Origin of the sequence: Rathayibacter sp. VKM Ac-2929, from assembly GCF_022815495.1 — a bacterium.
Lineage (GTDB): Bacteria > Actinomycetota > Actinomycetes > Actinomycetales > Microbacteriaceae > Rathayibacter > Rathayibacter festucae.
Genome location: NZ_JALGRV010000005.1, coordinates 388,761 through 444,728 on the forward strand (window position 1 = coordinate 388,761; position 55,968 = coordinate 444,728).

Here is a 55,968-nt window from a genome sequence, read left to right on the forward strand (position 1 = left end):
CGCGGTCGTAGGTGATCTCCTGGATCCGCCAGCTGGTCGCGCCGAGCGCGAAGACGTCGCCGACGCGCGACTCGTAGACCATCTCCTCGTCGAGCTCGCCGACCCGGTTGCCGGTCGAGCCGGGCTCGCCGACCATGAAGACGCCGAACAGCCCGCGGTCGGGGATCGTCCCGCCGCTGGTCACCGCGAGGCGCTGCGCTCCGGGCCGGCCGGTGAGGGTGTTCTCGTCGCGGTCCCAGACGACGCGGGGCCGCAGCTCCGCGAACTGGTCGGAGGGATAGCGGCCGGAGAGCAGGTCGAGCGTCGCCTCGTAGGCCGAGCGCGGCAGGGCGACGAAGGGGGCGCTGCGGCGGACGGTGTCGAACCACTCTTCGACGTCGAGCGACTCCAGCGCCGTGGCGGCGACCGTCTGCTGCGCGAGGATGTCGAGCGGGTTGGCCGGGACCATGATCGCCTCGATCAGGCCGGCACGCATCCGCTCGGTGGTGACGGCGGAGTGCAGCAGGTCGGCCCGGTGCTTGGGGTAGAACGAGCCGCGGGAGACCTCGCCCACCTGGTGCCCCGCCCGGCCGACGCGCTGGAGCGCGCTCGCCACCGACGGCGGGGTCTCGACCTGCACGACGAGGTCGACGGCACCCATGTCGATGCCGAGCTCGAGGCTCGAGGTGGCGACCACGCAGCGCAGCCGGCCCGACTTGAGGTCGTCCTCGATGATCGCGCGCTGCTCCTTGCTCACCGAGCCGTGGTGCGCGCGGGCGAGGAGCGGCTCGTCCTCGGGAGCGGCCTGACCGGTACCGCTGGTCGCTCCGGCGGCGCCCATCGTCGCGGCGGGGCTCCGGCGGGCGGAGGCGCCGACCGCCTCACCGAGCAGCGCCCCGACCGCGACCGGCTCGCCGGCCTCGCGGGCGCGCTCGGCCTCGGCCTCGCGCCGCTCCGCGTAGATCTCGTTGAGCCGGGCCGTCAGCCGCTCGGCCAGCCGCCGCGAGTTCGCGAAGACGATCGACGAGGTGTGCGCGAGCACCCGGTCGACGATCGACTCCTCCACGTGCGGCCAGATCGAGCCGCTCTGCGGGCCGGTGGCGCCCATCGTCGAGCCGTCCTGCGAGGCGGTGGAGCCGAGCTCGGACATGTCCTCGACGGGGACGACGACGCTGAGGTCCCACTGCTTCTCGGAGACGGGGGCGACGATCGTGACGGGGGAGCGGCCGGCCAGGAAGCGCGCGACCTCCTCGCGCGGACGGACCGTGGCCGAGAGCCCGATGCGCTGCACGGGCTGGGGCAGCAGCGCGTCCAGCCGCTCGAGCGAGACCGCGAGGTGCGCGCCGCGCTTGGTGGAGGCGACCGCGTGCACCTCGTCGACGATGACCGTCTCGACCCCGCGCAGCGACTCCCGCGCGGCCGAGGTGAGCATCAGGTAGAGCGACTCGGGGGTGGTGATCAGGATGTCCGGCGGCGTCTTCTGCAGCACCCGGCGCTCGGCCGCGGGGGTGTCTCCGGAGCGGACGCCGACGGTCACCGTCGACGGCGCGCTGCCGATGCCCTCGGCGTTCAGCCGGAGCGCGGTCTGCGTGACGCCGACGAGCGGCGAGCGGAGGTTGCGCTCGACGTCGACGCCGAGCGCCTTCAGCGGCGAGACGTAGAGCACGCGGGTGCGGTGCTGTGGGTCCTCCGGCGGCGGGCCCTGGACGAGCCGGTCGATCGCCCACAGGAATGCCGACAGCGTCTTGCCCGAGCCGGTCGGAGCGACGACGAGCGCGTGCGCCCCGCTCGAGATCGCCGACCACGCGCCCTCCTGGGCGGCCGTGGGCGCGGGGAAGGCGCCCTCGAACCAGGCTCGCGTGGCGGGGCTGAAGCGATCGAGGACGTGCGGCATGCGTGAATCCTCCCTGCCACCACCGACATTGCCGTGCGCGGGCCCCGCGGGCGAGCCCTTGACGAGCGGCCGCGGCGGCCGGTGATCGTCGGGCGGCACCGGAGTCAGGCGAAGCCCAGCCGCACGAAGGTGCCGATGTCGGCGAGCTCGGCCTGGCTCACGCCGTGGGCCACGCCCTCGTAGACCCTCGCGTCGAGCGCGGTGTGCGCCGGGAACCACTCCGCCGCCGCCGCGACCAGCTCCGGCGGGATCACGGCGTCCCGTGTGCCGCGCCCCCAGAACACCGGCGGACGCTCCTCGGCGAGGGCCTCGTCGGCCGGGTCGCCCTCCGCCAGCGGCACCACGAAGCCCGAGAGGGCCACCGCGAACGCGAACCGCCCGGGGGCTCGCCGCAGCAGCTGCACGGCCAGCGCCGCGCCCTGCGAGAAGCCGAGCAGGCCGACGGGACCGTCGTGCTCGAGCGCGTCGAGCCAGTCGAGGACGCCCTGTGCCGCCTCCTCGACCGCGACCGGGTCGGCCCGGGGCTGATCCGGATCCAGCGGCACCCGCAGCGGCCACCAGGCGTTGGCGCCGCCGTCCAGGGCCAGTGGCGCCCGGAGCGAGGCGAGCACCGGCTCCAGCGGCAGGTAGGCGCCGAGCGAGAACAGGTCGCCCTCGTGCGAGCCGTAGCCGTGCAGGAGCACCAGGAGGGGCCGCCCGGCCCGGTCCTTCGCGGAGGAGGACCACAGCACTGCGTTCGCGTCGATAGCCATCGGACCATCATCGCCGAGCCCGCCGGATGCGAGCCGAAACCGGACTGACATGAACGTCGGGTAAGAATGGCCCTATGAGCGTGCGTACCCCTGATCCCAACTCCGGGTGGCTGTCCGACGATGAACTCGCCGAGATCCGCCGTCGGCTCCCGCTGCTGTACGTCGAGGCGGTGCCCGTGCGCGTCGACGGACTCGGCCAGGTGACCGAGGTCGGGGTGCTGCTCCGGGCGACCGCCTCGGGGCAGATCACGCGCACCATCGTCTCCGGCCGGGTGATGTACGGCGAGACCCTCCGCGACGCGCTCTTCCGCCACCTCGAGAAGGACCTCGGCCCGATGGCGTTCCCACTGCTGCCGGCCAGCCCGCTGCCCTTCCACGTCGCCGAGTACTTCCCCATGCCGGGCATGGGCCCCTTCACCGACGACCGGCAGCACGCCGTCTCGCTCGCCTACGTCGTCCCCGTCACCGGCACCTGCGATCCCCGCCAGGACGCTCTCGAACTGACCTGGATGACCCCCGACGAGGCCTGCTCCGACGCCGTCTCCGCCGAGATGGAGGGCGGGCGCGGCGCCTTGCTGCGCGCCGCGCTCGCATCGGTGGGGAAGCTCCGGTAGCGCGCAGCGTGCCTCCTCGCGCGCCGCGGGGCGGCGCGCCGCGGTCGGCTCTTGCAGGTGGTCGGGCCCCGTAGAGCGTCCGACGTCCGCCTGGCGGAATTCGCTGGCACGCGAATTCCTCTTACGGCTCGAAGCGCGCTCTCGCGCCGAGACTAGGGGCGAGGGGCTTCGCATTCGCTGGCACGAGGCAGCCGCCTCCATTGAGTCGTCCGGTGCGGCGCGGGGCGGCGCGCGACATGCTGGCCGAGTAGCGCGGAGCGCGTCTCGAGCGGCGAAGCCGCTTCGCGTCTCGGTGGTGAGGGAAAGGACACGGCGGCGCCGCGTCATGGTGGTCGAGTAGCCCTGCAGGGGCGTATCGAGACCCGCCGTCGCCAGCATGGGCGGGTCTGCAGACTCGTCTTTTAGCGATGGTGGATCTCGATACGCCCGCTCCGCGGGCTACTCGATCAGCATGGCTTTCCCATACGGACTTGGTGAACTTTCCTAGGAGACCCGCCGTGACCTGGCAGGCATCGTCCGCGGTCCTCTGGTCTCAGAGGTCTCGGTGCGGGTGGGCCGCGCTTGCGCGCGAGCATCCCGTCGAGAGGTGCGCCTCAAGCGGGCGACCCGTACACAACGAAGGCTGAAGAGCATTCTCACGTCCTTTTTCGTGCGGAACGGGCGGTTCAGCCTTAATTGTGCACACCGCTGACGACTGAGAGACGACGAAGGCCGGGACCCCGACCCGCGACTGTGTCGCGGGAGGACATCCCGGCCTTCACTGACTGGCTTCGTGCAGTCGTCGGCACGCGCACGTCGTCAGACGCTGCGCCCCCGGACCAGCCGCCCCTCACGAGGCGGAGCGGCGATTCGCGTGCCAAGCGAATCGCCGTAGCCGGTGGCGAGACGCTCCGTGGAAGGCAACCACCCGCCCTGCCGACTGCGGCGCGCCGCTGCGCGGCGCGCGAATCAGCCTTGAGCGCGTCGCGCAGGGCGGCGCTCGGCGCCGGCCGGCGCGGAGGAGCTGCTGCTGCCGCTGCCCGTGCTGTAGTACGAGCGCGAGCCGCCCGAGGTGGTCGCTGCGGCGGCGGAGCGGCCGCGGCCACCGCGCTGTCCGCCGCGAGCGGCGCCGTCGGAGCTTCCGCCGGTGCCGCGGCGGGGACGGTCGGAGCCGGCGCCGGCGGGAGCCGCCGAGCGCTCACCGCGTCCGCCGCGGGGGGCGGTGCCGCCGTCGGTGCGCGCGGCGCGCTTGCGCTGCGCGTTGGCGCCCTGCGAGCGGCCGCCCTGCGACTGGCCGCGGACGGGCTCGACGACGGCGGTCGGGGTGACGTACGCCGCGACGTCGCCGACGAGCTTCGACACGGCGGCCGAGTCGGCGGTGACGAGCTGCGGGGTGACCTGGATGGCCGCCTTCCGCAGGAGAGTCTTCACGTCGCCGCGCTGGCTGGGCAGCACGACGGTGACGACGTCGCCCTCGCTGCCGGCGCGGGCGGTGCGGCCCGAGCGGTGCAGGTACGCCTTGTGCTCCATCGGCGGGTCGACGTGGATGACCAGCTCGACGTCGTCGACGTGCACGCCGCGGGCGGCGACGTCGGTGGCGACGAGCACCTTCACGGTGCCGGCGCCGAAGGCGGCGAGGTTGCGGTCGCGGGCGACCTGCGAGAGGTTGCCGTGCAGGTCGACGGCGGGGATGCCCTGGCCGGTGAGCTGCTTGGCGAGCTTCTTCGCGTGGTGCTTGGTGCGCATGAAGAGGATGCGGCGGCCGGTGCCGGACGCCAGGGTCTTCACGAGGGCGTTCTTGGCGTCGAGGCCGTCGACCTCGAAGACGTGGTGGGTCATCAGCGCGACGGGCGAGTTCGCCTCGTCGACCGAGTGCAGCACCTCGTTCTGCAGGTACTTCTTCACGAGCTTGTCCACGCCGTTGTCGAGCGTGGCCGAGAACAGCAGGCGCTGTCCGCCGCGGGGGGTCTTGTCGAGGATGCGCGTGACGACGGGCAGGAAGCCCAGGTCGGCCATGTGGTCGGCCTCGTCGAGCACGGTGATCTCGACGGCGTCGAGGTTGACGAAGCCCTGCTTCATCAGGTCCTCGAGGCGGCCGGGGCAGGCCACGACGATGTCGACGCCCTGCTTGAGCGCGGCGACCTGGCGCTGCTGCGAGACGCCGCCGAAGATCGTGGTGGTGACGATGCCGTAGGCGTCGGCGAGGGGCTGCATGGCCGCGGTGATCTGCGTGGCGAGCTCGCGGGTCGGCGCGAGGATCAGGCCGAGCGGGCGACCCGGGCGGCGGCGTCCGCCGGCGAGCGCGCCGCCGAGACGGGCGACCATCGGGATGGCGAACGCGAGGGTCTTGCCGGAGCCGGTCTTGCCGCGGCCGAGCACGTCGCGGCCGTTCAGGGTGTCGGGGAGCGTGTCCACCTGGATCGGGAAGGGCTCGGTGATGCCGTTCGCGGTCAGGGCGGTGACGAGGGGTGCGGGGACGCCGAGTGCGGCGAAGGTGGGGATGGTCGACATGGATGGTGCCTTTCGGGGCATCATGCCGATCTGACAGCGCAGGCGGTGGCCGGGCGCGGGTGATCGGCTGTTCGGGCGAAGGTGACGGTGGTCACATCCGTTCGCCGTACGAAGCGGTGCGCGCGGCCGGGGGCCTCATGCACGTGCGCCAGATGGTCGGGATCCAGAGGGATCCGCAACGGAAAATGGGCGTTCTACGACGCGGGGGAGCGCAGTCGTCGCGCTCGCACCCTCCCACCCTAGTGGGTGCCGATCCATCCCCGCATGGTCGACTGCACGCGGGAGCCGTCGAGGTCGGCCAGCTTCAGGCCGACGAAGTCCCGCGCCCAGTCCGAGGTCTGCACCCGGAAGGGCGGCTCCGGATCGCGCAGGGTCTGCAGGATCACGGCGGCGACCTCCGCCGGCTCCTGGGCGTGGCTGGAGGAGAAGGCGGACGCCGTGCGGTCGAGGTAGGCGCCGAGCGCGCCGGCGTAGGGGCCGGCCTCGGCCATCAGAGCGGAGGAGTCGATGCCGACGTTCTCGACGAAGCTGCTGCGGACCGCGCCCGGCTCGATCAGCGAGACGTGCACGCCAACGGCTGCGGCGACGGGCGCGAGCGCCTCGAAGAAGCCCTCGATCGCGAACTTCGCGGCGCAGTAGTCCTCGTTGAACGGCTGGCCGACGGCGCCGCCGACGCTCGACACCGTCACGATCCGACCGCGCGAGGAGCGCAGCAGCGGCAGCGCGGCGCGGGTCACGGCGACCGTGCCGAAGAAGTTGACCTCCATGACGCGGCGCAGCTCGGCCGGGTCCTCGAGCTCGGTGATGCCGACGTGGCCTGCGCCGGCGTTGTTCACCAGGACGTCGAGCCCGCCGTGCACGGACTGGATCCGCTCGAGGCACGCGGTGACGGAGTCGGAGTCGGTGACGTCGAGCCGCTGCACGTCCAGCTCGACCCCGGCACCGCCGATCGCTTCGCGGAGTCCGTCGGCGTGCTCCACGTCGCGGACCGTCGCGACCACCTGCCAGCCCGAGCGGGCGGCCTCGATCGCTGTCGCGCGGCCGATGCCGGTCGAGGTTCCAGTGACGAGGAGGACGGGTCGGGGCATGCTGATTCCTGCTTTCCGGCGCGGGGGCGCGCCGCCCGGAGGCTATCGGCGGAGCCTCCGAGAACGGTCAGCATCGGCGACGGGATCTCGATACGCCCTCTGCGAGGGCTGCTCGATCAGCATGTCGGCGCCGCGTCAGCCCTTGTAGCGCTCACCCACCGGCACCTCGACCGGCAGCGTGTTGCCGGCCTGCGCGAGCGGGCAGGCCCAGGCCGGGTCGTACGCGCAGGAGGGGTTGTAGGCGAAGTTGAAGTCGAGCACGAGCGTCGACGGCGTCGCTCCGGTGCCGAGGTCGGCGCCCTTCACGGTGTCGAGCAGGTAGCGCCCGCCGCCGTAGGTGCCGCCCGGCGTCCCGGCCAGCGCGTCCTTGACGGGCACGAAGAGCCCGCCGCCGTAGGAGCCGAGCTTCCAGACGTCCAGGGTCCCTGCGGAGGGGACCTCGACGGTCCCGACCAGCTCGAACGGCACGACGCCGTCCGTCCCGGTCTCCACGTCCATCCGCCGCGCCTCCTCGGCCGGCGCGACCTCGAGCTCGAACCGCCAGGCCGCGTCGTACGGCGCGATCGGCAGCGAGCGGAAGTGCGCCCGGTCGGCGGGCAGCAGGGGAGTGGCGGGGTGGCGGTCGAACAGCGCGTTGCGCGCCCGGATCCACGAAGCGTGCGCGGCGAGCAGGTCGACGTTCGAGAGCCTGCGGACCTCGGCGTACATCGCCTGGACGTGGCGGCGCCAGTCGGCGACCTCGATGGCGGAGGCGAGCCGACGCCGCGGCGACACGGCGTCCTCGTCCTCGCTGCCGTCGTCCTCGCCGGAGGGCCAGCGGAAGCGCAGCAGGTCCGCGCGGGACAGCTCGACGGCCTCCTCGGCCGATCCGTCGGGGCTCACGGTGCGTCCTCTCCTCGGGGGCGGGTATCGGCGCCGACGTCGTGCCGCCAGGTCGGGGCCAGGGCGCGGATGCGGATCCCGCGCCACTGCCAGAACGCCCACATCGACGGCCAGAGCGCCGGTGAGGCGAGCCCGGCGCTGAACTCCAGCCGGTCGCGGAAGAGCGTCCGCCCGTCCGGGAGCGGCGCGACGGCCATCCGGTGGTCCCACGCGGTGATCAGCCGCAGCGCGCCGGACAGCGGAGCGCCGTTGTCGCGGAGGATCCGGACGTCGGGCATCGACGGGACGCGGCGGTAGGAGAGGTCGATCTCCTGCGCGCCCATCGGCACGATCCCGAGGGCGTCCATCGCGACGTCGTGCGGCCCGAGGCCCCAGGTCGGCCGGAAGCCGCCCTCGTCGAGGGACGCGGCGGTCAGGAACGGGGACATCACCTCGCGGAACACGGCCGGACTCTGCAGGGCGCGCCAGGCGGAGTCGGGGTCGGTGTCGAGCACGTACTTGAGCATCACCTTCACGGGGACCATCCTCCTCCGGGTTCCGGCGGGCGGGAACCGGGTGCGCGCCGGGCCGCGGGCGTGTAGGCGGCGGCGGAGCGGTCGGTACCGTGGAGGAGTGAACGCCGCGCTCCCCGACTCCGACCGCACCGCCGCCGCCCCGGCCGCCGCCTTCGACCAGGGGTCGTACCAGATCCGCTTCGACTGGGGCGCCCGAGGCCTCCGGGACCTCGCCCCGGCACACATCACCGTGCTGGTCGACGCGCTCCCGGGAGGAGCGGACGACGTGATCGACCCCGACGCGATCGGCGGCCACGTCGTCCGCGCCGGCCTGGCCGACCGCACCGCCGTCGCCCGCTGGATCCTCGAGCGCCAGCACGAGAACGGCGGCCGGACCAGCGTCAACGTCGTCGCCGTCGGCGAGGTCGACGCGGCGGGCGAGCCGCGCTTCGCCGTCGAGGACCAGCTGGCCGCCGGCGCGCTGATCGACGCCCTGATCGGACTCGGCATCGACCACGTCTCGCCCGACGCGGCCGTCGCCTCGGCGTCCTACGAGGGTCTCCGCCGCGCCTGCGTCCACCTGCTGACCGCCTCCGCCACCGGCCGCCTGCTCACGGCGCAGGGCCGCGGGGCGGAGATCTCCGCCGCCGCCCGCGCGGACACCGTCGACACGGTGACGGTCCTGCGCTCCCCGCGCTGACGGACCGCGCCTGAGCGTCTCCGCAAGGGGTGCGGCCGCTCTCGACCGGTAAGGGCGGAGCGGCGTAGCGTTCCCCGGGAGCGGAGGACCGCCTCCGCCGACCGTCTCCGCGACAGGAAAGCTGGCCCGAATGAAAGCCGTCCTCAACGACGTCGTCATCGCCGACGCCCCCGACTCCGATCTCATCTCCATCGAGGGCAACTGGTACTTCCCGCCCACGAGCGTGAACAACGACTACCTGGTGCCGAGCAGCACCCAGTACACCTGCCCGTGGAAGGGCGAGGCCCAGTACTACGACGTGAAGTCCGACGACGGGATGCTCAAGGACCGCGCCTGGTCCTACCCGACGCCGTACCCGACCGCGTTCGACCGCGTCGGCAAGGACTTCTCGGGCTATCTCGCGTTCTGGAAGGACGTGAAGGTCGTCGACTAGTCCTCGCCGCGGTCCGCGCGCTCGGCGCTCCGGCGCCGGTGCGCGCGGACCTTCGCCCGGTTGCCGCAACGCTGCATCGAGCACCAGCGCCGCGAGCCGGCCCGGGAGGTGTCGAGGTAGAGGATGCGGCAGTCCTCCGCGTCGCAGCGGCGCAGCCGCCCCGGAGTGCCGCCGCCGAGCAGGTCGACCGCCTCGCGGGCGAGGGTCGAGAGCGCCTGCCGCGCCGCCGCGTGCGAGCGGCCGGCCTGGCGCGAGCCGCCGGAGAGCGACGGCGGCACGTCCGGCATCGCGGCGAAGAGGTTGACGACGTCGACGTCCGCCGGGTCGCCCGCGGCACCGCGCTCCGCGGCGACGGCCAGCCGGGAGACAGCGCCGCGGAGCATCAGCGCGTCGTCGAGCCGCGCGTCGCGGGCGGTGGCGTCGACGGCGTCGAAGCGCTCGGCGAGCCAGGCCGCCAAGGCCTCGTCGGAGTCGAGACGCTCGCCGGGGATCCCGCGCAGCGGCCCGGTGCAGGCGAAGTCGAGCGCCAGGCTCCCGGAGTCGAACCACCAGCGGAGCCCGCCCGCGTCGACCAGCCACTGCCCGGTGCTCGGCACCCGGCCGCGGACCACGCGGTGCGGTGCGCCCTCGCTCACGCCGAGCGCTCGCTCGCGGCCGGTCGCGCCGGCACCTCGCGGCGCCGCCACTCGATCGCGTTCGCGGGCTCGAAGCGCCGGGCGCACCTCCCGCAGGCCAGCGGCCGGCTCGGGCGGCGGTGCCGGTAGAAGAGGTGCCCGCTCGGGCAGCTGCCGACCCACGGGGCGAGCTCGTCCGCGGTCGGATTGCTGTGCGTGCGGTCACCGGTGTAGCCCAGTGCCGTCGCCGCCCGCCGCCAGGCCGGACCGTGGCCGGCCTTCGGGCCGGCGAGCACGTGCGCGACCTCGTGCAGCAGCGTCTGGTGCACCTCCTCGTCGCTCCACCGCGCGGCGAGATGCCGCGACACGGTGATGCGCCGGTCCTTCCAGTGGCAGGCGCCGCCGCGGGTGCGGGCGTGATCGAAGGCGAAGCTCCACGAGTCGTCCAGGTGCTCGCGCAGCAGCGCGTCCGCCCAGCGGGCGACCTGGTCGAGCTCAGCCATCGGTCGGATCGGCTCCGGGGCTCAGGCCTCGTCGCCCTCGGCGCGGCGGCGGCCGCGCACGGCGCCGTCCGCCCGGGGGCCGCGGGTCGACTCGTCCTGGAACTCGGAGGCGGCGGCGAAGCCGAGGCGCGCGACCTCGAGCTCCTCCTCCTCCACGCCGACGCGCTCGCCGAGCGCGGTGGCCGCGTCGAAGTCGCGCGCGGCCTGGCTGTACTCGCCGCTCTCGAAGAGCGCGAGCCCGCGGTGCTTGAGTGCGAAGGAGTGCTCGACGTGCCACTCGTGCGTGCGCGCCTCCTCGACGCAGAGCGTGAGCTCCGAGAGCGCCTCGTCGGAGCGGTCGCGCAGCTGCATCAGGCGCGCGCGGCGGACGCGCGCGGTGAGCAGCTCGGCGCGGTCGCCGGAGAACCGGGTGCGGCGGACGGCCTCGGTGGCGATGTCCCAGGCCTCGTCGAGGCGGCCGAGCAGGCGCAGCAGCTCGGCCTTCTCGGTGAGCGCGGCGAGGGAGCGCAGCGCGCCGATCTCCTCCAGGCGGTCCTGGGCGGCGTCGACGTCGATCTCCTCGCGGAGCGTCGCGGGGTCGTGGCGGATGATGATGCTCAGGGCGGTTCTTCCTCGTGGATGCGGATCCGGATCGGCGCACGCGGCGGCGAGAGGACGGAGGGGGCTCTGGCCCCCGTCCACTGTACGGGCAACCGGGCCGGGGCGCCCGGCCCGGGCGCGCGGGGTCGAGGTCGGCCCCGGCGACGTTCCTCGGCCCCGGCGCCGCTCCTCAGCCCCGGCGGACCTGGAAGATGCTGCGCGCCGGCAGCGGCGACGGCGTGGCGGTGTCGTCGGTGACGACCGAGGCGCCCCCGAGGAAGTTCTCCAGCTCGCGCCCCTGCACCAGCTTCGCCGGCGCCGGGTCGGAGGCCAGCCGCCGCGGCAGCCCGTCCACCGGCAGCGGGGAGGGCGAGGCGAGCATCACCACGTTGCCGAAGCGCTTGGCCTTCAGCATCTGGGTGTCGGTCATGATCGCCGTGTGCGCGAAGACCGCCGCGAGCGTGGCGGCCTGAGCCCGGGCGAAGGCCAGCGCCCCGCCGTCGGCCACGTTGACCGCCACGACCCCGGTGGGCGCGAGCAGCGGAGCGATCTCGCGGTAGAACTCGGCGCTCGTGACATGCGCGGGCGTCCGGGCGCCGGAGAAGATGTCGACCACGACGACGTCGACCGTGCCGAGCAGCCCCGGCGGCAGCTTGCCGAGCACCTCGCGGGCGTCGCCCTGGCGGATCCGGATCTGCGCGCCGCGGGGCAGCGGGAGCGCCTCCCGCACCAGGTCGACCAGCGCCGCCTCGATCTCGACGACCTGCTGCCGTGAGCCGGGCCGGGTCGCCGCCACGTAGCGGGGGAGGGTCAGCGCGCCGGCGCCCAGGTGCAGCGCCGTCACCGCCTCGCCCTCGGGCGCGAGCAGGTCGATCGCGTGGCCGATCCGCCGCACGTACTCGAAGGAGAGGTGCGTCGGGTCGGCGAGGTCGACGTGCGACTGCGGCGTCCCGTCGACGACGAGGGTCGCTGCGTCGGGCGAGTGCCGGTCGGGCTCGATCTGCGCGAGGAACCCGCTGGCGAGCACGGCGCGGGGGTGCTCGGAGTCGTCGCCGCGTCGGCGACCGGTGCGTTCGGCCATCCGACCAGTCTGCCTTGCCGCGCAGGACGGGAGGCGGAGCGGGGGAGGCGGGGAGGGCGGGACCCTCGACCCGGCCGTATACCCGAGCCCCGTGCCGGACGCAAGCACCTGCACTTGCGCGGCGTGGCGCGGTACATCTATAGTTGTACTTTGCGCTCCCGAGTGCCGAGTCGTCATATTGCGGTCGACCAGCCATCGGAACCCGGCATCAGATGGTGGATGCCGATGCCACACTCTAGCCCCCGCCCCGAAGGCCGCGTCAAACCGGTCGCTTCGTCGCTGCGGCCGCGTCACCGCGGTCACGGCAGGGGAGCAGGACGTGTCGGCCCGCCCGGCGGGAGCCCACTCCACACATCCCACAGATTGAGACCCGCGAGGGTCTACGGAGGTTCCTTCCTTGGCTGCTGCGCCCAACGCAACCACCACCTCACCCAAGAACGGACGCGGAGCTTCGCGTCTCTCGTTCGCCAAGATCAGCGACACCCTGACGGTTCCGGATCTGCTCGCGCTGCAGACCGAGAGCTTCGACTGGCTCGTCGGCTCGGAGGCGTGGAAGACCCGCGTCGCCGAGGCGAAGGCCGTCGGCCGGGAGGATCTCCCCGCCAACTCCGGACTCGACGAGATCTTCGAGGAGATCTCCCCGATCGAGGACCTCAGCGAGACGATGCAGCTGAGCTTCACGAACCCGTACCTCGAGCCCGAGAAGTACACGATCGAGGAGTGCAAGGAGCGCGGCAAGACCTACGCCGCTCCGCTGTACGTCGAGGCCGAGTTCATGAACCACCTCACGGGTGAGATCAAGACCCAGACGGTCTTCATGGGCGACTTCCCCCTGATGACGGAGAAGGGCACGTTCATCATCAACGGCACCGAGCGTGTCGTCGTGTCCCAGCTCGTCCGCAGCCCGGGCGTCTACTTCGAGCGCCAGCAGGAGAAGACGTCCGACAAGGACATCTACTCCGCCCGCGTCATCCCCAGCCGCGGTGCCTGGCTCGAGTTCGAGATCGACAAGCGCGACCAGGTCGGCGTCCGCATCGACCGCAAGCGCAAGCAGTCGGTCACGGTCTTCCTCAAGGCCCTGGGCCTGACGAGCGAGGAGATCCTCGAGCAGTTCGCCGGCTACGAGTCGATCGAGCTGACCCTCGAGAAGGACAACATCCTCACCAAGGAGGACGCCCTCCGCGACATCTACCGCAAGCTCCGCCCGGGCGAGCAGGTCGCCGCCGAGGCCGCCCGCGCGCTGCTGGACAACTTCTACTTCAACAGCAAGCGCTACGACCTCGCCAAGGTCGGCCGCTACAAGATCAACCGCAAGCTCGGCATCGACAAGGCGCTGTCCGACTCGGTGCTCACGGTCGAGGACATCATCGCGACCATCAAGTACCTGGTCGCGCTGCACGACGGCCGCACCAACCTGCCCGGTGTGCGCGACGGCGCCGCGGTCGACCTCCGCCTCGACGTGGACGACATCGACCACTTCGGCAACCGCCGCATCCGCGCGGTCGGCGAGCTCATCCAGAACCAGGTCCGCACCGGCCTGTCCCGGATGGAGCGCGTGGTCCGCGAGCGCATGACCACGCAGGACATCGAGGCGATCACCCCGCAGACCCTGATCAACGTCCGCCCCGTGGTGGCCGCGATCAAGGAGTTCTTCGGCACCTCGCAGCTGTCGCAGTTCATGGACCAGAACAACCCGCTCGCGGGTCTGACCCACAAGCGCCGCCTGTCGGCACTCGGCCCCGGCGGTCTCTCCCGTGAGCGCGCCGGCGTCGAGGTCCGCGACGTCCACCCGTCGCACTACGGCCGCATGTGCCCGATCGAGACCCCGGAAGGCCCGAACATCGGCCTGATCGGCTCGCTCGCGTCCTTCGCGCGCATCAACTCGTTCGGCTTCATCGAGACCCCGTACCGTAAGGTCGTCGACGGCGTCGTCACCGCGCAGATCGACTACCTCACCGCGTCCGAGGAGGACGAGTACCTGGTCGCCCAGGCGAACGCCCCCCTCACCTCCGACATGCGCTTCGCCGAGGGCAAGGTCCTGGTCCGCCCCAAGGGCGGAGAGGTCGAGCTCGTCGACGCCGAGCGCGTGCACTACATGGACGTCTCCCCGCGCCAGATGGTGTCGGTCGCGACCTCGCTGATCCCGTTCCTCGAGCACGACGACGCGAACCGCGCGCTCATGGGCGCGAACATGCAGCGTCAGGCCGTCCCGCTGCTGCGCAGCGAGTCGCCCGTCGTCGGAACCGGCATGGAGGGCTTCGCGGCCATCGACGCCGGCGACGTCATCACGGCCGACAAGGCCGGCGTGGTCCAGGAGGTCTCCGCCGACTCCGTCACCGTCCAGCTGGACGAGGGCGGCACGCAGACCTACTTCCTGCGCAAGTTCGACCGCTCGAACCAGGGCACCTCGTACAACAACCGCGTGGTCGTCTCCGCCGGTGAGCGCATCGAGGTCGGCGAGATCGTCGCCGACGGTCCCGCGACCGAGAACGGCGAGCTCGCGCTCGGCAAGAACCTGCTCGTCGCGTTCATGCCGTGGGAGGGTCACAACTTCGAGGACGCGATCATCCTCAGCCAGAACCTGGTGAAGGACGACGTCCTCTCCTCGATCCACATCGAGGAGTACGAGGTCGACGCCCGCGACACCAAGCTCGGCAAGGAGGAGATCACCCGCGACCTCCCCAACGTCAGCCCGGAGCTCCTGGCCGACCTGGACGAGCGCGGCATCATCCGCATCGGCGCCGAGGTCCGCCCCGGCGACATCCTCGTCGGCAAGGTCACGCCCAAGGGCGAGACCGAGCTCTCGGCCGAGGAGCGCCTGCTCCGCGCGATCTTCAACGAGAAGAGCCGCGAGGTCCGCGACACGTCGCTGAAGGTGCCCCACGGCGAGCAGGGCACGATCATCGGCGTCAAGGTGTTCGACGCGCAGGACGGCGACGACGAGCTCGGCTCGGGCGTCAACCAGCGCGTGGTCGTCTACATCGCCCAGAAGCGCAAGATCACCGAGGGCGACAAGCTCGCCGGCCGCCACGGCAACAAGGGCGTCATCTCGAAGATCCTGCCGGTCGAGGACATGCCGTTCCTCGCCGACGGCACCCCGGTCGACATCGTGCTCAACCCGCTCGGCGTCCCCGGCCGGATGAACTTCGGCCAGGTCCTCGAGATCCACCTCGGCTGGATCGCGAAGCAGGGCTGGAAGGTCGAGGGCAAGCCCGAGTGGGCCAAGCGCCTGCCCGAGCACGCCCGCGAGGCCGCTCCCGGCACCAAGGTCGCCACCCCGGTGTTCGACGGTGCGGCGGAGGAGGAGCTCGCAGGGCTCCTCGACTCCACCACCCCGACCCGCGACGGCGAGCGCCTGATCGGCTCGTCCGGCAAGACGCAGCTGTTCGACGGCCGCTCGGGAGAGCCCTTCCCGGACCCGGTCTCGGTCGGCTACATGTACATCCTGAAGCTGCACCACCTCGTCGACGACAAGATCCACGCGCGCTCGACGGGCCCGTACTCGATGATCACCCAGCAGCCGCTCGGTGGTAAGGCGCAGTTCGGCGGCCAGCGCTTCGGCGAGATGGAGGTGTGGGCCCTCGAGGCCTACGGTGCCGCCTACGCGCTGCAGGAGCTCCTCACCATCAAGTCGGACGACATCCTCGGCCGCGTGAAGGTGTACGAGGCCATCGTCAAGGGTGAGAACATCCAGGAGCCGGGCATCCCGGAGTCCTTCAAGGTCCTCATCAAGGAGATGCAGTCCCTGTGCCTGAACGTCGAGGTCCTCTCGGCCGACGGCACCGCGGTCAGCCTGCGCGACACGGATGACGAGGTCTACCGCGCCGCGGAGGAGCTCGGCATCAACATCTCCTCCCGGTTCGAGTCGTCCTCCGTCGACGACATCTGATCCCGCGCCAGCATCTGACGACTCCCCGTCTCTGACGAGACACCCTGTTTTCCGACAAGGAGAAAACATTGCTCGACGTAACAACTTTTGACGAGCTGCGCATCGGCCTCGCGACGGCCGATGACATCCGTCGCTGGTCGCACGGTGAAGTGAAGAAGCCCGAGACCATCAACTACCGCACCCTCAAGCCCGAGAAGGACGGTCTGTTCGGCGAGCAGATCTTCGGACCCTCGCGCGACTGGGAGTGCTCCTGCGGCAAGTACAAGCGGGTCCGCTTCAAGGGCATCGTCTGCGAGCGCTGCGGCGTCGAGGTCACCAAGTCCTCGGTCCGCCGCGAGCGGATGGGCCACATCGAGCTCGCCGCCCCCGTCACCCACATCTGGTACTTCAAGGGCGTCCCCTCGCGCCTCGGATACCTGCTGGACATGGCGCCGAAGGACCTCGAGAAGGTCATCTACTTCGCGGCGTACATGATCATCGACGTGGACGACGACGGCCGTCACGCCGACATGCCCGGCCTCGAGAACGAGCTCCGGCTCGAGATCAAGACCCTCTCGGACCAGCGCGACTCCCGCATCGCGGACCGCCTGGCGCGCCTCGAGACCGACCTCGCCGCCCTGGAGGCGGAGGGCGCGAAGAGCGACCAGAAGCGCCGCACCAAGGACGGCGCCGAGAAGGAGATGGGCCAGATCCGCAAGTCCTTCGACGAGGACATCGCGCGACTGGAGAGCGTGTGGGAGCAGTTCCGCACCCTGAAGGTCGGCGACCTCAAGCCCGAGGACGCCGTCTTCAACGAGCTCGTCGACCGCTACGGCGTCTACTTCGAGGCCTACATGGGCGCCGAGGCGATCAAGAAGCGCCTCGAGCAGTTCGACCTCCAGGCCGAGGCCGAGACGCTGCACCTGCAGATCGCCGAGGGCAAGGGTCAGAAGAAGATCCGCGCCATCAAGCGCCTGCGCGTCGTCAACTCGTTCCTCGCCACCGGCAACTCGCCGGCCGCGATGGTCCTCGACGTGGTCCCGGTCATCCCGCCGGAGCTGCGCCCGATGGTCCAGCTCGACGGTGGCCGCTTCGCCACCTCCGACCTGAACGACCTGTACCGCCGCGTCATCAACCGCAACAACCGCCTCCGCCGCCTGCTCGACCTCGGTGCCCCCGAGATCATCGTGAACAACGAGAAGCGCATGCTCCAGGAGGCGGTCGACGCCCTCTTCGACAACGGCCGCCGCGGCCGTCCCGTCACGGGCACCGGCAACCGCGCCCTGAAGTCCCTGAGCGACATGCTCAAGGGAAAGCAGGGTCGCTTCCGCCAGAACCTGCTGGGCAAGCGCGTCGACTACTCGGGCCGCTCGGTCATCATCGTCGGACCGCAGCTCAAGCTGCACCAGTGCGGTCTGCCCAAGCAGATGGCGCTCGAGCTGTTCAAGCCGTTCGTCATCAAGCGCCTGATCGACCTGTCGCACGCGCAGAACATCAAGGCCGCCAAGCGCATGGTCGAGCGCTCGCGTCCGCAGGTCTGGGACGTGCTCGAGGAGATCATCCGCGAGCGCCCCGTCCTGCTCAACCGCGCGCCCACCCTGCACCGACTCGGCATCCAGGCCTTCGAGCCCCAGCTGGTCGAGGGCAAGGCGATCCAGCTGCACCCGCTCGTCTGCGCCGCGTTCAACGCGGACTTCGACGGGGACCAGATGGCCGTCCACCTGCCCCTGTCGGTCGAGGCCCAGGCCGAGGCGCGCATCCTGATGCTCGCCTCGAACAACATCCTCAAGCCCTCCGACGGCCGTCCGGTCACCCTGCCCACGCAGGACATGATCATCGGCCTGCACCACCTGACGACCATCCGCGAGGGTGGCGCCGGTGAGGGCCGCGCGTTCTCCTCCGTCTCGGAGGCGATCCTCGCGAAGGACCAGGGCTCGCTGCACCTGAACTCGAAGGTCCGCATCCGCATGTCGGACGTGTACTTCGCTCAGGGTCAGACCCCCGAGGGTGTCGAGATCGACGACAAGGGCAAGGTCACCGCGCCCGTCCTCCTCGACACGACGCTCGGCCGCGCCCTCTTCAACGAGGCGCTGCCGGTCGACTACCCCTACTTCGAGCAGGTCGCCGACAAGACGACCATCTCCGGGATCGTCAACGACCTCGCGGAGCGCTACCCGAAGGTGGAGGTCGCCGCCTCGCTCGACCGCATCAAGGACGCCGGCTTCTACTGGGCCACCCGGTCCGGTGTGACCGTCGCCCTCTCGGACATCCTCACCCCGCCCTCGAAGCCCGTCATCATCGCGGGCTACGAGAAGAAGGCGGCCAAGGTCGAGTCCGAGTACGACAAGGGTCTGACCACCCAGGCGGAGCGCCGCCAGGAGCTCGTGAAGATCTGGACCGAGGCGACCGACGAGGTCGCCAAGGCGATGCGCGCGAACTTCCCGATCGACAACACGATCAACCGCATGGTCACCTCCGGTGCCCGTGGAAACTGGCTGCAGGTGCGCAACATCGCCGGCATGCGCGGTCTGGTGAACAACCCGAAGGGCGAGATCATCGCCCGACCGATCATCTCCTCGTACCGCGAGGGACTGTCGGTCGCCGAGTACTTCATCGCCACGCACGGTGCCCGCAAGGGCCTGGCCGACACCGCGCTCCGCACCGCGGACTCGGGCTACCTGACGCGTCGACTCGTCGACGTCTCGCAGGACGTCATCATCCGCGAGGACGACTGCGGCACGACCAAGGGCCTCGACCTGCCGATCATGCTCCAGGACGCCACCGGCGCCTGGATCCAGGACTCGAACGTCGAGAACTCCGTCTACGCCCGCTCGCTCGCCACCGCGGCGACGAACGAGGCCGGCGAGGTCGTGGCCGAGGCCGGCGAGGACGTCGGCGACGTCCTCATCGAGAAGCTCGTCGGTGCCGAGGTGCGTCACATCAAGGTGCGCTCGGTCCTGACCTGCGAGTCGGCCGTCGGCGTCTGCGCGGCCTGCTACGGCCGCTCGCTCGCCACCGGCAAGCTCGTCGACATCGGAGAGGCCGTCGGCATCATCGCGGCCCAGTCGATCGGCGAGCCCGGCACGCAGCTCACGATGCGCACCTTCCACACCGGTGGATCGGCCTCGGCCGACGACATCACGCAGGGTCTGCCCCGCGTGCAGGAGCTCTTCGAGGCCCGCACCCCCAAGGGTGCGTCGCCGATCGCGGAGGCCGCCGGTCGCATCACGATCGAGGACACCGACCGGGCCCGCCGGGTCATCCTCCAGCCGGACAACGGCGACGAGGCGGTCATCTACCCGGTGCTCAAGCGCTCGCAGCTCCTCGTCGAGGACGGCCAGTCGGTCGTGCTCGGTCAGCAGCTGCACGTGGGAACGGTCGACCCCAAGGAGGTCCTGCGCGTGCTGGGCGTCCGCGAGGTCCAGAAGCACCTCGTCGGCGGCGTCCAGGGCGTCTACCGCTCGCAGGGCGTCCCGATCCACGACAAGCACATCGAGGTCATCGTCCGGCAGATGCTCCGCAAGGTCACCGTCGTCGACCACGGCGACACCGACCTGCTGCCGGGTGAGCTCGTCGACCGCTCGCGCTACAGCGAGGTCAACCGTGCGGCTCTGACCGAGGGCAAGCGGACCGCGTCCGCCCGCCAGGAGGTCATGGGCATCACCAAGGCCTCGCTCGCGACCGAGTCGTGGCTGTCGGCCGCGTCCTTCCAGGAGACCACCCGCGTCCTGACGCAGGCGGCCATGGAGGGCAAGCGCGATCCGCTGATGGGCCTCAAGGAGAACGTGATCATCGGAAAGCTGATCCCGGCCGGAACGGGTCTGCCCCGCTACCGGAACGTGTCGGTCGAGGCGACGGAGGAGGCGAAGGCCGAGCGGTACCCCAACCGCATCTTCGCCGACGACGCCGCGTTCAGCGACGCGGACCTCTCGTTCGTCGACTTCGACTCGTTCTCGAGCGACGGCTACGAGCCCGGCAACTACAGCTGAGCACGGTCTGAGTGACGAAGGGCCCCGCCGGGAGACCGGCGGGGCCCTTCGTCGTCCGCGGCACCGTGAGGGCGGGACGACGCGGGACGGCGGCCTCGCGCGGCGCGCGGTAAGGGCACCCTGACTGGGGGTCCGTCGATTCCCGACAGCGAGCCCGAACGGGGGCCCCGGGATGATTGACTTCTGGGACGTTCGTCCGGTCGATCCCCTGAACCCGCTCAGCAGGGGTCGCGGCGGTGAGGAAACGTGCGGATGAGAGTCCTGATCGCCGTGCTGGCCGCCCTTCTCGTGGTGGTCGGTGCCGTCGTCGTACCGTCGGGCACCGCGGCCGCCGCGGCGGCAGCCACCGCCCCTCCGCCGGCGACCTGCGGCATCGCCGAGCTCGCCCCGGTCCTCCCGGGCGACGACGTCGAGTCCACGGCGGCGGCCTCGCTGGTGCCGATCCTGGTGCTGCACGGCTGGCTCGGCACCGCGACGCACGACGAGTCGCGCACGGGCGCCTTCTCGCACCTGGTCGACCTGGTCGCCACCAACGGCGTCGACCAGCCGGTCACCACCTCCCAGCGCTCGCTCATCGGCGCGTTCCAGGACACCGAGGGCGCCGTCGTCTACACCTTCGACTACCGCGATCTCGCGGCCCGCTGGGTGACCGATCCCGGCATCGCCGACGCCCTGGCCTCCTCGATCGCCTGCCTCACGGCGGCGACCGGCCACCGGGCCGTCGTCGTCGCCCACTCGATGGGCGGCCTCGCCGCGCGCCAGGCCCTCAGCCAGAGCGTCGACGGAGTGCCGGTGGAGTCGATGGTGCGCGAGGTCGTCACCTTCGGCACGCCCAACACCGGCTCGGACCTCGCCCTCCGCCTCGGCCAGATCATCGACTCGACCGGCACGGTCAGCCCCGCGGTGGTCGGCGGACTCGAGCCGCAGTCGCGCCTCGGCATCTCGGCGCTGCTCGCCTCGTGCGGCGCGGCGGCCTCGGAGGACGCGGGCAACGCGGGGGAGTGCACGGGCATGCCCATGATCGACGCGCTGTCCTCGCAGGCGGGGATCGCCCTGCGCACCGGCTCCACGCAGCTCGCGGCCCTGCCGCCGTGGCCGGAGAGCGTCCGCGTGGTCTCGCTCGCCGGCGACATCCGCGTGACCATCGCCTCGGTCCTAGGGTCGCGGACGGGCTCGGTGTCGCTCGGCGACATCATCGTCGCGCCGCCGTCGGCCGAGGCGGGCGTCGACGACTACGTCGTGTCGACCTGCTACTACACGCTGCTGTCGATGCCGGACGTCCCGTCGGTGCTCGCGGAGCTGAACCCGATGGCGCGGCTGGGCGACGCGCTGCGCTTCTCGGCGATGGTGGTCGCCATCGATGCCAGCCCCTGCCACCACGCCAAGCTGATGCGCAACGTCGAGCTCGCCGGCCACGCCGAGGCGGAGGTCGCCGGTGCGGTGGCGGACGAGCTCGGCATCCCGCGCCTCGGCGCCGTGCGCGCGGGGCAGCACCTCCTGCCGCCGTCGGACGAGCCCCGCCATCCCTTCCGCCCCTGATCGGCGGGACATGATGTCCGGAGTTTTGACGCGGCCCTGATCGAGCGCCTACGGTCGAGATCGGCCGAAGGGGCGGCCGCCTGGGGGACAGGCAGCGCGGCTCGCGCGGCTCGCACGCCGAGCGCGAGCCGCGCCCGTCCCGCGCGTCCGGCTGCCTCTGTGACCTCCCGAGTAGCCGATGTGCGCGACGACTGTCGGCGATCGTCTACGCTCGGGGGCACCGGGGACGCCGAAGCCGCCCCGCTCACCCGCCTCCGGAGGCACGATGGGCACCGACACCCCGCCCGAGGTCCCGCCGCGACCGGCCCGACTCAGCCGCGAGCAGGTCCGGACCCGGCTCCTCGACGCCGCCCTCGCGGTCGTCCGCGCGGAGGGCCTGCGCGTCGGCGTCTCGCACCTGCCGCTCGAGGACGTCATCCGCTCCGCCGGAGTGCCGCGCAGCACGGTCTACCGGATCTGGCCCACCCGCCAGGCGTTCTACGACGAGCTGGTCGCGGCGATCCCCGAGCGGATCCTCACGGCCCGGCTCGACCCCACCTCGCTCACCGCGGGGGACGCCTACCTGCACCGCCGCCTCGCCGAGCAGCCGACTCCCGAGCAGATGCGCGAGATCCTCGTCGCCTCGCTCACCGTCGCGATCGAGGCCAACTACGACAACGTGTTCGCCTCGCAGCACTGGCGCAACTTCGTCGCCCTGATCGGCGCGGTCGACTCGCACTCGGAGTCGGCCCGCGTCGCGATCCACGAGGCCCTGCACTCGCGCCAGGTGCACTTCATCGAGAACATGGCGAAGTACTACCGGCACACCCTCGCCGAGGCGGGCCTGCGCCTGCGCTCGGGGCGGGAGGAGGAGTACGCCGTGCTCGCCTCCGCCATCTCCTCGTTCGTCGAGGGACTCTGCGTCGCCCGGATCGCCGCGCCCGAGCTGGTGACCGGACCGATCGATCCGGGTCGGCCGGACTCGCCCTCGCTCGTGGTGGCGGGCACGCTGATGCTGATCGACGGGTTCTGCGAGCCCGTGCCGCCCGCGCCCACCCGGTCCGCACCGGCGGAGGACGCCGCGCTCTAGCGGTCGGCGGGAGGCTCGTCCTCGGCGACCGGCTCGAGCATCCCGTCGACGATCGAGCGGATCGTCCAGGCGGTGAGGCTCCACTCGACGGGCTCGCCGTCCAGGCCGGGCGCCGTGACGACGGCGTCGAGCTCGTCGTCGAGCAGTCGCCCGCGGTGCACCAGCCCGTCCGTGACGATCGCGGTGAGGTGCGCGAGCTGGAGCGTGGTGAAGCCGGGCCGGAGCGAGGCGCTGAACTGGTCCAGGACGTCCTGGTAGTAGTCGCGCAGCCGCTGGCTGAGCATGGTCTCGAGCCGGCGGGCGGTGGCGCGCACCGCCTCGCGCGCGGGCCCCTCCTCCATCGAGAAGGTGCACGCCAGCAGCGCGTTGTAGGAGGACCAGTCGACGGAGGCGCGAAGGGTCTCCACGCTGGAGTTCGCACCGATGCGGATCATCTCCCAGGCCACCTGACGGCGGCCCACCGCGGTGCCGAGGTGGGCGGAGGAGCGCTCGTAGACCTCGGTCATCGCCCGCTGGGCGTCGGGATCCGCGCCGTCGGCGAAGCGGTCCGCGACGAAGATCTCGCCGATGAGGTCGGCGACGAACTCCTCCCGCGTGCTCCAGATCCGGTAGACCGAGCTGCGCGGCACGGCGGCCAGGCGGATGTACTCCTCCATCGGCAGATGGGCGAAGCCGACCGTGAGACCGTGGGCCGAGATGACCTCGCGGGCGGCGCGGAGCATCCGGGCCCGCACCTGGTCGGCGGGGATCCGGGTCGAGCGGAGGGCGGTCTCGTCGGAGTCGTTCATCGTCACGGAGACTAGCCCTCCTGGGCGGGGCGCGAGCAAGGAGGGGGTTCCGCGGTCGGCGGAGATGCGCTGATGGTCGTCGGGACGGAATGTCCCGTGCGTGGCTCGGCCGGTCCTCCTTTCGCTACGGTTCGATCCAGGACGGACCCGACCGTCCTCGCAAGGGGTTTCCGTGGCGGAATTCGAGAAGTTCGCTGTGACCGTGGTGAGCGGTCTGTCCATCGAGCGCGCGGCTCTCGCGGCGCTCCTCGTCGACGTCCTCCCGCACCTGAGTGTCGCGGACCCGGACGCCGCCGAGGCGGACACGATCGCGGTCCTGGACCTCGACCGGGTCGCGCCCGAGGTGCTGACCAGCACGCTCGCGGAGGTCAGCGCGCGGCATCGCGGCCTGGTGGTGCTGTCCGCGTCGGACTCGCTCGAGGCCGTCCGCGCCGTGCTCCGCCTCGAGCGCACCGCCTTCGTCTGGAAGGGCGACGAGCCGGGCGAGCTCGTCGCGGCCCTGGTGTCGGTCGCGTCCGGCCGCTCCTGGATCTCGGAAGCGGCCCGGCACCGCTTCCTCGCCGCCGGCGAGCACCGCCGGCCCGTGCTCAGCCGGCAGGAGAGCCGCGTCATGCGCTCCTACGGGTCCGGCACGGCGGTCAAGGACGTCGCCCTCGACATGCGGATCGCCGAGCACACCGTGCGCACCTACATCAAGCGGATCAAGGCCAAGTACCTCGACGCCGGCATCGCGCTGGAGTCACGGGTCGACTTCTACCGCCACCTCGACGGGCACGACGTCGCGATCCGCAACGGCCGCGACCGGGTGCGGCCCGGCCTGCAGGAGACGGGCGGCGGCGTGCGAGGCGAGGTCGCCTCGTGAGGCGAGCAGGATCGCGTTGCCGCTCCCGCGCCCCTCGGCGTAGCTGAGCGGACCGACGGCGGCGACCACCGGCAGCACGCGCTGCACCTCCCGCCGGAGCCGCCGCAGGCGCCGGTGATCGGCGTCGTCGGCGACGTTGACCGCCAGTAGTCCGCTCTCCTCGACCACTCGGGCGACGCGGGCGAGGACCTCGGCCCGGTAGAAGGACTCGGGGATCTCGTCGCCGTCGTAGACGTCGAGCACGACGAGGTCCGCGGGGGAGACGGCGAGGGGATCGGCGGCGTCCGCGGTGAGACTGCACAGCCTCGTCCCGGCCGGCAGCGGCGCGTGCTGGAGCACGAAGTCGACCAGTCCGGCCGACCGCTCGACGACCGTCTGCTCGGAGCCGGGGCGGGTGGCGGCGACGTAGCGCGCGAGCGCCAGCGCGCCCGCACCGAGGTGGAGGACCGTCACGGGCGCTCCCGCCGGCCCGAGCGCATCGACCGCGGCGCCGAGCCGGGCCAGGTACTCGAGGCCGAGCTGCTCGGGCGCGCGGAGGTCGATCAGGGACTGCTCCGAGCCGTCGATCTCCAGCACCAGCGAGCCCTTGCGGATCGGGTCGGGCTCGAGCGAGACCAGTGCTCCACCGGGGAGACGGGCGGAGGGGGGCACCCGCCCACGCTAGCGGGCGCTCCCGCCTCGCGCCGGACCGCGGCCGCGGCTACGGTTGCAGCCATGGCCGCCCTCATCCTGCTCGACGTCGACGGCGTCCTGAACCCGTCCGTCTCGAGCGACCGCGCGGCGGGCGGCCACCGGCTGATGCTCGAGCCCGAGCGCGAGGAGCTGGTGCGCCGCCTCGCCGCCGTCGGCACGATCGTCTGGGCCACCACCTGGCCGCCGAAGCTCACCTCGGTGCTCGCGGGCGATCTCGGTCTGCCGGCCGGCACCGAGGCCATCGTCTTCGGCGGCGGACTCCCTCGCGACCCGCGCTTCCCCGGGCAGACCGGCAAGCTCCAGCCCGTCGCCGTCTGGCTCGAGCAGGCACGGGAGAGGGTCGCGATCGACGCCGTCGTCTGGATCGACGACAACCTCCGCGGCGACGCCGTCGACTGGGCGCGCGAGCAGGAGACGCCGTTCCACCTGATCGTGCCCGAGGCGGCGGCCGGTCTGACGGCGGACGAGGTCGCCGGCGCGGAGTCGTTCCTCGTGGGGCTCGGTGCCCGTCCGGCGTCACACGGCGACATCCGGGAATAGCGGTCCCCCTCCCGCTGGTTGGGTGGAGGGTGCGGACGCGTGCGATCGATCGCCGTCCGCTCCTCCCCACCCCACCGAACCGTGCGCGGCTCCGGCCGCGATCCGGTCGTGAGACACCGCGATGCACCGAAGGAAAGACACTGTGACGCTCCTCCCCGCCCGCACCTCGCTGCGCGTCCTGCTCGGCACGACCGCGGCCGCCGCCGCCCTCGTCCTGGCCGGCTGCGCCCCCGCCTCCACCGACGACGTGGTCTCCGGCTCCAGCGACGACAGCACCGCCTCGACCGCCTCCGGGCTGACGCTCGCCGAGGTCGAGGAGTCCGGGAAGCTGACCATCGGCACCGAGGGCACCTACTCCCCGTTCTCCTTCCACGCCGACGGCGGCACGGGCGACCTCACCGGCTACGACGTCGAGGTGATCACCGCGGTCGCCGAGAAGCTCGGCGTCGAGCCGGAGTTCGAGGAGACCCAGTGGGACGCGATGTTCGCGGGTCTGGACGGCGGCCGCTTCGACGTGATCGCCAACCAGGTCTCGATCAACGACGAGCGCAGCGCGAAGTACGACTTCTCCGAGCCGTACTCGGTGAGCCCCGGCGTGGTCGTCGTGCCGGCCGACGACACCGAGATCACCTCGCTCGACTCGCTCTCCGGCAAGACCACCGCGCAGTCGCTCTCGAGCAACTGGTACACGCTCGCGCAGGACAGCGGCGCGACCGTCGAGGGCGTCGAGGGCTGGGCCCAGGCCGTCGCCCTCGTCGAGCAGGGCCGCGTGGACGCGACCCTCAACGACCGCCTCACCTGGCTGGACTGGTCGACGACGTACCCCGACCAGGCCGCTGGCCTCAAGGTCGCCGTGACGACCGACGACAGCTCCTCCAGCGCCTTCACCTTCCCGAAGGGCTCGGACGACCTCGTCGCCGCGGTCGACGGCGCCCTCGACGAGCTGCGGGCCGACGGCACCCTCGCCTCCATCTCCGAGCGCTACTTCGGCGCCGACGTCTCCCAGTAGCCACGCCTCCGGCGGCGGGTCTCGATACGCCCCTCCGGGGCTGCTCGACCAGCAAGAAGGACGCCTGCGGCGCTGGTCGCCGCATCCGACCGCCGGCTGCACCATGCTGATCGAGTAGCCCGCGCAGCGGGCGCATCGAGATCCACCGTCACCGGGACGCGAGTCCACAAACCACCGTCCCGGACACGGCGGGTCTCGATACGCCCCTGCGGGGCTGCTCGACCAGCATGGGTCGACCGACACCCGCGTTTTGCAAGGCCGAGCGGTTCCGAGAAATGCGTGCCAGCATTTCTCGGGAGCGGACGCGACCCGCTCTGCTCACGCGCCAACTCGAGAAGCCGACCGCGGTCTTCTTCCGCTTCAGAGGAAGAAGACACAGCAGCACCGCATGCGTGCCAGCATTTCTCGGAAGCGGACGCGACCCGCTCTGCCCCACGCATCCACCTCGAAATGCCGACCGCGGTCTTCTCCCGCCTCCGGCGGGAGAAGACAAGATGGAACTGTTCTTCAGGTCGTTCTGGCCGATCCTGTCGGGCGGCATCGTCGGCACGATCCCGCTGGCGCTGTCGAGCTTCGTGCTCGGCCTGGCCCTCGCGCTGGCCGTCGCGCTGATGCGCCTCTCGCGAGTGAAGGTCCTGTCCTGGATCGCCCGGGCCTACATCTCCGTGATCCGCGGCACCCCGCTCCTGGTGCAGCTCTTCGTGATCTTCTACGGCCTGCCCAGCCTGGGCGTCAAGATCGACCCCTGGCCGAGCGCGATCATCGCCTTCGCCCTGAACGTCGGCGGCTACGCGGCAGAGGTCATCCGCGCCGCGATCCTCAGCGTGCCCAAGGGGCAGTGGGAGGCGGCGCACACCATCGGCATGGGCCGCGGACTCGCGCTGCGGCGGATCATCCTGCCGCAGGCCGCGCGCGTCTCGGTGCCGCCGCTCTCCAACACGTTCATCTCGCTGGTCAAGGACACCTCGCTCGCCTCGCTGATCCTGGTGACCGAGCTCTTCCGCCAGGCGCAGAAGATCGCCACCGCCTCGAGCGAGTTCATGCTGCTCTACCTCGAGGCCGCCCTCATCTACTGGCTCATCTGCCTCGTCCTCTCCAGCGGCCAGAGCCTCCTCGAGAAGCGATTGGACCGCTATGTCGCCCGTTGACGCCTCCTCCGGCACCGCAGGCCGCCCCGCCGACGGCGAGCGGCCCGTCCTCCGCGCCACGGGGCTGCGCAAGTCCTTCAGCGGCGTCGAGGTCCTCCGCGGCATCGACCTCGAGATCCGCCGCGGCCAGGTCATCGCGCTGATCGGCCCGTCCGGCTCGGGCAAGACGACGGTGCTGCGCTCGCTGAACAGCCTCGAGGTCCCCGACGGCGGCGTCCTCGAGCTCGCGGACGGCTCGGTGCTCGACTTCGGCGGGCCGGTCGGCAAGCGCGCGCTCACCGCGCTGCGCGACCGCTCGGCGATGGTCTTCCAGCACTTCAATCTCTTCCCGCACCTCACCGTCCTGCAGAACGTCACGGAGGGCCCGCTCCGCGTGCAGCGCCGCCCGGCGTCCGAGGTGGTCCCGGAGGCGGAGGCGCTGCTCGAGCGCGTCGGTCTCGGCGGCCGCGGCGGCGCCTACCCCTTCGAGCTCTCCGGCGGCCAGCAGCAGCGGGTCGGCATCGTCCGCGCCCTCGCGCTCCGGCCCGACCTGCTGCTCTTCGACGAGCCGACGTCGGCGCTCGACCCCGAGCTGGTCGGCGACGTCCTCTCGCTGATGCGCGAGCTGGCGGGCGAGGGCTGGACGATGCTCGTCGTCACGCACGAACTGGAGTTCGCCCGGCAGGTCGCCTCCGAGGTCGTCTTCATGGCCGACGGCGTGGTCGTCGAGCGCGGCGCCCCTGCGCAGATCCTCCGCGAGCCGCAGGAGCCGCGCACCCGGCAGTTCCTGCACCGCCTGCTGCACCCGCTCGAGTAGCGCACCGGCCCGCAGAGGCGTCCACCGGCCCGCGGCGGCGTCCCCCGTCCCGGGGTGGGCGCGGCGGTCGCTCGACCCGCGCGGACCCGTGCCTAAGCTGTCGGAGTGACGGGGAACAGCGAAGCCGAGACCACGCGGATGCCGACGACGGGCGACGGGACCGAGCCGACCCGGGAGTACGTCTGGCCCGAGCCGGAGCCGGGCGGCCGACGTCCCGCGACCGGCGCCACCGCCGTGCAGGAGGCGCAGCCCGCGTCGCCGTCCCCGCTCGGCTCCGTCGAGCCGGAGCCGGAGCCCGCCCGCCGGAAGGGCAACCGCCTCGCCGGCCTGGCCATCGCCCTGCTCACCACCGCGGTCTTCGCCGCCCTGTACCTCGTCGCCCTCACCGCGATCCGCGTGCTGATCGACGCCGTCGCGGGCGACCCCGCGTCCATCGCGCTCGCGCAGGGCCCCACGGCCGTCTTCCTCCTCCCGGTGGCCGCCTTCTTCGTCGGCCTCGCCCTGATCGTCCTCGCCGTCAACCGCGCGGGCTGGTGGGCCTACGTCCTCGGCGGCTTCTTCGTCGCCCTGCTCGCCGGCGCGGCGGCCCTCGTCGGCGCCTGGTCCGCGGTCGGCGGCTTCGCCGTGCCGCAGGACCGCACCGCCGTCGTCGACTTCCTCCGCGACCCCGCGACCCTCCTCGCCGTCGCCGCGGCCGCAGTGCTCGCCCGGGAGGTCAGCGTCTGGGGCGGGAGCCTCATCGCCGGCCGGGCGCGCGGGGTGAAGCGCCGCAACGCCGAGCGCGACGCCGCCGCGCAGTCGTGACGGCCGCCGGCCCGGGGGAGCAGGGCCGCGGCGCCGGGCTCGGCTACGGCATCGCCCTCGCGGCGTTCGCGTCCTTCCTCTACCTCGCCCTCGTGGTCTGCGCGTTCGGCGTGCTCAGCCTGCTGCTGGACCAGGACGTCGTCCCCGAGCGCGACGCCGGCCCGATCCTCGGCCCGGTCGTGGTGGCGGTCTGCGTCCTCGCCGTCCTCGTCTCGATGATCACACTCGCCGCCCGGCCCGGCGTCAGCCGTCTCGTCGGCCCCTCGCTGCTGACGGCGGTCGTCGTCTACGCGCTCTTCCTCCTGGTCGGCGGCGCGATCTACGGCCTGGGTCTGGGGGAGCCGGGCGCCATCCTCCGCTTCGTCGTCGACCACGCCGCGACGCCCTTCGCGATCGCCGCGGGCGTGCTGGCCGGAGCGGTGCAGATCCTCTTCCTCGCGATGCTCGCCCGCCGCGACGCCGGCGGCGGGACCCCGCACTGGGGCTGGGAGGGCGACGAGCGCGAGTGAGGCTCCCGGGCGGCGTTCTCTCCCAGGGCGAACGCCGTCCGGTTGACCGCCCCCGTCACTCCCCGTAATATTCTTCGGGTGTGCGCTTTGTCGTGCGCTCGTGTCGTGCCTCCGGGCCGGCGCAGTGCCGCGCTTCGCTCCACCGGGTCCGCGAGGACCCGCGGGTTCGTCCGATCGGGCGGCCCCCACGGCATACCCCTCCTCCTCCAGGTCTCCGCTCGTCGGGGCCGAGAGGGAGTCGGGTCCAGATGAACTCGGCCGTCCCGGAGACGGGCAGGCCGAATGTCGACCATCGATCCGCTGTCACCGTGCAGCATTCAAGGAGCAAATCAGTGCCAACGATTCAGCAGTTGGTCCGAAAGGGACGCACGCCGAAGGTCACCAAGACCAAGGCGCCCGCCCTGAAGGCCAACCCCCAGCAGCGCGGCGTCTGCACGCGCGTCTACACGACCACGCCCAAGAAGCCGAACTCGGCCCTCCGCAAGGTGGCCCGCGTGAAGCTCTCCAACGGCACCGAGGTCACGGCCTACATCCCCGGTGAGGGCCACAACCTCCAGGAGCACTCGATGGTGCTCGTCCGCGGCGGTCGTGTGAAGGACCTCCCCGGTGTCCGCTACAAGATCGTTCGCGGCGCCCTGGACACCCAGGCCGTCAAGAACCGCAAGCAGGCTCGCAGCCGGTACGGCGCGAAGATGGAGAAGAAGTAATGCCTCGTAAGGGACCCGCTCCTAAGCGCCCCGTCGTCGCAGACCCCGTCTACGGCGCCCCGGTCGTCAGCCAGCTCGTGAACAAGATCCTCCTGGACGGCAAGAAGGGCCTCGCCGAGCGCATCGTCTACGGCGCGCTCGAGGGGGTCTCGACCAAGAACGGCCAGGACGCCGTCGTCACGCTCAAGAAGGCGCTCGACAACGTCCGTCCGACCCTCGAGGTCCGCAGCCGCCGCGTCGGCGGCTCGACCTACCAGGTCCCCGTCGAGGTCAAGCCGCACCGCGCCAACACCCTCGCCCTCCGCTGGCTCACCAGCTACGCGAAGGCCCGTCGCGAGAAGACGATGACCGAGCGTCTCATGAACGAGATCCTCGACGCGTCGAACGGTCTGGGCGCCGCTGTCAAGCGTCGCGAGGACACCCACAAGATGGCCGAGTCGAACAAGGCCTTCGCGCACTACCGCTGGTAGCGCACCCCGCGCCCGCCCCCGGCGAGCGCGACCCCCGGTCCCGCGGCGCGCGCCTCAGTGCGCGCGCCGCGGTCCCGGACCCGGCGGCGGATCCTCGGATCCGGCGTGGACGGGCGACCGCCACCATCACGATCCCAGCCGATCGGCCATGAACCCGTTGCGCTGGCTCCATCACCTATCGGAGGAACTCCGTGGCACAAGATGTGCTCACCGACCTGAACAAGGTCCGCAACATCGGCATCATGGCCCACATCGATGCCGGCAAGACCACCACCACCGAGCGCATCCTGTTCTACACGGGTATCACGCACAAGATCGGTGAGGTCCACGACGGCGCCGCCACGATGGACTGGATGGCGCAGGAGCAGGAGCGCGGCATCACGATCACGTCCGCCGCGACGACGTGCTTCTGGAACAAGAACCAGATCAACATCATCGACACCCCCGGTCACGTCGACTTCACGGTCGAGGTCGAGCGCTCGCTGCGCGTCCTCGACGGCGCCGTCGCCGTCTTCGACGGCAAGGAGGGCGTCGAGCCCCAGTCCGAGACCGTCTGGCGTCAGGCCGACAAGTACGACGTCCCGCGCATCTGCTTCGTCAACAAGATGGACAAGCTCGGCGCCGACTTCTACTTCACCGTCGACACGATCATCAACCGCCTCGGCGCCAAGCCGCTGGTCATCCAGCTGCCCATCGGCGCGGAGTCCAGCTTCGAGGGCGTCGTCGACCTCGTCGAGATGCGCGCGCTCACCTGGCGCGGCGACTCGAAGGGTGACGTCGCGCTCGGCGCGAAGTACGAGATCGAGGAGATCCCCGCGGACCTGGCCGACAAGGCCGCCGAGTACCGCGAGAAGCTGCTCGAGACCGTTGCGGAGACCTCCGACGAGCTGCTCGAGAAGTACTTCGGCGGTGAGGAGCTCACGGTCGCCGAGATCAAGGGCGCCATCCGCAAGCTGACCGTCAACTCGGACATCTACCCCGTGCTCTGCGGCTCCGCGTTCAAGAACCGCGGCGTCCAGCCGATGCTCGACGCGGTCGTCGACTACCTCCCCTCCCCGCTCGACGTCCCCGCCATCGAGGCGCACGACGTCCGCGACGAGGAGAAGGTCATCATGCGCCACGCGGACTCGACCGAGCCCTTCTCGGCGCTCGCGTTCAAGGTCGCGGTGCACCCGTTCTTCGGTCGCCTCACCTATGTCCGCGTCTACTCGGGCAAGCTCGACTCCGGCGCCCAGGTCATCAACTCGACCAAGGGCAAGAAGGAGCGCATCGGCAAGATCTTCCAGATGCACTCCAACAAGGAGAACCCGGTCGACTCGGTCACCGCCGGCCACATCTACGCCGTCATCGGCCTCAAGGACACCACCACCGGTGACACCCTGAGCGACCCGACCGCGCAGGTCGTGCTCGAGTCGATGACCTTCCCGGAGCCCGTCATCGAGGTCGCCATCGAGCCCAAGACGAAGGCCGACCAGGAGAAGCTCGGCACCGCGATCCAGAAGCTCGCGGAGGAGGACCCCACCTTCCGCACCGAGCAGAACCAGGAGACCGGTCAGACGGTCATCAAGGGAATGGGCGAGCTGCACCTCGACATCCTGGTGGACCGCATGAAGCGCGAGTTCAACGTCGAGGCCAACGTCGGCAAGCCGCAGGTGGCCTACCGCGAGACGATCCGCCGCACGGTCGAGAAGTACGACTACACCCACAAGAAGCAGACGGGTGGCTCGGGCCAGTTCGCGAAGGTCCAGATCTCCATCGAGCCGATGGAGGTCGAGGCCGACAAGACCTACGAGTTCGTCAACGGCGTCACCGGTGGTCGCGTCCCCCGCGAGTACATCCCCTCGGTCGACGCGGGCATCCGCGACGCCATGCTGGTCGGCGTCCTCGCCGGCTACCCCATGGTGGGCATCAAGGCGACCCTGACCGACGGCGCGGCGCACGACGTCGACTCCTCGGAGATGGCGTTCAAGATCGCCGGCTCCATCGCGTTCAAGGAGGCCTCGCGCAAGGCGCAGCCGGTCCTCCTCGAGCCGCTGATGGCCGTCGAGGTCCGCACGCCCGAGGAGTACATGGGCGACGTCATCGGCGACCTCAACTCGCGTCGCGGGATGATCCAGTCGATGGAGGACGCCGCGGGCGTCAAGGTCATCAAGGCCAACGTCCCGCTGTCCGAGATGTTCGGCTACATCGGCGACCTGCGCTCGAAGACCTCGGGCCGCGCGGTCTACTCGATGACGTTCGAGACCTACGCCGAGGTCCCCAAGGCCGTCGCCGAGGAGATCGTCCAGAAGAACAAGGGCGAGTAGCACTCGTCCCACCCCCGCCGCGGTTCTGCGGAACCGCGGCGGGCCTGGTAGTGTCGTGCGGGTTTGCTGCCGCGTTCTGCGCGCCTCGGATCCTCATCGGATGGCCCGCGCGACCACTGCCGGTAACATACCTACACAAAACCCCCGCAAGTCCTCCTGTCCTCGTGCCGCCCCGTGCGGCGTCGGATGCGGATGCTTGCACCTAAGTCCTGAGGAGGACCCACAGTGGCTAAGGCCAAGTTCGAGCGGACCAAGCCGCACGTCAACATCGGAACCATCGGTCACGTCGACCACGGAAAGACCACCCTCACCGCGGCGATCTCGAAGGTTCTGGCGGACAAGTACCCGTCCGCGACCAACGTCCAGCGTGACTTCGCGTCGATCGACTCCGCTCCCGAGGAGCGCCAGCGCGGCATCACGATCAACATCTCGCACGTCGAGTACGAGACGCCGAAGCGCCACTACGCGCACGTCGACGCCCCCGGTCACGCCGACTACATCAAGAACATGATCACCGGCGCGGCTCAGATGGACGGCGCGATCCTCGTGGTCGCCGCCACCGACGGCCCGATGGCTCAGACCCGTGAGCACGTCCTCCTCGCCAAGCAGGTCGGCGTGCCGTACCTCCTCGTCGCCCTGAACAAGGCCGACATGGTGGACGACGAGGAGATCCTCGAGCTCGTCGAGCTCGAGGTCCGCGAGCTGCTGTCCTCGCAGGGCTTCCCCGGCGACGACGCCCCCGTGGTCCGCGTCTCCGGCCTCAAGGCCCTCGAGGGCGACGAGGCGTGGACCCAGTCCATCCTCGACCTCATGGACGCCGTCGACGCCTCCGTCCCGGACCCGATCCGCGACAAGGACAAGCCGTTCCTCATGCCGATCGAGGACGTCTTCACGATCACCGGTCGTGGAACCGTCGTCACCGGTCGCGCCGAGCGCGGCACCCTCTCGCTGAACTCCGAGGTCGAGATCGTCGGCATCCGCCCGACGCAGAAGACCACGGTCACCGGCATCGAGATGTTCCACAAGCAGCTCGACGAGGCCTGGGCCGGCGAGAACTGCGGTCTGCTCCTCCGCGGCACCAAGCGCGAGGACGTCGAGCGCGGCCAGGTCGTCGTCAAGCCGGGTTCGGTCACGCCGCACACGGACTTCGAGGGCACCGCGTACATCCTGTCCAAGGACGAGGGTGGGCGTCACAACCCGTTCTACGGGAACTACCGCCCCCAGTTCTACTTCCGCACCACCGACGTCACCGGCGTCATCACGCTGCCCGAGGGCACCGAGATGGTCATGCCCGGCGACACCACCGACATGACGGTCGCGCTGATCCAGCCGATCGCCATGGAGGAGGGCCTCGGCTTCGCCATCCGTGAGGGTGGCCGCACCGTGGGTGCCGGAACGGTCACCAAGATCGTCAAGTAGGTTCTCCTACTGATCTCTCGAGAGGGGTCGTCCGCTTCGGCGGGCGGCCCCTCTCGTCGTTCCCGGTGCAGGTCGGCCCCGGTCTCGATCCGCTCGGCGGAGGCTGACTAGCGTGGGAGGCATGCCCTTCGTGAAGACGAACCCGTCCGCTCCCGCGCAGTTCTTCGAGTGGGAGGCGGCGGGACTGCGCTGGCTGGCCGAGGCCGAGGAGGCCGGGGGAGCGCGCTGCGCCGAGGTGCTGCTCGTCGAGCCCGGCCGCATCGAGCTCGAGGAGATCCGCTCCGCCCGCCCGACGCGGGAGGCCGCCCGGCGCTTCGGAGGCGCCCTCGCGCGCACGCACGACGCGGGAGCCGCCGCCTTCGGTGCGCCGCCGGCCGGCTGGTCCGGCCCCGCCTTCATCGGACGCCGCACGATGCCCTGCACTCCGGAGGACTCCTGGGGCCGCTTCTACGCGGAGCAGCGGGTCCGGCCCTTCCTCCGCCCGGCCCTCGAGGCGGGGAACCTGTCCTCCGCCGACGCCCGCACCGTCGAGAGCGCCCTCGACCTCGTCCGGGCCGGAGCCTTCGACGACGACGACGTCCCGGCGCGCCTGCACGGCGACCTCTGGAACGGCAACGTGCTGTGGTCGGACGAGGGCGCGGTGCTGATCGACCCGGCGGCGCACGGCGGCCACCGCGAGACCGACCTCGCCATGCTGGCGCTGTTCGGGCTGCCCCGGCTCGACGACGTCCTCGCCGGCTACGAGGAGGTCCACCCGCTGCGCCCGGGCGCCGCCGATCGCGTGCCGCTGCACCAGCTCCATCCGCTCGCGGTGCACGCCGCCGGCCACGGACCCTCGTACGGCCGGGCCCTCGCCGATGCCGCGGCCCGCGTCCTCGCTCTCTGATCTGCCCGGCGCGTCCCGCACCGTTCGTCCAGGCGACGTCGCCACACTGAGGCTCGCGCGGCCCCCTGCCCGCACGGATCAAGGAGGAACCATGGTGGACTTCGGCAAGCTCGGACGACAGGCCGGCGAGCTGCTCAACAGCAAGAAGGTCCAGGAGACGCTCCGCAGCGAGAAGGCGGAGGGCGTCTCGGACCAGGTGCTCGAGAAGACCGGCGACATCGCGAGCCGCCTCACCAAGGGCAAGTACGACGACCGCATCGAGGACCTCAAGCGCCAGGCCGACAAGCGCCTCGGCAACGAGTAGCGCAGGGCCGGGGGCGCCCGTCAACCCGCTGACGGTGCCGGAGCCCCCGCCCTATCGTCGGGTCGATGGCCGATCCGCTCACTCAACGACTCCGCCGGACCGACTCGAGCGGTCGCGGCTACAGCCGGGTCCGCTCCGGTACCGGCTTCAGCTACCGCGACCCCAAGGGCGCCACGGTCACGGACCCCGAGCTGCGGGACCGCTTCGACCACCTCGGCATCCCGCCGGCCTGGCAGGAGGTCTGGATCGCGCCGTACCCCAACGGGCACATCCAGGCCACGGGCGTCGACGGCGCCGGTCGGCGGCAGTACATCTACCACCCGACCTGGCGCGAGCAGAAGGACCGGATCAAGTTCGACCGGGCGCTCCGTCTCGCGGAAGCCCTTCCCGGCGCCCGCCGCCGGGTGACGATCGCCCTCCGCGACGACGGGCCCACCCGCGAGCGCGCGCTGGCGACCGGCTTCCGGATGCTCGACACCGGCTCGCTGCGGGTCGGCAGCGAGCAGTACGCGAAGGAGCACGGCAGCATCGGCCTCACGACGCTGCTCTGCTCGCACGCGACGACGCACGGCGATCGCGTCGCACTGGCCTTCCCCGGCAAGAGCCACCAGGCCTGGACGAGCGAGATCCTCGACCACGACCTGGCCCGGGTGGTCCGGGCACTGAAGCGCCGCGGCCCGAACGCCCGGCTCCTGGCCTGGAAGGACGGCCGCGTCTGGCGCCCGGTCTCCGCGGCCGACATCAACGACTACGTGCGCGAGCGCGCCGGCGACGACTTCACTGCGAAGGACTTCCGCACTCTGCACGGCACGGTCGCCGCGGCGCTGAGCCTCGCGAAGGCGGGCCCGCAGCCCACCCAGCGGCTGCGCACGAGGGCGATCTCGCAGGCGATGAAGGACGCGTCCGAGGTGCTCGGGAACACGCCGACCGTGGCTCGCGCGAGCTACGTCGACCCGCGGGTGCTCGATCACTTTCGGGCGGGCGAGACGATCGATCCGTCCCGCCCCGGGTCGGCCGAGACGACGCTGCGCGCACTGCTCTTCGAGTGAGCGGCCCGCGCCGGCCGGGCCCGCTGAGGCCCGGGATTCCGCGGCCGGACGTCCGCGGCCACCGACCTCCGCGCCGCGACACGCCCGGGTTGCACGGGTGCTGGATCCGTGAGAGACTCTTCTAGTTCAAAATTTCCGCCCGCGCAGCGTGCTGCGAGGGGGTGGAACACTGCCAGGCAGTGCCGAGACGGCGCCCCAGCGGCTCGACCCGAGAGGGCGGCCCCGCGAGTGCGACGTCGAGGCGGCGGGTAGCAGAACGACAACAACCGACAACTCAACGGGCTCTCCGTGCGTCGTGCGTTCTGCACGGCTCTCAGAGCGCCTCGAGCGCGGTGCTTTTGACAGAAGAACACTGGTGCACTTCCTCCGGTTCTCCGGATGTTCCTTCGCGAGCGCGTCCTATGCGACACGAGCCCGGCTCCGGCCGGGGGAGTGGCGTACGACGCAATAACAAGAGAGTGAGAGATCACACATGGCGGGACAGAAGATCCGCATCCGACTGAAGTCGTACGACCACGAGGTCATCGACACGTCGGCGCGCAAGATCGTCGACACGGTGACCCGTGCCGGTGCAACGGTCGTCGGCCCCGTGCCGCTTCCGACCGAGAAGAACGTGGTCTGCGTGATCCGTTCTCCCCACAAGTACAAGGACAGCCGCGAGCACTTCGAGATGCGCACCCACAAGCGCCTCATCGACATCATCGACCCGACGCCCAAGGCCGTCGACTCGCTGATGCGCCTCGACCTCCCGGCCGACGTCAACATCGAGATCAAGCTCTAAGGAGGAGTGCCACCATGTCTGTCACTGTTTCCCCCACGCTGAAGACCAGCAAGGGCCTCCTCGGCACGAAGCTCGGCATGACCCAGGTCTGGGACGAGAACAACAAGCTCGTCCCCGTCACGGTCATCGAGATCAGCCCCAACGTCGTGACCCAGGTCCGCACGGAGGAGAAGGACGGCTACACCGCCGTCCAGCTCGCCGCCGGTGCGATCGACCCGCGCAAGGTGAACAAGCCCGCCGCCGGTCACTTCGACGCCGCGGGCGTCACCCCCCGCCGCCACCTCACCGAGGTCCGCACCTCCGACGCCGCCGACTACTCGGCCGGCCAGGAGCTGACCGTGGACGCCGTCTTCGAAGCCGGCACCAAGGTCGACGTCGTCGGCACCTCCAAGGGCAAGGGCTTCGCCGGTGTCATGAAGCGTCACAACTTCAAGGGCGTCTCGGCTTCGCACGGTTCGCACCGCAACCACCGCAAGCCCGGCTCCATCGGCGCCTCCTCGACCCCCAGCCGTGTCTTCAAGGGCATGCGCATGGCCGGTCGCATGGGTGGCGAGCGCGTCACCGTGCTCAACCTCAAGGTGCACTCCGTCGACGCCGAGAAGGGTCTGCTGCTCGTCAAGGGCGCCGTCCCCGGTGCGCGCGGTCGCCTCGTGTTCGTTCGCAACGCCGTGAAGGGAGCGTAGTTCCATGGCTACCTCTGTCGACATCATCGACGTCCAGGGCAACAAGTCGGGTGCGTTCGAGCTCCCCGCCGAGCTCTTCGACGTCCAGACCAACATCCCCCTGATCCACCAGGTCGTCGTGGCGCAGCTCGCCGCGGCGCGCCAGGGCACCCACTCCACGAAGAACCGTGGCGAGGTCTCGGGAGCCGGCCGCAAGCCGTTCAAGCAGAAGGGAACCGGTCGCGCTCGTCAGGGCTCGATCCGCGCCCCGCACATGACCGGTGGTGGCGTGGTCCACGGACCCACCCCCCGCAGCTACGCGCAGCGCACCCCCAAGAAGATGATCGCCGCGGCTCTGCTCGGTGCTCTCTCGGACCGCGCCCGCGGCTCGCGCGTGCACGTGGTCGAGTCCCTCGCCCTCGGCGAGACCCCGAAGACGAAGGACGTCCTCGTCCTGCTCGACGCCCTCTCGGTGTCGCGCAACGTCCTCGTGGTCCTCGAGCGCGACGACTTCATCGCCGAGCTCTCGCTCCGCAACGTGCCGTTCGTGCACATCCTGCCGTCCGACCAGCTCAACGCGTACGACGTGCTCGTCTCCGACGACATCGTCTTCACGAAGGCCGCACTCGACGCGTTCGTCGCCTCGAAGTCCGGCGCCAAGAAGGAAGAGGTGAACGCATGAGCCAGTCCGCCGCGTTCAACAAGGACCCCCGCGACGTCATCATCTCGCCGGTGGTCTCGGAGAAGTCCTACGGCCTGATCGACGAGGGCAAGTACACCTTCGTCGTCGACCCGCGCTCCAACAAGACCGAGATCAAGCTCGCCATCGAGAAGATCTTCGGTGTCCAGGTCGCGTCGATCAACACGCTGAACCGTCAGGGCAAGACCCGCCGCACGAAGTTCGGGGCCGGCAAGCGCAAGGACACCAAGCGCGCGATCGTCACGCTGAAGTCCGGCTCCATCGACATCTTCACGAGCGTCGGCTGAGCCGAAGAAGCGTAGAGGAAACAGACAATGGCTATTCGTAAGTACAAGCCCACGACCCCCGGTCGCCGCGGCTCCAGCGTTGCCGACTTCGCCGAGATCACCCGATCGACGCCTGAGAAGTCGCTCCTTCGCCCGCTGTCCAAGACCGGTGGCCGCAACAACTCCGGTCGCATCACGACGCGTCACATCGGTGGTGGCCACAAGCGCCAGTACCGTCTGATCGACTTCCGTCGGAACGACAAGGACGGCATCAACGCCAAGGTCGCTCACATCGAGTACGACCCCAACCGCACGGCGCGCATCGCGCTGCTCCACTTCGTGGACGGCACCAAGCGCTACATCCTGGCTCCGAACAAGCTCTCGCAGGGCGACGTCGTGGAGTCGGGCTCGGGCGCCGACATCAAGCCCGGCAACAACCTGCCGCTGCGCAACATCCCGACCGGTACGGTCATCCACGCCATCGAGATCAAGCCGGGTGGCGGCGCCAAGCTCGCCCGCTCGGCCGGCACCTCGGTCCGCCTCGTCGCCAAGGACGGCCCCTACGCGCAGCTCCGCCTGCCGTCGGGCGAGATCCGCAACGTCGACGCGCGCTGCCGCGCCACGATCGGCGAGGTCGGCAACGCCGAGCAGTCGAACATCAACTGGGGCAAGGCCGGCCGCATGCGCTGGAAGGGCGTCCGCCCGACCGTCCGCGGTGTCGCGATGAACCCGGTCGACCACCCCCACGGTGGTGGAGAGGGCAAGACCTCCGGTGGTCGCCACCCGGTCAGCCCCTGGGGCCAGTCCGAGGGACGCACCCGTCGCCCCAACAAGGAGAGCGACAAGCTCATCGTTCGCCGCCGCACCGCCGGTAAGAAGCGCAAGTAGGAGTTGTAGAAGATGCCTCGCAGTCTCAAGAAGGGCCCCTTCGTTGACGACCACCTGCTCCGCAAGGTGTTCACGGCCAACGAAGCCGGCAACAAGAACGTCATCAAGACCTGGTCGCGCCGCTCGATGATCATCCCGGCGATGCTGGGTCACACCATCGCGGTCCACGACGGTCGCAAGCACATCCCCGTGTTCGTGACCGAGACCATGGTCGGCCACAAGCTCGGCGAGTTCGCCCCCACTCGGACCTTCCGCGGTCACGAGAAGGACGACAAGAAGGGCCGTCGCCGCTGACGCGGCGACGAGAAGGAGGAGAGAAATGGTGGAGTCGATCGCACGCGTGCGACACATCCGCGTCACCCCCCAGAAGGCTCGCCGTGTCGTGAACCTGATCCGCGGGAAGCAGGCGGAGGAGGCCCTGGCCATCCTCAAGTTCGCCCCGCAGGGTGCGTCCGAGTTCGTCTACAAGCTCGTCGCCTCGGCGATGGCCAACGCTCGCGTCAAGGCCGATGCCTCGAACGAGTACCTCGACGACCAGGACCTGTTCGTGTCCCGCGCCTTCGTCGATGAGGGAACCACCCTCAAGCGATTCCAGCCCCGTGCTCAGGGTCGTGCCTTCCGCATCAACAAGCGCACCAGCCACATCACCGTCGTGCTGGCCACTCCTGAGGAGGGGACCAAGTAATGGGTCAGAAAGTAAACCCCTACGGTTTCCGTCTGGGAATCACCACCGACCACGTGTCGCGCTGGTTCTCCGACAGCACCAAGAAGGGCCAGCGGTACAGCGACTTCCTCGCTGAGGACGTCAAGATCCGCCGGCTCCTCGCCACGCAGCTCGACCGCGCGGGCGTCGCCCGCATCGAGATCGAGCGCACCCGCGACCGCGTCCGCGTCGACATCCACACCGCCCGCCCGGGCATCGTGATCGGTCGCCGCGGCGCCGAGGCCGAGCGCATCCGCGCCGACCTCGAGAAGCTCACCGCCAAGCAGATCCAGCTGAACATCCTCGAGGTGAAGAACCCCGAGGCCGAGGCTCAGCTGGTCGCGCAGGGCATCGCCGAGCAGCTCTCCGCCCGCGTGGCCTTCCGCCGCGCGATGCGCAAGGGTCTGCAGGGCGCGCAGCGCGCCGGCGCCAAGGGCGTCCGCATCCAGGTCTCCGGCCGCCTCGGCGGCGCCGAGATGAGCCGCTCGGAGTTCTACCGCGAGGGACGCGTGCCGCTGCACACCCTCCGCGCGAACATCGACTACGGCTTCTACGAGGCGAAGACCACCTTCGGCCGCATCGGCGTGAAGGTCTGGATCTACAAGGGCGACATCACCAACAAGGAGCTCGCTCGGGAGCAGGCGAACAGCAAGTCGTCGCGCCCCGAGCGCAGCGACCGTCCGCGTCGCGCCCCCCGCCAGCAGAGCGAGGCGCCCGTCGCAGCAGGAGTTGAGGCATAACCATGTTGATTCCGCGTCGAGTCAAGCACCGCAAGCAGCACCACCCGGGCCGTTCCGGCCAGGCCACCGGTGGCACCAAGGTGTCGTTCGGTGAGTACGGCATCCAGGCCCTCACCCCGGCCTACGTGACCAACCGTCAGATCGAGTCCGCTCGTATCGCCATGACGCGCCACATCAAGCGCGGTGGGAAGGTGTGGATCAACATCTACCCCGACCGCCCGCTGACCAAGAAGCCCGCCGAGACCCGCATGGGTTCCGGTAAGGGCTCGCCGGAGTGGTGGGTCGCGAACGTCAAGCCGGGTCGCGTCCTCTTCGAGGTCGCCGGCGTCGACGAGCAGCTCGCTCGTGAGGCCATGACCCGTGCCATCCACAAGCTGCCCCTCAAGGCACGCATCATCAAGCGCGAGGAGGGAGACGCATAATGGCGATCGGATCCAAGGAGCTCGTTCCCACCGAGCTCGACACCTTCGAGGACGAGCGTCTCGTCTCGGAGCTGAAGAAGGCCAAGGAGGAGCTGTTCAACCTCCGCTTCCAGTCGGCCACCGGCCAGCTGGACACCAACGGCCGCCTGCGTGCCGTCAAGCGCGACATCGCCCGCATCTACACGGTCATCCGTGAGCGCGAGCTGGGCATCCGCGCCACCCCCGCCCCCGTCGAGGCTCCGGCCAAGGCGGAGAAGAAGCCGAAGACCAAGAAGGCCGCCAAGGCCGAGGTCGCGGCGACCGAGTCGAACGAGGAGGCCAAGTAATGGCAACCGTCACTGACAGCGCCGGCCACGAGTCGGCCGCCCACGACATCAAGGAGGCGGGTGCTCGCGGTTACCGCAAGACCCGTCGCGGCTACGTGACCAGCGACAAGATGGACAAGACCATCGTCGTCGAGGTCGAGGACCGGGTGAAGCACCCGCTGTACGGCAAGGTCATCCGCCGCACGTCCAAGGTCAAGGTCCACGACGAGCTGAACTCCGCCGGCATCGGCGACTCCGTCGTCATCAGCGAGACCCGTCCCCTCAGCGCCACCAAGCGCTGGCGCCTGGTCGAGATCCTCGAGAAGGCCAAGTAGGCCCCGGCCCGCTTGAGTTAGCAGGAGAGACACATGCTTCAGCAAGAATCCCGAGTCAAGGTCGCCGACAACACCGGCGCCAAGATGCTCCTCACCATCCGCGTGCTCGGTGGCTCCGGCCGCCGCTACGCCGGCCTCGGTGACGTCATCGTCGCGACCGTCAAGGACGCGATCCCCGGCGGAAACGTCAAGAAGGGCGATGTGGTCAAGGCCGTCATCGTCCGCACCATCAAGCAGACCCGTCGTCCCGACGGCTCGTACATCAAGTTCGACGAGAACGCCGCCGTGATCCTGAAGAACGACGGGGACCCCCGCGGCACCCGCATCTTCGGACCGGTCGGTCGCGAGCTCCGCGACAAGAAGTTCATGAAGATCGTCTCGCTGGCACCGGAGGTTATCTAGTCATGGCCAAGATCAAGAAGGGTGACCTCGTGCAGGTCATCTCGGGCGCGACCCAGGCCCGCGGCGGAGACCGCGGCAAGCAGGGCAAGGTTCTCGAGGTCCTGGTCGAGAAGAACCGCGTCGTCGTCGAGGGTGTGAACTTCGTCAAGAAGCACAACCGCGTCGGCCAGTCGCAGCGCGGCTCGAAGGAGGGCGGCATCGAGACCATCGAGGCCCCCCTCCACATCTCGAACGTCGCGGTCGTCGACCCGAAGACCAAGAAGCCGACCCGGGTCGGCCACCGCAACGTGGCCGTCACCAAGGACGGCGTGACCAAGACGGTTCGCGTTCGCTACGCGAAGGCGTCGGGTGAGGAACTGTAATGACTGACACCACCGCAGTGGCTGCGAAGGTTCAGCCGCGGCTCAAGGCCAAGTACCAGGCCGACATCATCCCCGCTCTCAAGGAGCAGTTCGGCTTCTCGAACATCCACCAGGTCCCCGGCCTGGTGAAGGTGGTCGTGAACACCGGAGTCGGCGAGGCGGCCCGCGACGGCAAGATCATCGACGGCGCCATCAAGGACCTCACCGCGATCACGGGCCAGAAGCCCCAGGTCACGAAGGCCCGCAAGTCCATCGCGCAGTTCAAGCTGCGCGAGGGCCAGGCCATCGGCGCGCACGTCACCCTCCGCGGTGACCGCGCGTGGGAGTTCCTGGACCGCCTGCTCTCGGTGGCGCTGCCGCGCATCCGCGACTTCCGCGGTCTCTCGGACCGCCAGTTCGACGGCAACGGCAACTACACCTTCGGCATCACGGAGCAGTCGATCTTCCACGAGATCGACCAGGACCGCATCGACCGCGTCCGCGGCTTCGACGTGACCGTGGTCACCACCGCGAAGACCGACGACGAGGGTCGCGCGCTGCTCAAGCAGCTCGGCTTCCCGTTCAAGTCGGCGGACAACGCGTAGCACGACCCCCGAGGCCGGAGGGCGGATCACCCGCCCTCCGGCCTCGCTGTGCACCCGCCCGCCCCGCGGCGCGGAAGCACTCTCAGAGCTCCGGTCCTCTCCCGGGAGGATCGGCCGTCGGCCCTCGACCGCCGGCCCTCAGCCGTGTACCATGGCTCGTTGGCCTGCGCTCGCGCGGCCGCATGGGCGTCGACGTCGTCGGCGCCGTCCCACACCACAGGTCGTCACTCTTGTAAAGGGTGCCGAAACCAGGCGAGAAAGGCACCATCAGCCATGACCATGACTGATCCGGTCGCAGATCTGCTGACCAGAATCCGCAACGCGAACTCCGCGCACCACGACTCCATCGCCCTCCCCGGCTCGAAGCTCAAGGCGAACATCGCCGAGATCCTCAAGCGCGAGGGCTACATCTCCGACTGGAAGGTCGAGGAGGCGCGCGTCGGCACGACGCTCTCCATCTCCCTCAAGTACGGACCGAACCGCGAGCGCTCCATCGCCGGCATCAAGCGCGTCTCGAAGCCCGGCCTGCGCGTCTACGCGAAGTCGACCGAGATCCCCACCGTCCTCGGTGGCCTCGGCGTCGCCATCCTGTCCACGTCGAGCGGTCTGCTGACCGACCGTCAGGCCGAGAAGAAGGGCGTGGGTGGGGAGATCCTCGCCTACGTGTGGTAACCCCATGTCGCGAATCGGAAGACTCCCCATCGAGATCCCGGCGGGCGTCGACGTCTCCGTCGCCGGATCCCTCGTCACCGTCAAGGGCCCCAAGGGCGAGCTGACCATCCCGGTCGCCAGCCCCATCCAGGTCGCCGTCGAAGGCGGCCAGGTCCTGGTCTCCCGCCCCGACGACGAGCGCGAGTCGCGCTCGCTCCACGGCCTCACCCGGACGCTCATCGCGAACGACATCATCGGTGTCACGCAGGGCTACTCCAAGGGCCTCGAGGTCGTCGGAACCGGTTACCGCGTGCTGGTGAAGGGCTCGGACATCGAGTTCGCCCTCGGCTTCTCGCACCCGGTCGTCGTCACCCCTCCCGCGGGCATCTCGTTCACGGTCGAGGGCAACAACAAGGTCACCGTGCACGGCATCTCCAAGCAGGCCGTCGGTGAAGTGGCCGCCAACATTCGTAAGATCCGCAAGCCCGAGCCCTACAAGGGCAAGGGCGTGCGCTACGCCGGCGAGGTCGTTCGCCGCAAGGCCGGAAAGAGCGGTAAGTGATCATGGGACTCGGAACCAGAGGAAAGAGCAAGTCCGCTGCGCGCGGTCGTCGACACGACCGTCTGCGCAAGAAGGTCGTCGGCTCCGCCGAGCGCCCCCGTCTCGTCGTCAACCGATCGGCCCGTCACGTCTTCGTGCAGATCGTCGACGACTCGCTGGGTCGCACCCTCGCGTCCGCGTCGACCCTCGAGGCCGACCTCCGCGTGTTCGACGGTGACAAGACCGCCAAGGCCCGCCGGGTCGGCGAGCTTCTCGCCGAGCGCGCGAAGACCGCAGGAGTCGAGGCGGTCGTCTTCGACCGCGGAGGCAACAAGTACGCCGGTCGCGTCGCCGCGATCGCCGATGGAGCACGAGAGGCAGGGCTCAACCTGTGACCGCCGCAGAGAGCAAGGAACCCGAGGTCGCCGCCGTGTCGGAGGCCCCCGTCGAGACCGCTGCGTCCACGCAGCCCCAGCAGGAGGCTCGCGAGCCCCGTCGTGGTGGCCGTGACCGCAACCAGGGTGGCCGCGACCGCGGTGGCCGCGACTCCGAGAAGAGCCAGTTCCTCGAGCGCGTCGTGACCATCAACCGCGTGTCGAAGGTCGTCAAGGGCGGTCGTCGCTTCAGCTTCACCGCGCTCGTCGTCGTCGGCGACGGCAACGGACTCGTCGGAGTCGGCTACGGCAAGGCCCGCGAGGTCCCCACCGCCATCTCCAAGGGCGTCGAGGAGGCGAAGAAGAACTTCTTCCGCGTCCCGCGCGTCGGCTCGACCATCCCGCACCCCGTCCAGGGTGAGGCCGCTGCCGGTGTCGTGCTCCTGCGCCCCGCGTCGTCGGGTACCGGTGTCATCGCCGGCGGTCCCGTCCGCGCCGTGCTCGAGTGCGCCGGCATCCACGACGTCCTGAGCAAGTCGCTCGGCTCGTCGAACACCATCAACATCGTCCACGCGACGGTGACGGCCCTGCAGCAGCTCGAGGAGCCGCGCGCCGTCGCCGCTCGTCGCGGGCTCGACTTCGACCAGGTCGCGCCGCCCCGGCTCGTCCGTGCCGAGGCCGACGCCCTCGCCGCCGCGTCCAAGTCGAAGGCAGGTGCCTGATGGCCCAGCTCAAGGTGACCCAGATCAAGTCGAAGGTCAGCGAGAAGCAGTACCAGCGCGACACGCTGCGCTCGCTCGGCCTCAGGAAGATCGGTCAGAGCGTCGTCCGCGAGGACAACTCTCAGAACCGCGGATACGTGAAGACCGTCGCCCACCTGGTGAAGGTCGAGGAGATTGACTAATGGCTGAGAAGAACCAGGCCGTCGCGGAGTCCACGACTCCCGCGCAGGCCTCGACCAAGGAGCACGTGCTCAAGGTCCACCACCTCCGACCCGCAGTGGGCGCCAAGAAGGCGAAGACTCGCGTCGGCCGCGGTGAGGGATCCAAGGGAAAGACCGCCGGTCGCGGCACCAAGGGCACCAAGGCCCGCTACCAGGTGCGCGTCGGCTTCGAGGGTGGGCAGATGCCGCTGCACATGCGCACCCCGAAGCTCCGCGGCTTCAAGAACCCGTTCCGCGTCGAGTACCAGGTCGTGAACCTGTCCGCTCTCGCGGAGCTCTACCCTCAGGGCGGCGACGTCACCATCAGCGACCTGGTCGCGAAGGGTGCCGTCCGCAAGAACGAGAAGGTCAAGGTTCTCGGCGACGGGGACATTGCGGTTACGCTGAACGTCGCGGTCGACAAGGTCTCCAGCTCTGCCGAGCAGAAGATCGTCGCCGCGGGCGGATCCATCAAGTAGCACCAGCAGCTTGTCGGTCGGGCTTGCCACGACGACTCCCCACGGGCACCTCGCCCCTGGAGAGCGCGTGGCAAGCTCGACCTGTATCCCGCACCAAGAACTGAGCAGGAGACCCTAGGTAGATGTTTGGCGCCGTAGCGCGGATCTTCCGCACCCCCGACCTCCGCCGCAAGATCGGCTTCACTCTCGCGATCGTGGCGATCTTCCGGCTGGGATCCTTCATCCCCGCTCCGTTCGTCGACTTCGAGGCCGTCCAGGCCTGCCTCGCCGGCAACCAGGGCACCTCGGGTCTCTACGAGCTCGTGAACCTCTTCAGCGGTGGAGCCCTGCTCCAGCTGTCGATCTTCGCGCTCGGCATCATGCCGTACATCACGGCGTCGATCATCGTGCAGCTCCTGCGCGTGGTCATCCCGCACTTCGAGACCCTCTACAAGGAGGGCCAGTCGGGCCAGGGCCGTCTGACGCAGTACACCCGCTATCTCACGATCGCGCTGGGCGTCCTGCAGTCGACCACCCTCATCACCGTCGCCCGCTCGGGCGCGCTGTTCGGCAACTCCGGTGTCCCGGAGTGCTCGGCGCTCATCATCACCGACGAGTGGTACTCCATCCTGCTCATGGTCATCACCATGACCGCGGGCACCGGCATCATCATGTGGATGGGCGAGCTCATCACCGAGCGCGGCATCGGCAACGGCATGTCGCTCCTGATCTTCACCTCGATCGCCGCCCAGTTCCCCACCTCTCTCTGGTCGATCGCGCAGTCGCGCGGCTTCGAGACCTTCCTCCTCGTCCTCGCGGTCGGGCTCGTGCTCGTCGTCGCGGTCGTCTTCGTCGAGCAGTCGCAGCGGCGGATCCCCGTGCAGTACGCCAAGCGGATGGTCGGGCGCAGAACGTACGGCGGCAACAACACGTACATCCCGATCAAGGTCAACATGGCCGGCGTCGTGCCCGTCATCTTCGCCTCGTCGCTGCTGTACCTGCCCGCGCTCATCGCGCAGTTCAACCAGCCCGCGGCCGGCCAGGAGGCGCCGTTCTGGGTGACCTGGATCACGAACTACCTCACCAAGGGCGATCACCCGCTCTACATGGCGCTGTACTTCCTGCTGATCGTCGGCTTCACCTACTTCTACGTCGCGATCACCTTCAACCCGGACGAGGTCGCCGACAACATGAAGCGCTACGGCGGCTTCATCCCCGGCATCCGCGCCGGCCGTCCGACCGCCGAGTACCTGAACTACGTGCTGACCCGGGTGACGCTGCCCGGCTCGGTCTACCTCGGTCTGATCGCGCTCGTGCCCCTCGTGGCGCTCGCGCTCGTCGGCGCCAACCAGAACTTCCCGTTCGGCGGCACGTCCATCCTGATCATCGTCGGAGTCGGACTCGAGACGGTGAAGCAGATCGACTCCCAGCTGCAGCAGCGCCACTACGAAGGGCTCCTCCGATGACCTCGACCCCGGTCGGCTTCCGTCTGCTGCTGATCGGCCCTCCGGGCGCCGGCAAGGGGACTCAGGCCGCTCGGCTCAGCGAGGTCCTGAAGGTCCCCGCGATCTCGACCGGAGACATCTTCCGCGCCAACGTCGCCAACGAGACCGAGCTCGGCCTGCAGGCCAAGTCCTACCTCGACGCCGGCCGCTACGTGCCCGACGAGCTGACCAACGCCATCGTGCATGACCGGCTGCAGGAGGCCGACGTCTCGACGGGCTTCCTCCTCGACGGCTACCCGCGCACCACGGAGCAGGTCGACGAGCTCGACCGCATCGTCGCGGCGGACGGCAACCGGCTCGACGCGGTCGTGCAGCTGACCGCCGATCCCGACGAGGTCGTCGCACGTCTGCTCAAGCGCTCCGCGGAGCAGGGCCGCAGCGACGACACCGAGGAGGTCATCCGGCACCGTCTCGCCCTCTACGAGGAGCAGACCGCGCCGCTGATCGACATCTACGCCGCGCGCGGGCTCGTCATCGTCGTCGACGGCCTCGGCCCGGTCGACGAGGTCACCGAGCGCATCGTCGTCGCCCTCGAGGGCCACCGCGTCGGTCGCCTCGTCGGCGACTCGCCGGCCGCCTGACCCGTGGCGCTGCGCTCCTCCCTCTACAAGACGCCGGCCCAGCTGCGATCGATGATCGCGCCCGGGCTGGCGACCGCCGCATCTCTGGACGCTGTCCGTGCCGCCGTGCGACCCGGCGTCAGCACGCTCGAGCTCGACGCGATCGCCGAGGCCGCGATCGTCGCGCTCGGCGGGCACTCGAACTTCCAGCTCGTGCCGGGCTACCGGCACACGATCTGCGCCTCGGTGAACGAGGAGGTCGTGCACGGGATCCCCGGCGGCCGCGTCCTCGAGCCCGGCGACATCGTCTCCATCGACAGCGGCGCCGAGATCGACGGCTGGAACGGCGATTCCGCCATGACGATCGTCCTGCCCGATGCCGAGCGCCCCGACGAGGTCGCGCGCCGCGAGGCGCTGTCCCGCGTCACCGAGGGCTCGCTCTGGCGCGGCATCGCAGCTCTGGCGTCCGCCCGGCACCTCAACGAGGTGGGCGCGGCGATCGAGGAGTACATCGAGGACGAGGCGGAGGCCTCCGGCGCCGTCTACGGCATCCTCACCGACTACATCGGCCACGGCATCGGCCGGACGATGCACGAGGCGCCGCCGGTGTTCAACTACCGGGTCCGCCAGCGCGGCCCGGAGGTGAAGCCCGGTCTCGTCGTCGCCATCGAGCCGATGGTCACCGCGGGCAGCGCGGAGACGGTCGTCCGCGAGGACGAGTGGACCGTCGCCACCATCGACGGCAGCATGTCGGCGCACTGGGAGCACTCGGTCGCGGTGCACCGCGACGGCATCTGGGTGACGACGCTCGCCGACGGCGGCGCCGCCGGCCTCGCGCAGTACGGGATCGTGCCGACGCCGATCGCGTAGGGGAGGACTTCGTCGCGGTGATGCGACCCATTGAGGGTCGCCGTCGCGTTGTCGAGTCTTCCGCGGTGAGGGCGGTCCACTGGACCGCCCGGCTGGCCGCCTTGGAGGAGCTGGTCAGGGCGACCGACAGCTAGCTGTCGATCACCCTGACCAGCTCCTCGATGAAGCCGCCGAAGTCCGCGGAGCGGCGGATCAGGCGCTGCACCTCCGCGCGGTCGGCGAAGACCTCGACGAACTGGTCGAACACCGACTGGAAGCTGCTGCGCCCGGCCGAGGCGAAGGCGATCATCGCGATCACGTTCACCCGCTGCTCGCCCCACGCCATCGGCACGTCGTTGACGACGATGGCGATCGCGGTCCGACGCGCGCTCATCGCCATCGCGTGCGGGACGGCGAGGTTGTCGGTGAACGCGGTGGAGCTCATCCGCTCGCGCTCGATCGCGCCGTCGACGTAGTCCTCGTCGATGATGCCGCCGGCGATCATCCGCTCGCCGAGCAGCCGGATCATCGCGGCTTCGTCGCGGGCGTGCACGTTCCGGAAGAAGAGCGACTCGTCGAAGAACTGCAGCAGCTCGTCCTTGATCCGCGCGCGGCGGCGGTGCCGGCGCACCCGGGCGATCGCGCGGCGCACGGCGTCCACGTCGTGGTCGGTGAGGAACGGCTGCACCACGACGACGTCCTCGGAGGCGGGCCGCTCGTCGATCGTGGTGATCACCAGATCCGCGGTGAGGCGGTCCCAGTCGACGTCGCTCCTGGTGATCAGCGAGCGGACCTCCACCTCGGTGCCGAGCGAGCGCTCGACCCGCAGCCGCAGCATGTGCGCGAGGTCGTAGTAGTTGGGGCAGACGATGACGCAGGAGAGCCGCTCCTCGCGCCGGGACACCCGCTCGAGGAAGGAGCCGACGTGCAGGGCGATGTAGGCGATCTCGTCCTCGTTGACGGTGATCCCGCGCAGTCGCTGCAGTCCGCTCGCGAGGAACACCGCGATCTCGTAGGTCATCGGGAAGCTGGTCTTGATCGAGCGGGTGAGCGGGTTCCGCGAGTAGCCGCCCTCGGCCGCCCGCGCGACGAGGTTCCGCACATGCAGTGCGAGGCGGACGATGAAGCCCTCGTCGTCCAGGTCGACGAGATAGGCCTCGTTCACATCGGCGACGAGCTCGCGGACGACGGCGACGTCCTCCGGATCGAGGTAGTTCTCGACGACGGCGGCGACGGGCTCGTTCTGCCCCGGCGTCGCCACCCGCGTCGTCATCAGGATCGCCAGCTGGGCGAGCTCGGCGTCGGTGAGCCGCGTGGCGAAGTGGCGCTCGACGAGCTCGGCGAGCAGGGCGGCGAGCTCGCCGTGCACCGCGGGGGAGGGGCGCGAGCCGGACGGGTCGCCGATGCCCCGCGAGACGCGGTCGACGGCGATCGCGATGTGCAGCAGCACGCTGTTCACGCCGTAGTCGTTGATGTAGTAGCCGCGGGTCTCGAGCTCGGCCAGCAGCTCGGTCTTGAACGCGCCGAGACCGGGGGAGGCGAACTCGCGCTGCACGTCGTCGAGTGTGAAGACGCCCTGCGCGCTCTCGTCGCGGAACATCCGCGAGATCAGCCGGCGCCGGGCCTCCTCGCTGCCCTCGAGACGAACGGAAGGGCCGCGGCGCACGAGGGCAAGGCCGGACTCGTCCGCCAGCGCCTTCACCCGGCGCAGATCGGCGTCGATCGTCGACTCGCTGACGGAGAGCGTGTCCGCCAGTGCCGCGAGGTCGAGTCCCTCGTCGGAGTCGACCAGGCGCCGGACGATGCTGTACAGCCGGTCGCGCGGGGTGTCCGGCTCGTCGTCGCGGAGCAGCCGCGTCTCGAGGAAGGCCGTGTACGCGTCGCGGGCGAGCCGGTAGCCGTTCGCCGACGACTCCACGGGCTCGAGCGGGGCCGCCTGGGCCTTCACCGCCGTCACGTAGCTGCGGACGCTCCGGGTGGTGACTCCGAGCCGGTCGGCCAGCTCGTGCGCGGTCACCCAGCCGTCGGCGCGGGAGAGGTACTCCAGCAGTCGTTCGCGGTTGTCAGGCATCGGTCTTCCAGTCAACCATCTCCGGGTCGGCGGGGTCGGACCCGCGCCGAAGCCGCCGGGAGCGCTCTTCCGCCCCCGAGGAAGATTGTCTGCGGGGGGCGGACGCGCGGCCCCCGAGATGCTTGGATGAGGCAAGACCCGGACGCGAGGAGGCGAACGAGGTGCGCACGATCCTGATCGTCTGCGGTGCAGGCGCGTCGAGCACGTTCCTGGCCCACCGGCTGCGAGCGGGCGCGAAGCAGCGCGGCATCGATGCCGTGTTCCGATCCGAGACCCTTCCCGGTCTCGCGGACGCTCTGCCCCAGGCGGACGTCCTCCTGGTCGGACCGCACCTCGAGCCGCAGTTCGACGAGCTCCGCCAGCGCGCGGTGCACGTCGGCGCCGCGGCAGCACTCCTCCCGCACGACGTCTTCGGGGCGCACGGTGCCGATGCCGTGCTCGACACCCTTCCCGTCCTCTTCGCCGCTCGCGCGGTCGTCGCAGGATCGGACGGGGACGCCTCACCTCCCGCCCCGGGCCTCGCGCCCGGCGCCGGGAACCACTGACGCAGTTCCGACTGCAGGATCAAGGAGAAACGTTCATGGTCGAGCGCACCGTGCAGGTTGCATCGTCGAAGGGCCTCCACGCCCGCCCCGCCTCGCTCTTCAGCCAGGCTGCGGCGAAGTCGGGTCAGAAGGTCCTGGTGAAGAAGGGCGAGGGCACCGCGGTGAACGCGGCCTCGATCCTCGGCATCATCTCGCTCGGCATCGAGCACGGCGACTCGCTGACCCTCTCGGTCGAGGGCGACAACGAGCAGACCGTCCTCGACGAGCTCAGCGACTTCCTCTCCACCGATCACGATGCGTGACGCATAGCGTCACGAAAGGCGGCAGCCCCGGCGCACACGGCGCCGGCAGCCGCGGAAGACCGCGAGTCGTGACGGCGACCCTCAATGGGTCGCATCAGCTCCTCCTGACTTCCACCCCCTCGACCCCCACCGCCCTCTCACCGACGAGACGCACGACAGGAACCGGGAACCCATGACGCTGTCCACTCCTTCCACCGCCTACGCCTCCGCGAAGCTCCAGGGCACCGGAGTCGGCCGCGGCCTGGCCCTCGGGCCGGTGCTGCGCATGCCCGACCCGCTCCCCGAGCCCGAGGACACTGCCAGCACCCGCTCCGTCGCGCAGGAGGAGGAGCGCGCGGTCGCCTCGCTGTCGGCGACCGCCGCGACCATCCGCCACCGCGGTGAGCGCGCCGGCGGCTCGGCGAAGGACGTCCTCGACGCGCAGGCGCTGATGGCGGAGGACCCCTCGCTCGCGGACGACGTCAAGGCGCGGCTCGCGACCGGCAAGACCGCCGAGCGCGCGGTGCACGAGGCGTTCGCCGGCTTCCGCGACCTGCTGGTCGCGATGGGCGGCTACATGGCCGAGCGCGCGACCGACCTCGACGACGTCTCGCAGCGGGTCGTCGCCCACCTGCGCGGCGTCCCGGCGCCCGGCGTCCCGGAGTCGGACGAGCCGTTCGTGCTCGTCGCCCGCGACCTCGCGCCGGCCGACACCGCGCTGCTCGACCTCGAGAAGGTCCTCGGCCTGATCACGAGCGACGGCGGCCCGACCTCGCACACGGCGATCCTCGCCCGCGAGAAGTCGATCACCGCCATCGTCGGCACCACCGGCGCACTCGACCTGCGCGACGGCCAGCTCGTCATCCTCGACGCCTCCTCCGGTGTCGTGACGGTGAACCCGTCCGACGTCGAGATCGGCGACGCGAAGTCCTCGATCGCGGAGCGCGCCGAGATGCTCGCCGCCCCCGTCGTCCCCGGCGCACTCGCGGACGGTCACGCCGTGCCGCTGCTGGCGAACCTCGGCTCGGCCGACGGCGCCGAGAACGCCGTCGAGCTCGGCGCGGAGGGCGTGGGCCTGTTCCGCACCGAGTTCCTCTTCCTCGACGCGAAGGAGGCCCCGACCGTCGCCGAGCAGGCCGAGCAGTACACCCGCCTCCTCGCCGCCTTCCCCGGCCGCAAGGTCGTGGTGCGCGCGCTCGACGCCGGCGCCGACAAGCCGCTCGCCTTCCTCAACGACAACCACGAGGAGAACCCGGCGCTCGGTCTCCGCGGCCTCCGCGCCCTGCGAGCGAGCGAGCAGATCCTCCGCGACCAGCTCACCGCGCTCGCCCAGGCCGACGCCGCGACCGACGCCGACCTCTGGGTCATGGCGCCGATGGTCGCGACGGTCGACGAGACCCGCTACTTCACCTCCATGGCCAAGGAGCTCGGGATCCGCACCGCCGGCGTGATGGTGGAGGTCCCCTCCTCCGCCCTGCTCGCCGACCGGATCCTCGGAGTCGCCGACTTCGCCTCCATCGGCACCAACGACCTGACCCAGTACACCCTGGCGGCGGACCGGATGCTCGGCACCGTGTCCGCCTTCCAGGACCCGTGGCACCCCGCCGTCCTCCGCCTCGTCGGCGAGGTCGGCCGCGCGGGCGCCGCACTGGGCAAGCCCGTCGGCATCTGCGGCGAGGCCGCCGCGGATCCGCTGCTCGCCGTGGTCCTCGTGGGCCTCGGCGCGACGACCCTCTCGATGTCGCCGTCGGCTCTCGCCGACGTCCGCGCCGAGCTGGCCGAGCACACCCTCGAGGACGCGAGGCGCTACGCCGAGCTCGCCCTCGCGGCCGACAGCGCGGCGGACGCCCGGTCCGCCGTCACCGAGGCGATCGCCGCCTCCTGATCCCGGGGATCGCGCGGCCCGCATCCGCGCGATCCTCCGCAGCACCACCCCGCACCACCGCACCATCCCGCACCACCCCTGCACCACCCCGTCTCGTCCCGCCCCGCGGGAGCCCGGCCCGCCTCAGGAGCGACCGGATCTCCCACCCTCAGAATCGGAGAACACACCACATGACAACGACGTCAGCGACGTCGACGCGCGGAGGTACGCGCGTCCACGTCCAGCGATTCGGCACCTTCCTCTCGGGGATGGTCATGCCGAACATCGCGGCCTTCATCGCGTGGGGTCTCATCACCTCGCTCTTCATCGCCGCGGGCTGGCTGCCCAACGGCATCCTCGGCGGCTTCGGAGACGCGGCCCAGATCGGCTGGGAGGGTGCCCGCACCCAGCTCGCCGCCGGTGAGGACGGCGCGACCTTCCAGCAGTACATCGGTCTCGTCGCCCCGATGATCACCTACCTGCTCCCGCTGCTCATCGCGAACACCGGTGGCCGCATGGTCTACGGCCAGCGCGGTGGCGTGGTCGCCTCGATCGCCACCATGGGCGTCATCGTCGGCGCCACCATCCCGATGTTCCTCGGCGCCATGATCATCGGCCCGCTCGCCGCGTGGCTGATGAAGAAGGTCGACTCGATCTGGGACGGCAAGATCAAGCCCGGCTTCGAGATGCTGGTCAACAACTTCTCCGCCGGAATCCTCGGCATGCTCCTCTCGCTGGGCGCGTTCTTCGGCATCGCGCCGATCATCTCGTTCCTCACCAAGATCCTCGGCGACGGCGTCGACCTCCTGGTGAACGCGGGCCTGCTGCCGCTGACCTCGATCTTCATCGAGCCGGCCAAGATCCTGTTCCTCAACAACGCCATCAACCAGGGCGTCCTCACCCCGCTCGGCACCGTCATGGCGCAGGACCAGGGCAAGTCGTATCTGTTCCTGCTCGAGGCCAACCCCGGCCCCGGCATGGGCGTGCTGCTCGCCTTCGCGATCTTCGGAGTGGGCATCGCCCGCGGCTCCGCCCCCGGCGCCGCGCTGATCCACTTCGTCGGCGGCATCCACGAGATCTACTTCCCCTACGTGCTGATGAAGCCCGCGCTCGTCGCGGCCGTCATCCTCGGCGGCATGACGGGCGTCGCGACCAACGTCGCGTTCGACTCCGGCCTCGTCGCCCCGGCGTCCCCGGGATCGATCATCGCGGTGCTCCTGCAGACCTCGCGTGACAGCTACCTCGGCGTGATCCTCTCGGTCCTGCTCTCGATGGCCGTGTCGTTCGTCGTCGCGTCGTTCATCATCCGCGGCAGCCGCAAGCGCGACCTCGACGCCAT

60 protein-coding genes (2 of these 60 running past the window's edge) are annotated in these 55,968 nt (G+C 70.5%); 48 read left to right on the forward strand and 12 right to left on the reverse strand.

Translation table 11 applies throughout. The annotated features are described in order from the left end of the window. Positions 1-1,873, reverse strand: partial view of an ATP-dependent helicase gene (locus tag MT355_RS17640; RefSeq protein ID WP_243600541.1) — the start only. 2,810 nt of this gene lie to the left of the window's left edge; 1,873 of the gene's 4,683 nt are visible here — the first part of the coding sequence; the start codon lies at positions 1,871-1,873; its stop codon lies beyond the left edge, outside the window. Positions 1,874-1,977: 104 nt separating this feature from the next. Beyond that, positions 1,978-2,625, reverse strand: coding sequence for an alpha/beta hydrolase (locus tag MT355_RS17645; protein WP_243600542.1), 648 nt, complete (start codon positions 2,623-2,625; stop codon positions 1,978-1,980). 74 nt (positions 2,626-2,699) lie between these two features. Between MT355_RS17645 and MT355_RS17650 the strand changes: the two genes are divergently transcribed. Then, the gene (locus tag MT355_RS17650) at positions 2,700-3,239 is read left to right on the forward strand and encodes an NUDIX hydrolase family protein (RefSeq protein ID WP_123445016.1); all 540 of its coding nucleotides are present in this window, start codon (positions 2,700-2,702) and stop codon (positions 3,237-3,239) included. 948 nt (positions 3,240-4,187) lie between these two features. Here MT355_RS17650 and MT355_RS17655 read toward each other — a convergent pair. The 4 genes from MT355_RS17655 to MT355_RS17670 form a co-directional block, all read right to left on the reverse strand. Beyond that, positions 4,188-5,729 (reverse strand): DEAD/DEAH box helicase, encoded by a 1,542-nt coding sequence (locus tag MT355_RS17655; RefSeq protein ID WP_159423419.1) that lies wholly within the window; start codon positions 5,727-5,729, stop codon positions 4,188-4,190. 239 nt (positions 5,730-5,968) lie between these two features. Beyond that, positions 5,969-6,817 (reverse strand): SDR family oxidoreductase, encoded by an 849-nt coding sequence (locus MT355_RS17660; protein WP_243600543.1) that lies wholly within the window; start codon positions 6,815-6,817, stop codon positions 5,969-5,971. Positions 6,818-6,952: 135 nt separating this feature from the next. Continuing rightward, on the reverse strand, positions 6,953-7,525 hold the full coding sequence (locus MT355_RS17665) for a DUF1684 domain-containing protein (protein ID WP_123445360.1): 573 nt from the start codon (positions 7,523-7,525) through the stop codon (positions 6,953-6,955). Between the two features lie 170 nt (positions 7,526-7,695). Beyond that, complete coding sequence (locus MT355_RS17670; RefSeq protein ID WP_374204666.1) at positions 7,696-8,223, reverse strand: hypothetical protein; 528 nt, start codon at positions 8,221-8,223, stop codon at positions 7,696-7,698. A gap of 88 nt (positions 8,224-8,311) precedes the next feature. On the opposite strand from MT355_RS17670, the gene MT355_RS17675 reads away from it, so the two are divergent. Together MT355_RS17675 and MT355_RS17680 are read left to right on the forward strand one after the other, a co-directional pair. Further along, positions 8,312-8,893, forward strand: a complete 582-nt coding sequence (locus tag MT355_RS17675) for a 2-phosphosulfolactate phosphatase (protein ID WP_243600544.1) — start codon at positions 8,312-8,314, stop codon at positions 8,891-8,893. A gap of 130 nt (positions 8,894-9,023) precedes the next feature. Beyond that, positions 9,024-9,326 (forward strand): DUF427 domain-containing protein, encoded by a 303-nt coding sequence (locus MT355_RS17680; RefSeq protein WP_123445021.1) that lies wholly within the window; start codon positions 9,024-9,026, stop codon positions 9,324-9,326. Here the strand turns inward: MT355_RS17680 and MT355_RS17685 are convergent. The 4 genes from MT355_RS17685 to MT355_RS17700 form a co-directional block, all read right to left on the reverse strand. Then, a complete protein-coding gene (locus MT355_RS17685) occupies positions 9,323-9,961 on the reverse strand; it encodes a CGNR zinc finger domain-containing protein (RefSeq protein ID WP_243600545.1) in 639 nt (212 codons plus the stop codon). The two genes, MT355_RS17680 and MT355_RS17685, sit on opposite strands and share 4 nt — an antisense overlap. Then, positions 9,958-10,443 carry a SprT-like domain-containing protein gene (locus tag MT355_RS17690; protein WP_243600546.1) on the reverse strand — a complete coding sequence of 162 codons (486 nt, stop codon included), beginning with the start codon at positions 10,441-10,443 and terminating at the stop codon, positions 9,958-9,960. Before MT355_RS17690 ends, MT355_RS17685 begins: the two co-directional genes overlap by 4 nt. A gap of 21 nt (positions 10,444-10,464) precedes the next feature. After that, the gene (locus tag MT355_RS17695) at positions 10,465-11,124 is read right to left on the reverse strand and encodes a hypothetical protein (protein WP_185019941.1); all 660 of its coding nucleotides are present in this window, start codon (positions 11,122-11,124) and stop codon (positions 10,465-10,467) included. Between the two features lie 88 nt (positions 11,125-11,212). After that, positions 11,213-12,103: a spermidine synthase gene (locus MT355_RS17700; protein ID WP_243600547.1), complete on the reverse strand. Its 891-nt coding sequence runs from the start codon at positions 12,101-12,103 to the stop codon at positions 11,213-11,215. Between the two features lie 397 nt (positions 12,104-12,500). Here MT355_RS17700 and rpoB point away from each other — a divergent pair, with 397 nt between their 5' ends. The 4 genes from rpoB to MT355_RS17720 all read left to right on the forward strand — a co-directional run bounded on the left by rpoB (position 12,501) and on the right by MT355_RS17720 (position 22,568). Then, positions 12,501-15,992 (forward strand): DNA-directed RNA polymerase subunit beta, encoded by a 3,492-nt coding sequence (rpoB, locus tag MT355_RS17705; protein WP_123702077.1) that lies wholly within the window; start codon positions 12,501-12,503, stop codon positions 15,990-15,992. 68 nt (positions 15,993-16,060) lie between these two features. After that, positions 16,061-19,960, forward strand: a complete 3,900-nt coding sequence (locus MT355_RS17710; protein WP_123445025.1) for a DNA-directed RNA polymerase subunit beta' — start codon at positions 16,061-16,063, stop codon at positions 19,958-19,960. A gap of 252 nt (positions 19,961-20,212) precedes the next feature. Further along, positions 20,213-21,499, forward strand: coding sequence for a triacylglycerol lipase (locus tag MT355_RS17715; RefSeq protein ID WP_243600548.1), 1,287 nt, complete (start codon positions 20,213-20,215; stop codon positions 21,497-21,499). A 265-nt stretch (positions 21,500-21,764) separates the two neighbouring features. Then, on the forward strand, positions 21,765-22,568 hold the full coding sequence (locus tag MT355_RS17720) for a TetR/AcrR family transcriptional regulator (RefSeq protein WP_243600549.1): 804 nt from the start codon (positions 21,765-21,767) through the stop codon (positions 22,566-22,568). Here the strand turns inward: MT355_RS17720 and MT355_RS17725 are convergent. Next, positions 22,565-23,356 (reverse strand): hypothetical protein, encoded by a 792-nt coding sequence (locus MT355_RS17725; RefSeq protein WP_148060213.1) that lies wholly within the window; start codon positions 23,354-23,356, stop codon positions 22,565-22,567. The genes MT355_RS17720 and MT355_RS17725 overlap by 4 nt on opposite strands. A 172-nt stretch (positions 23,357-23,528) precedes the next feature. Here MT355_RS17725 and MT355_RS21680 point away from each other — a divergent pair, with 172 nt between their 5' ends. From MT355_RS21680 to map, 37 genes are all read left to right on the forward strand, one after another. Then, complete coding sequence (locus MT355_RS21680) at positions 23,529-24,218, forward strand: LuxR C-terminal-related transcriptional regulator (protein ID WP_123735020.1); 690 nt, start codon at positions 23,529-23,531, stop codon at positions 24,216-24,218. Positions 24,219-24,932: 714 nt separating this feature from the next. Continuing rightward, entirely contained in the window at positions 24,933-25,451 is a 519-nt protein-coding gene (locus MT355_RS17735; protein ID WP_243600550.1) for an HAD domain-containing protein, read from the forward strand. A 142-nt stretch (positions 25,452-25,593) separates the two neighbouring features. Beyond that, on the forward strand, positions 25,594-26,460 hold the full coding sequence (locus MT355_RS17740) for an amino acid ABC transporter substrate-binding protein (protein WP_372487839.1): 867 nt from the start codon (positions 25,594-25,596) through the stop codon (positions 26,458-26,460). A 494-nt stretch (positions 26,461-26,954) separates the two neighbouring features. After that, positions 26,955-27,608 (forward strand): amino acid ABC transporter permease, encoded by a 654-nt coding sequence (locus tag MT355_RS17745; RefSeq protein ID WP_243600551.1) that lies wholly within the window; start codon positions 26,955-26,957, stop codon positions 27,606-27,608. Next, complete coding sequence (locus MT355_RS17750) at positions 27,595-28,404, forward strand: amino acid ABC transporter ATP-binding protein (protein ID WP_243600552.1); 810 nt, start codon at positions 27,595-27,597, stop codon at positions 28,402-28,404. Before MT355_RS17745 ends, MT355_RS17750 begins: the two co-directional genes overlap by 14 nt. A gap of 105 nt (positions 28,405-28,509) precedes the next feature. Further along, on the forward strand, positions 28,510-29,208 hold the full coding sequence (locus MT355_RS17755; protein ID WP_243600553.1) for a hypothetical protein: 699 nt from the start codon (positions 28,510-28,512) through the stop codon (positions 29,206-29,208). Further along, positions 29,205-29,717 carry a DUF6121 family protein gene (locus MT355_RS17760; RefSeq protein ID WP_123445035.1) on the forward strand — a complete coding sequence of 171 codons (513 nt, stop codon included), beginning with the start codon at positions 29,205-29,207 and terminating at the stop codon, positions 29,715-29,717. The genes MT355_RS17755 and MT355_RS17760 overlap by 4 nt, the downstream gene beginning before the upstream one ends. A gap of 332 nt (positions 29,718-30,049) precedes the next feature. Then, positions 30,050-30,424: a 30S ribosomal protein S12 gene (gene rpsL / locus MT355_RS17765; RefSeq protein WP_011186743.1), complete on the forward strand. Its 375-nt coding sequence runs from the start codon at positions 30,050-30,052 to the stop codon at positions 30,422-30,424. Next, positions 30,424-30,894, forward strand: a complete 471-nt coding sequence (gene rpsG / locus MT355_RS17770; RefSeq protein ID WP_056037355.1) for a 30S ribosomal protein S7 — start codon at positions 30,424-30,426, stop codon at positions 30,892-30,894. Before rpsL ends, rpsG begins: the two co-directional genes overlap by 1 nt. Positions 30,895-31,085: 191 nt before the next feature. Beyond that, positions 31,086-33,200 (forward strand): elongation factor G, encoded by a 2,115-nt coding sequence (gene fusA, locus MT355_RS17775; protein ID WP_123445036.1) that lies wholly within the window; start codon positions 31,086-31,088, stop codon positions 33,198-33,200. 225 nt (positions 33,201-33,425) lie between these two features. Then, positions 33,426-34,619, forward strand: coding sequence for an elongation factor Tu (tuf, locus tag MT355_RS17780; protein ID WP_123445037.1), 1,194 nt, complete (start codon positions 33,426-33,428; stop codon positions 34,617-34,619). A gap of 103 nt (positions 34,620-34,722) precedes the next feature. After that, entirely contained in the window at positions 34,723-35,505 is a 783-nt protein-coding gene (locus MT355_RS17785; protein WP_279392582.1) for a fructosamine kinase family protein, read from the forward strand. Between the two features lie 91 nt (positions 35,506-35,596). Then, positions 35,597-35,809 carry an antitoxin gene (locus MT355_RS17790; RefSeq protein ID WP_123735027.1) on the forward strand — a complete coding sequence of 71 codons (213 nt, stop codon included), beginning with the start codon at positions 35,597-35,599 and terminating at the stop codon, positions 35,807-35,809. Positions 35,810-35,874: 65 nt separating this feature from the next. Beyond that, complete coding sequence (locus MT355_RS17795) at positions 35,875-36,858, forward strand: DNA topoisomerase IB (protein ID WP_243586255.1); 984 nt, start codon at positions 35,875-35,877, stop codon at positions 36,856-36,858. Positions 36,859-37,330: 472 nt separating this feature from the next. Then, positions 37,331-37,639 (forward strand): 30S ribosomal protein S10, encoded by a 309-nt coding sequence (gene rpsJ, locus MT355_RS17800; RefSeq protein WP_005050520.1) that lies wholly within the window; start codon positions 37,331-37,333, stop codon positions 37,637-37,639. Positions 37,640-37,653: 14 nt separating this feature from the next. Next, positions 37,654-38,322 carry a 50S ribosomal protein L3 gene (gene rplC / locus MT355_RS17805; RefSeq protein ID WP_104224566.1) on the forward strand — a complete coding sequence of 223 codons (669 nt, stop codon included), beginning with the start codon at positions 37,654-37,656 and terminating at the stop codon, positions 38,320-38,322. A gap of 4 nt (positions 38,323-38,326) precedes the next feature. Continuing rightward, positions 38,327-38,983, forward strand: a complete 657-nt coding sequence (rplD, locus tag MT355_RS17810) for a 50S ribosomal protein L4 (RefSeq protein ID WP_123445041.1) — start codon at positions 38,327-38,329, stop codon at positions 38,981-38,983. After that, positions 38,980-39,288, forward strand: coding sequence for a 50S ribosomal protein L23 (gene rplW / locus MT355_RS17815; protein WP_123445042.1), 309 nt, complete (start codon positions 38,980-38,982; stop codon positions 39,286-39,288). The genes rplD and rplW overlap by 4 nt, the downstream gene beginning before the upstream one ends. A gap of 27 nt (positions 39,289-39,315) precedes the next feature. Next, entirely contained in the window at positions 39,316-40,155 is an 840-nt protein-coding gene (gene rplB / locus MT355_RS17820; protein ID WP_123445043.1) for a 50S ribosomal protein L2, read from the forward strand. A gap of 12 nt (positions 40,156-40,167) precedes the next feature. Beyond that, complete coding sequence (gene rpsS / locus MT355_RS17825) at positions 40,168-40,449, forward strand: 30S ribosomal protein S19 (protein ID WP_055787078.1); 282 nt, start codon at positions 40,168-40,170, stop codon at positions 40,447-40,449. Positions 40,450-40,474: 25 nt separating this feature from the next. Then, complete coding sequence (gene rplV / locus MT355_RS17830; protein WP_243600555.1) at positions 40,475-40,840, forward strand: 50S ribosomal protein L22; 366 nt, start codon at positions 40,475-40,477, stop codon at positions 40,838-40,840. Beyond that, on the forward strand, positions 40,840-41,598 hold the full coding sequence (rpsC, locus tag MT355_RS17835; protein ID WP_056037327.1) for a 30S ribosomal protein S3: 759 nt from the start codon (positions 40,840-40,842) through the stop codon (positions 41,596-41,598). The genes rplV and rpsC overlap by 1 nt, the downstream gene beginning before the upstream one ends. 2 nt (positions 41,599-41,600) lie before the next feature. Further along, positions 41,601-42,020 carry a 50S ribosomal protein L16 gene (gene rplP / locus MT355_RS17840; protein ID WP_123445045.1) on the forward strand — a complete coding sequence of 140 codons (420 nt, stop codon included), beginning with the start codon at positions 41,601-41,603 and terminating at the stop codon, positions 42,018-42,020. Then, positions 42,020-42,346: a 50S ribosomal protein L29 gene (rpmC, locus tag MT355_RS17845; protein WP_123733513.1), complete on the forward strand. Its 327-nt coding sequence runs from the start codon at positions 42,020-42,022 to the stop codon at positions 42,344-42,346. Before rplP ends, rpmC begins: the two co-directional genes overlap by 1 nt. Beyond that, complete coding sequence (gene rpsQ, locus MT355_RS17850) at positions 42,346-42,660, forward strand: 30S ribosomal protein S17 (protein WP_123445047.1); 315 nt, start codon at positions 42,346-42,348, stop codon at positions 42,658-42,660. Before rpmC ends, rpsQ begins: the two co-directional genes overlap by 1 nt. Before the next feature lie 33 nt (positions 42,661-42,693). Further along, positions 42,694-43,062 (forward strand): 50S ribosomal protein L14, encoded by a 369-nt coding sequence (rplN, locus tag MT355_RS17855; RefSeq protein ID WP_123445048.1) that lies wholly within the window; start codon positions 42,694-42,696, stop codon positions 43,060-43,062. A 2-nt stretch (positions 43,063-43,064) separates the two neighbouring features. Next, on the forward strand, positions 43,065-43,424 hold the full coding sequence (rplX, locus tag MT355_RS17860) for a 50S ribosomal protein L24 (RefSeq protein WP_123445049.1): 360 nt from the start codon (positions 43,065-43,067) through the stop codon (positions 43,422-43,424). Beyond that, the gene (gene rplE / locus MT355_RS17865; RefSeq protein ID WP_123445050.1) at positions 43,424-44,008 is read left to right on the forward strand and encodes a 50S ribosomal protein L5; all 585 of its coding nucleotides are present in this window, start codon (positions 43,424-43,426) and stop codon (positions 44,006-44,008) included. Before rplX ends, rplE begins: the two co-directional genes overlap by 1 nt. Positions 44,009-44,281: 273 nt before the next feature. Next, on the forward strand, positions 44,282-44,680 hold the full coding sequence (rpsH, locus tag MT355_RS17870; protein WP_123445051.1) for a 30S ribosomal protein S8: 399 nt from the start codon (positions 44,282-44,284) through the stop codon (positions 44,678-44,680). Positions 44,681-44,684: 4 nt separating this feature from the next. Further along, positions 44,685-45,221 carry a 50S ribosomal protein L6 gene (gene rplF, locus MT355_RS17875; protein ID WP_243600556.1) on the forward strand — a complete coding sequence of 179 codons (537 nt, stop codon included), beginning with the start codon at positions 44,685-44,687 and terminating at the stop codon, positions 45,219-45,221. A 2-nt stretch (positions 45,222-45,223) separates the two neighbouring features. Next, the gene (rplR, locus tag MT355_RS17880; RefSeq protein WP_123445053.1) at positions 45,224-45,595 is read left to right on the forward strand and encodes a 50S ribosomal protein L18; all 372 of its coding nucleotides are present in this window, start codon (positions 45,224-45,226) and stop codon (positions 45,593-45,595) included. Next, a complete protein-coding gene (rpsE, locus tag MT355_RS17885; protein ID WP_123445054.1) occupies positions 45,592-46,296 on the forward strand; it encodes a 30S ribosomal protein S5 in 705 nt (234 codons plus the stop codon). The genes rplR and rpsE overlap by 4 nt, the downstream gene beginning before the upstream one ends. Next, complete coding sequence (rpmD, locus tag MT355_RS17890; protein WP_173232138.1) at positions 46,296-46,478, forward strand: 50S ribosomal protein L30; 183 nt, start codon at positions 46,296-46,298, stop codon at positions 46,476-46,478. The genes rpsE and rpmD overlap by 1 nt, the downstream gene beginning before the upstream one ends. Then, complete coding sequence (gene rplO, locus MT355_RS17895) at positions 46,478-46,975, forward strand: 50S ribosomal protein L15 (protein ID WP_123445055.1); 498 nt, start codon at positions 46,478-46,480, stop codon at positions 46,973-46,975. Before rpmD ends, rplO begins: the two co-directional genes overlap by 1 nt. A 122-nt stretch (positions 46,976-47,097) precedes the next feature. Further along, positions 47,098-48,420 carry a preprotein translocase subunit SecY gene (gene secY, locus MT355_RS17900; protein WP_123445056.1) on the forward strand — a complete coding sequence of 441 codons (1,323 nt, stop codon included), beginning with the start codon at positions 47,098-47,100 and terminating at the stop codon, positions 48,418-48,420. After that, on the forward strand, positions 48,417-49,040 hold the full coding sequence (locus tag MT355_RS17905) for an adenylate kinase (protein WP_123445057.1): 624 nt from the start codon (positions 48,417-48,419) through the stop codon (positions 49,038-49,040). Before secY ends, MT355_RS17905 begins: the two co-directional genes overlap by 4 nt. 3 nt (positions 49,041-49,043) lie before the next feature. Beyond that, positions 49,044-49,889, forward strand: a complete 846-nt coding sequence (gene map / locus MT355_RS17910) for a type I methionyl aminopeptidase (RefSeq protein WP_123735030.1) — start codon at positions 49,044-49,046, stop codon at positions 49,887-49,889. Between the two features lie 130 nt (positions 49,890-50,019). Here map and MT355_RS17915 read toward each other — a convergent pair whose 3' ends face one another. After that, on the reverse strand, positions 50,020-51,939 hold the full coding sequence (locus MT355_RS17915) for a BglG family transcription antiterminator (protein ID WP_123735031.1): 1,920 nt from the start codon (positions 51,937-51,939) through the stop codon (positions 50,020-50,022). Between the two features lie 161 nt (positions 51,940-52,100). Here MT355_RS17915 and MT355_RS17920 point away from each other — a divergent pair, with 161 nt between their 5' ends. The 4 genes from MT355_RS17920 to MT355_RS17935 form a co-directional block, all read left to right on the forward strand. Continuing rightward, on the forward strand, positions 52,101-52,484 hold the full coding sequence (locus MT355_RS17920; RefSeq protein WP_165909035.1) for a PTS sugar transporter subunit IIB: 384 nt from the start codon (positions 52,101-52,103) through the stop codon (positions 52,482-52,484). Positions 52,485-52,519: 35 nt separating this feature from the next. Further along, entirely contained in the window at positions 52,520-52,786 is a 267-nt protein-coding gene (locus tag MT355_RS17925) for an HPr family phosphocarrier protein (RefSeq protein ID WP_243600557.1), read from the forward strand. A gap of 265 nt (positions 52,787-53,051) precedes the next feature. Further along, entirely contained in the window at positions 53,052-54,650 is a 1,599-nt protein-coding gene (ptsP, locus tag MT355_RS17930) for a phosphoenolpyruvate--protein phosphotransferase (RefSeq protein WP_243582597.1), read from the forward strand. 170 nt (positions 54,651-54,820) lie between these two features. Then, positions 54,821-55,968, forward strand: the 5' portion of a protein-coding gene (locus tag MT355_RS17935; RefSeq protein ID WP_123735034.1) for a PTS mannitol transporter subunit IICB. Its footprint extends 430 nt past the window's final position; the window shows 1,148 of its 1,578 coding nt (coding positions 1-1,148); its start codon is at positions 54,821-54,823; the stop codon falls past the right edge of the window.

Excerpts from the sequence above, each read along its gene's own strand:
- MT355_RS17645 (WP_243600542.1), bottom strand. The coding sequence starts at position 2,625 with ATGGCTATCGACGCGAACGCAGTGCTGTGGTCCTCCTCCGCGAAGGAC.
- MT355_RS17650 (WP_123445016.1), top strand. The coding sequence starts at position 2,700 with ATGAGCGTGCGTACCCCTGATCCCAACTCCGGGTGGCTGTCCGACGAT.
- MT355_RS17655 (WP_159423419.1), bottom strand. The coding sequence starts at position 5,729 with ATGTCGACCATCCCCACCTTCGCCGCACTCGGCGTCCCCGCACCCCTC.
- MT355_RS17660 (WP_243600543.1), bottom strand. The coding sequence starts at position 6,817 with ATGCCCCGACCCGTCCTCCTCGTCACTGGAACCTCGACCGGCATCGGC.
- MT355_RS17665 (WP_123445360.1), bottom strand. The coding sequence starts at position 7,525 with ATGTACGCCGAGGTCCGCAGGCTCTCGAACGTCGACCTGCTCGCCGCG.
- MT355_RS17670 (WP_374204666.1), bottom strand. The coding sequence starts at position 8,223 with ATGGTCCCCGTGAAGGTGATGCTCAAGTACGTGCTCGACACCGACCCC.
- MT355_RS17680 (WP_123445021.1), top strand. The coding sequence starts at position 9,024 with ATGAAAGCCGTCCTCAACGACGTCGTCATCGCCGACGCCCCCGACTCC.
- MT355_RS17690 (WP_243600546.1), bottom strand. The coding sequence starts at position 10,443 with ATGGCTGAGCTCGACCAGGTCGCCCGCTGGGCGGACGCGCTGCTGCGC.
- MT355_RS17700 (WP_243600547.1), bottom strand. The coding sequence starts at position 12,103 with ATGGCCGAACGCACCGGTCGCCGACGCGGCGACGACTCCGAGCACCCC.
- MT355_RS17715 (WP_243600548.1), top strand. The coding sequence starts at position 20,213 with ATGAGAGTCCTGATCGCCGTGCTGGCCGCCCTTCTCGTGGTGGTCGGT.
- MT355_RS17720 (WP_243600549.1), top strand. The coding sequence starts at position 21,765 with ATGGGCACCGACACCCCGCCCGAGGTCCCGCCGCGACCGGCCCGACTC.
- MT355_RS17725 (WP_148060213.1), bottom strand. The coding sequence starts at position 23,356 with ATGAACGACTCCGACGAGACCGCCCTCCGCTCGACCCGGATCCCCGCC.
- MT355_RS17735 (WP_243600550.1), top strand. The coding sequence starts at position 24,933 with ATGGCCGCCCTCATCCTGCTCGACGTCGACGGCGTCCTGAACCCGTCC.
- MT355_RS17745 (WP_243600551.1), top strand. The coding sequence starts at position 26,955 with ATGGAACTGTTCTTCAGGTCGTTCTGGCCGATCCTGTCGGGCGGCATC.
- MT355_RS17750 (WP_243600552.1), top strand. The coding sequence starts at position 27,595 with ATGTCGCCCGTTGACGCCTCCTCCGGCACCGCAGGCCGCCCCGCCGAC.
- rpsG (WP_056037355.1), top strand. The coding sequence starts at position 30,424 with ATGCCTCGTAAGGGACCCGCTCCTAAGCGCCCCGTCGTCGCAGACCCC.
- MT355_RS17790 (WP_123735027.1), top strand. The coding sequence starts at position 35,597 with ATGGTGGACTTCGGCAAGCTCGGACGACAGGCCGGCGAGCTGCTCAAC.
- MT355_RS17795 (WP_243586255.1), top strand. The coding sequence starts at position 35,875 with ATGGCCGATCCGCTCACTCAACGACTCCGCCGGACCGACTCGAGCGGT.
- rpsJ (WP_005050520.1), top strand. The coding sequence starts at position 37,331 with ATGGCGGGACAGAAGATCCGCATCCGACTGAAGTCGTACGACCACGAG.
- rplC (WP_104224566.1), top strand. The coding sequence starts at position 37,654 with ATGTCTGTCACTGTTTCCCCCACGCTGAAGACCAGCAAGGGCCTCCTC.
- rplD (WP_123445041.1), top strand. The coding sequence starts at position 38,327 with ATGGCTACCTCTGTCGACATCATCGACGTCCAGGGCAACAAGTCGGGT.
- rplW (WP_123445042.1), top strand. The coding sequence starts at position 38,980 with ATGAGCCAGTCCGCCGCGTTCAACAAGGACCCCCGCGACGTCATCATC.
- rplB (WP_123445043.1), top strand. The coding sequence starts at position 39,316 with ATGGCTATTCGTAAGTACAAGCCCACGACCCCCGGTCGCCGCGGCTCC.
- rpsS (WP_055787078.1), top strand. The coding sequence starts at position 40,168 with ATGCCTCGCAGTCTCAAGAAGGGCCCCTTCGTTGACGACCACCTGCTC.
- rplV (WP_243600555.1), top strand. The coding sequence starts at position 40,475 with ATGGTGGAGTCGATCGCACGCGTGCGACACATCCGCGTCACCCCCCAG.
- rpsC (WP_056037327.1), top strand. The coding sequence starts at position 40,840 with ATGGGTCAGAAAGTAAACCCCTACGGTTTCCGTCTGGGAATCACCACC.
- rplP (WP_123445045.1), top strand. The coding sequence starts at position 41,601 with ATGTTGATTCCGCGTCGAGTCAAGCACCGCAAGCAGCACCACCCGGGC.
- rpmC (WP_123733513.1), top strand. The coding sequence starts at position 42,020 with ATGGCGATCGGATCCAAGGAGCTCGTTCCCACCGAGCTCGACACCTTC.
- rpsQ (WP_123445047.1), top strand. The coding sequence starts at position 42,346 with ATGGCAACCGTCACTGACAGCGCCGGCCACGAGTCGGCCGCCCACGAC.
- rplN (WP_123445048.1), top strand. The coding sequence starts at position 42,694 with ATGCTTCAGCAAGAATCCCGAGTCAAGGTCGCCGACAACACCGGCGCC.
- rplX (WP_123445049.1), top strand. The coding sequence starts at position 43,065 with ATGGCCAAGATCAAGAAGGGTGACCTCGTGCAGGTCATCTCGGGCGCG.
- rplE (WP_123445050.1), top strand. The coding sequence starts at position 43,424 with ATGACTGACACCACCGCAGTGGCTGCGAAGGTTCAGCCGCGGCTCAAG.
- rpsH (WP_123445051.1), top strand. The coding sequence starts at position 44,282 with ATGACCATGACTGATCCGGTCGCAGATCTGCTGACCAGAATCCGCAAC.
- rplF (WP_243600556.1), top strand. The coding sequence starts at position 44,685 with ATGTCGCGAATCGGAAGACTCCCCATCGAGATCCCGGCGGGCGTCGAC.
- rplR (WP_123445053.1), top strand. The coding sequence starts at position 45,224 with ATGGGACTCGGAACCAGAGGAAAGAGCAAGTCCGCTGCGCGCGGTCGT.
- rpmD (WP_173232138.1), top strand. The coding sequence starts at position 46,296 with ATGGCCCAGCTCAAGGTGACCCAGATCAAGTCGAAGGTCAGCGAGAAG.
- rplO (WP_123445055.1), top strand. The coding sequence starts at position 46,478 with ATGGCTGAGAAGAACCAGGCCGTCGCGGAGTCCACGACTCCCGCGCAG.
- secY (WP_123445056.1), top strand. The coding sequence starts at position 47,098 with ATGTTTGGCGCCGTAGCGCGGATCTTCCGCACCCCCGACCTCCGCCGC.
- MT355_RS17905 (WP_123445057.1), top strand. The coding sequence starts at position 48,417 with ATGACCTCGACCCCGGTCGGCTTCCGTCTGCTGCTGATCGGCCCTCCG.
- MT355_RS17915 (WP_123735031.1), bottom strand. The coding sequence starts at position 51,939 with ATGCCTGACAACCGCGAACGACTGCTGGAGTACCTCTCCCGCGCCGAC.
- MT355_RS17925 (WP_243600557.1), top strand. The coding sequence starts at position 52,520 with ATGGTCGAGCGCACCGTGCAGGTTGCATCGTCGAAGGGCCTCCACGCC.
- ptsP (WP_243582597.1), top strand. The coding sequence starts at position 53,052 with ATGCCCGACCCGCTCCCCGAGCCCGAGGACACTGCCAGCACCCGCTCC.